Below are 56,453 nucleotides of genomic sequence, written 5' to 3'. Positions count from 1 at the left end.
GGGCGCGAGTTCGGCGCGCAGTGGACGCTGTTTCGCAGCGCCTTGAAAGCGACGCCCGAAGTGGCCGGTTGGGGTAGTCAAATTATCTGGCTTGGCCATGCGGCCGTGACGTCGGCGACAGTGCATCACGCCGCCGAACGTTACGCCCGTGGCGGCGTTGGTCAGGCTGGTGTGAGCCTGGCGCCGTTCAACGCGTGGATCGATGATTGGCGTTTCAGCAGTCAGGGTTCCGAGCCTATGGCGGATCTTCAACTCAGCGCCCGGGACAAGCATTTTGGCTATCAACTGCGGCTGAGTTCCACGCGTCCTTTGGTGCTTCAGGGCGACAAAGGCTTCAGTCAGAAATCCGAACAAGGGCAGGCGTCGTACTACTACAGCCAGCCGTTTTTTCAGGCTCGCGGCACGCTGGAAATCGACGGCAAAACCTATCAAGTCAGCGGCCCGGCCTGGCTCGACCGGGAATGGAGCAGCCAGCCCCTGACCGCCAACCAGACGGGCTGGGACTGGTTTTCCCTGCATCTGGACAGCGGCGAGCAGGTGATGCTCTACCGTATGCGGCAGAAGGACGGCGCGCCTTACCTCACCGGCACCTGGATCGACGCTCAGGGCCAGACGCAGCGACTGCACGCCGCCGACATCAGCCTCACACCGCAAGACACCGCCAAAGTCGCCGGGCGTTCGATGCCGATACGCTGGTCGATCAAAATCCCCGACAAACACCTCGACATCACGATCAGCGCGCTCAACCCCAATGCGTGGATGGCTTTGCGCATTCCCTATTGGGAAGGCCCGGTGCAATTGAGCGGCAGCCAGGGTGGGCAGGGGTATCTGGAAATGACCGGGTATTGAGTCGGAACTCTCGGCAGAGCGATGGCCTCCTAATTCTAGAAGTCCGTTCACCGGAGACCGCCATGAGTGAAGACCTCAAACCACCTGACCTTGCCTCGTGGCAGCGCCTGTTCGAAGACAAGGCCTACTGGCAACAATCCCCCGACGCCCATTACGCCGAACTGCTGCGAGTGGCCGACGACTTGCTGGGGCAGGGCGCCATCGACCTGGAACAATGGCAAGCCTTGAAGGCCAGGGCCGATCAGTCCCATAAAGACTCGCCTGCCGTGAACGTCGCCTAGGAGGTTGACGATCCCGAGGCTTGAGGCGTTCTCCAAGAAACTGCGAACACTCCCTGATCAGCGTCTATGCTCATCTGCGTAGAGGACGCTGGACGGTGGTTCAGCGCTCGTTGCTGCCTCCAATTCACAGGGAATGTACCGCTTATGAAACTTCACGCACTGACCAAAGCCATCACCCTTGCGACCCTGCTGTCTGCCGCCAGTCTTAGCGCCATGGCTGCGGACATCCCGCTGTCTGCCGTTGTGGAGGCGGATCAGGTCACCACCAAAGTTGTCTCGGTCGATGCTGCCAAGCATCAGGTCGTCCTGGAGGGGCCGGAAGGTCATCAGGTCCATGTGCAATTGACCGACAAGGCCAAAAACCTCGGCAAACTGAAAGTCGGCGACCAAGTCGATATCAAGGTTACCCGCTCTGTCGCTGCCTACCTCGACACCGATATCGACAAAGGCCTGCCAGGCAGCGTCGAGCGCGCTGGCGAAGTCCGCGCAGCCCCCGGCAGCGACAACCCGGGCGGCGAAGCCTACCGTCAGGTGCAGGTCCAACTGCAAATCACCAAAATCGACGTGAAGAACAATCGTGTAACCCTCAAAAACCCCGCCGGCCAGTCCAAGACCGTTGACGTCGTAAGGCCCGAAGTTCAAGCGAAATTGAAAGACCTGAAAGTTGGACAGAGTGTCGTTGTGACCTATACCGACATGTTGAAAGTGACCAGCAAGCACTGAAGTTGAGTATTAGCTCTATATGTTGATTGTTCTCGTACAATTTTTATGTATAAGAACAATCAATTTTAATGGTCTAACTGGTGAGTTTGCTGGTCTGTAAAATAGTATTTGGCCCGACATTTAATCGAAAGTTGTTTCGATAAATTTCATGTTCATATACGCGGACATATTCGAAAACTTCAATTAAAATACTTCCCGTTCGCCCAGTGTCAGGGCTCTTTACCGGTGCATGGATTGCCAGGCCATTACACTGGGCGAACACCTTCTCGAAGTGCGGTACGCACATGCAGCAATACGTTGTTCCCCTGAACACCGCCTCCCGTTTGCCATTCCGCTACCTCAAGCACACCTCCAAACCGATCCGCAAATTCGGCAACTCCGATCTTGCCCTGCAGCACAACAAAGTCATCAACCTGAAACTGGCCGTTGCTTCGATCGACGGCGTCGTCATCCGTCCTGGCGAATATTTTTCATTTTGCCGCCTCGTGGGTCGGCCCACCCGCAAACGTGGTTATGTCGAAGGCATGGAGCTGTCATTTGGTGAAGCCCGCAGCAGCATCGCGGCGGGATCTGCCAACTGAGCAACCTGATTCACTGGATGGCGATTCACTCACCTTTGGTGGTGGTTGAGCGGTCGAACCACAGCTTCGATCCCTTTCCTGACGAGGGGCGGGTACTGCCATTCGGCTCCGGGGCCGCGATCTTCTACAACTACATTGACCTGGTGCTGCATAACCCGACCGATCGCCATTTTCAGTTAAAGCTCAATGTCGCCGAGCAACAGTTGGAAGGGGAGATGTTGTTCGATCAGGTGAGAGAGTTTCGGTATCACGTTTATCAACTTGGGCACCGGTTTGTGCGGGACGGTGGGCGGGTTTTTCGGGAGAACGAGATATGGCGGGAGGTCAGGAGCAAGGGGCAGGAGAGTCAGGTGTTGAAGAGCGAGCGGCTTTATAAGAATCGGGTGGTGGTTAAGTATGAGGTTGAGGAAAGTTTGCTGACTTGAACGTGTTACGCCTGTCAAAACTGCTCGCTGAGATTGTAGCGGCAGTATTGCAACAATATTGACGGTTCAGTTCCGGAAATAATGCTCATCCAGTTGTCGTCTCCGAATCAGCAGGTATTCCTCCCAGACCTTGGGGAAATCCTCATCCTTGGTGAATGGGAACGTCAGATAAATATGCTTGCCTGTCACGCTTATATACTGACGCGCGCGTTTGAAGGCAGGTTGTTCGTACATCGAAATGCTTTCATCGTAACCGTCGTGGCGGTGAACCCGGCACGTTGAACAGCGTTTTGCAGATTGAGGTAAGGCATGCGGTGGACTCCTGTCCGGGGTGAAAGCGCTGGTTGAAGGACCAATAGGGGGCATAACTGAACTAAAAGGAGACAGATTCCTCGTGATTGTGTAGAAAACAAGTCTGTTCCCTTGTTCCCTTGTTCCCTTTTTTCTAAAGATCCTCGAGTTCGATGGTGCAGCCGTTTCTTTTTAAATTTTTAATTTCTTGATCGAATGAGTAGTTTGGTAAGTCTCTGTTTTTTCTGTCGTACTCTGTTCTTAAGAGTCTAAATAGGCGGCCTATGTTTACTTTGTCTTTTGTCTCAAGGCTCTCAATTAGGTCGTAGTTGTCGGCCGATAAAAATTGAAACATGCTTCTTGCTATGTAATAGGCTGCTATGTTGGAGAATAGCCCTTCAGCATCTTCGTAGTTTTCAACCAGGTATCGAACGTATTCTTGAAATATAGTTGTCAGTAGGCTCTGTGGCGCGTTTTGGGTTTTGAGTACGCCGCACATTTCCTGCCAGTTGCTAATGTATAGATGCTCGCCCCATTCGGACCCCCTTGCGAAATAGATGCCATTCCCTTTGAAAAATTCGGAAATCTCATGCTGATCTAAGGCGATTTCGAACGTGGTTTTCATTGTTCCTCTTAATCTCCTTTAACCCACATTCGTAATGCCTTGTGGTGTTCGATTTTTATGATTACAGGCTTCTGAAATTATTTGGTCCATCATCGTTGGCAAGCTTTGTTATGCGTCGATTGTAAGTTTCAATATTCTGTGCATTATTCGTTTTATGAATCTCCTGATGCAGAAACTCCATGCATTTGGCAATTGTTTGTTTTTCGTTGTTTGATAGGTCGCCAATTAGATCTAATCCGTTTTCAGATAAGATTGGGATCTTTTTTCGCATGTAGTAGTAACAGCCTATGTTTTCCAACAGGTCGTTTGCATCCTCCATACTGTTTGTGATGGTTTTTAGGTATTTTTCGAATGCGTTTTTCAGGGTGGCAACTGGTTTTTTTTGCGTTTTGAGAAATCCGCAAAGGCCTTGCCAATTAATGACGTGTAGTTGGGTTCCCCAGTCGGGGTCTTTCGTAAAGTAAATGCCACTACCTCTGAAGTATTCCGGGAATTCATCTCTGTTTAGCGCTTTTTCGAAATTGCTGATCATTGAAGGTGTTCCCAGTCATCAAGTTTGCTCAACCCAAAAGGGACACCCATTAGCCAGTCTCAAGTCAAGGCTAATGGGTGTCCCTTTTTGGTCGGTTCTAGGTAGCGACGCCACGATCAATTCCTGGCTGAATTATCAATAGATGGTCTACTTCTCGGTTTCGGCAGCGTTCGACAAATGACAGTGCTGAAGCTGGATCTTTTATATATGTATCAAAGGTGCTCTTGTCAATTTCGAAATACTCTTCATAGTCAACCATTCGGTTACTGACGGGTATCGAAACGTAGAGCTTCCCTGATTCTTCAATGCCGACAGAGAATCGTTCGCTTTTACTGAAAAATACATCATTGAATTTCATTATTTTTTCTATGAGTTTAGCGGTTGATGTCCTAGTTTTGGCGAGAAAAGAGCAGACTAATTTATTTTCTATGAAAATAAATTAGTCCCCTCTTTCCTGCTTTTTCTGTTTCGAAAATATATCTGTCCTAGTTTTTCTTCCACTTTTTCCTTGATGTCAGCTACAGTTTTTCTAGATCAAATTGGCAACCATTTGTCTTTATTTCAGACAGGAATTGGTCGAGGCTAATCACAGGCTTGCCAGCATTTTGGTTGGCGTACTCTCTACGTAGAAGTCTGAACAGCTCGCCGATTATTTTTTTGTTTCTTTCACTAAGGCTCGCTATTAAGTCAAAGCTGTCTTCGGACATGAACGATGTATCATTTCGCATTAGATAGTAACAGCTTATATTTAACAGCAAAGAATCCGCATCTTCGTAGCGGCTCTGTAGTGATGTTAAATACTTGCTGAATACGTCAAGTAGTATTTTATTTGGGTTTTCTTCAGGTTTTAGGTATCCGCACAGACCTTGCCAGTTGTTTATATAGAGGTGATCTCCCCAATCAGGATCTCGGGAAAAATATTGTGCTTGACCCTTGAAAAACTCCGAGGGCTCATTGTTTTCTAGTGCGATCTGAAATTTGGTTTTCATTGAGGTTTTTCTTAGTCCTCAAATTGGCTTTAACCAAAAGGGGACAGATTTATTTCCGCGATTGCGTGAAAAAATAAATCTGTCCCCTTTGTTTGTTGCTTTGTTTGTTTATAGGTCCATAAAGCTGTCGCGCTCATTATAATGTTTTATGGCTTTTAGTATTTCCTCATTTGTTGCAGATTTTTTTTGCTTCAGTGCGTTGAATGTAACATCTTCCAAAAGCTCATCGGTAAACCAAAACTCGAGATTATTTTGAGTAATGCTCTCTGGGAAAATCTCTTCGTCGTCATCGGTGATCTCTGAGTATTCATCAATCACGCAGTCGGTTTCCAGGGTCGCTTGGTCCGATGATCCTTTTCCATAAACACAATAGGTAAGAGTTTTCTGCTGTGTTTTTAAGAAATCGATTAGATCGGCAAGCTTGATGGTTTGTTTGTATTGCACAGTTAGTGCTCCAATTATTCTGTTTTGATTTTCCCTTCTCGGCCTTCTCTACCACCACCCCATATATCTCGCCCACCTTTTCCAGTTGGGTGGTATACAGAGTGTTCACCTGCATGATCCGCTCTATGGACAAGCTGCAACAATCCGGGTTTTTCGTTGTGGTGCCAAGTGTAACCTGTAGGGCTGGAGCCCATGTTTCGCTTTGGATCGTCGACCCAGGTTTTGAGCTCAGGGTTTCGTCGATACATATTCTTTCGAAACGCTGGATCGTCATTCAGTTTTTTGATCAAGTCTTTGTTAGCTCTGTTGAACTGTACCTTGTCACTCTTCAAATACAGGTTTTCTAACTAAAAGGGGACAGATTTATTTTCGAGATTACGTAGAAAATAAATTTGTCCCCTTTTTCTTAAATAATTAACAATCATTGATATGTCAATAAGTTGACTCAGGTGGGATATATCATCAAATGTGATTGTTCCGCCAGGCTCAATTATTTTTTTGGTGTTCATTTGGTTTTCCTTCGACCAAAAGGGGACGGATTTATTTTTGTGGTTGCGTAGAAAATAAATCTGTCCCCTTTTTCTTGTACCTTTTCTTGTAAGCTGAGTTGCTGAGTTGCTGAGTTGCTGAGTTGCTGAGTTGCTGAGTTGCTGAGTTGCTGAGTTGCTGAGTTGCTGAGTTGCTCAGTTCCTCTGTCACCCTGTTTTCCTAGTCGTTGTTTTTGGCATAATTCGTTAAATACTTGCCAGCCAAATCTCGCACTGTTGCAGTTTTTCGTTATCGTTCATCGCGTGAGATATTCTCTTGTCGATCTCTTTGAATTTATTTGGTTCGTTTTCTTGATAGAACATTAACCAGCCGTCTCTGCCGTCGTGTTCTATCATGTATTTTTTTTCATCTTTTCTGACGCTTAGTGACCAGGAAGAAAAAAAATCTGGATGGTCCGAAAATACCATTACTGTACAGCCGCAACGGCTTGCAACGTCATATAAATCGGATTGCTTCATTCGTGACCTCCTAGATGTGTATCAGATAAATTATTGGGTTTTTTCGAAGTTTCCTTTAGCGCTGCTAAAGACTTGAGTGCCGCCCCCTGATGACGGTTGCGTGATACCTTTCACAGACCAAGTATCATCTATCGGTTTGGCTGTCGATTTCAATACACGCGTTTTTTCGGTCGTTCGATAAATACCTTGTAGTTTTAGTTCTACCGTGCCCGCTGCACGATTATCTCCTAGTGGACCAATGCCAAGCTCTGATGGGGTTGTAGCAGGGTTCAGAGAGTAGTAGTTGCCTTGTGGAGCGCCGGGTGATTGAAATTGATAAACGGTTTTTCCTCGATTCAACGTCTCTACATTTACTGGTTGATTAAAATCGATACCGTTCAAGTGGCCCGGAATGCTTGTCTCTTCAAAACCTTGTGTTCGATAGAACTCTGTAGCGGTCTCTTTTCTTCCACGAGCGTTGATATCGTTATTGATATCCCCTGTCCGACCGTACTTTTGATTAAGTTCAGCTCGCCTGTCATCTGGGCAGTTGCTGGGAACGCAGCTCAAACCCAACGGATCCACCCACCCCGTAGGGTTAGGCACGTACTGGTAGTTATTTAACCCACCTGCGAGCTTGATCGGATCCGGCGTCAAGAAGCGGCCAGTACACGGATTGTAATAGCGATGCCGGTTGTAATGTAAGCCCGTTTCCGTATCGAAGTACTGACCCTGGAAGCGTAGCGGGTTATCAATTTCCGCCACGTCGAGGGTGGCGAGGTTGCCGTAGGCGCGGTATTTCGCCGACCACATGATCTCGCCGCTGTAGTCGGTGAGTTCCTGCGGGGTGCCAAGGTGGTCGAGTTGGTAGTAGAACGGCTCGGTTTTGAGTGGGCCTTCGCCATCGAGCATCGCCAAAGGACGGAAGGTACCCGGCTCGTAGATGTAGCTGCGATAGCGATTACTCGCGCTTTCGGCGATGAGGCGTTCGCCTTGCCACAGGAACTCTGTGGTTTGGCCGTCGACGGTTTTGGCGATTCGACGGCCGAAGGTGTCGTACTTATAGCTTGCGACGCTACCGCCGGGAAGGCTGACCCCGATGAGGCGGTGTTGGCAATCGTAACGGTACTCGGTGACAAGTTTTTGCCCGGTGCCGCGGCGTTCGCGGATCTGATTTCCGTAGGCGTCGTAGTCGTAATGGCGGTCGCCTTGCATTAGCAGGCGGTTGCCTTTTACGTTGGCCAGGTTCGTGGTTGGCTGGTCGCCTTGACCCAGGAGGTTGCCCGCTGGGTCGTGGGCAAAGCTTTCCGGGGTGGTGCCACGGACGTTGATCAGGCGGTCAAGCGGGTCGTAGTGGTAGCTGCGATTACCTTTGCGACTGTCGTCGATGCCGGCGAGGTTGCCGTTGGCGTCGTAGGCGTATCGGCGCTGGAACAGGTTGCGATCTTGCTGACTGACGCTGTGAGCTTGCAATCGACCTTGTTCGTCGTACTGGTATTGGCTGAGCAACAGACCCTGTTGACGCTGCTGTTCGCGACCGGCGCTGAATTGGTGGGTGGTCAGACGCGAGCCATTGAGGTCGATGCTGCTCAAGCGACCGCCGGATTGGTGACGGTAGTCGAGTTTGCTGCCGTCGGGGAGGCGGCAGTGGCTGAGTTGACTGAGTTGGTCGTACTCGTAACGCAGGGTGCCCCAGCCTTGGTGCTCGGTGATCAGGCGGTCTTGCAGGTCGTATTCGTAGGCGAGGGGCCAGTGGCCGTCGTCGACGTTAACGAGGCGACCGAGGGCGTCGTAGCTGTAGTGAATCTTCTCGCCATCGGCCAGAGTCTTCACCAGCAGACGGCCAGCGGCGTCGCGTTGGTACTCGGTGATCAGCTCGCTGCCGTCGTCGCCGAATTCGGTTTTCTTCAGCAACTGGCCGTTGAGGTCGTACTCGTAGGCCGTACGGCGACCGTCGAAGCCGGTTTCCTGTTGGATCAGGCCGTTGGGGTAGTAATCGAGGTGGTAATGCTCGCCACGTTCGTTTTCGATCTCAGTGAGCAGCAAGCGCGAGTTGTCGTAGCGGTAGCGAAGCTGACTGCCGTCCGGGTTAAGGCGACGGCTGACCAAGTGCAGGCCGTCGGCGTATTCGTAGCGGGTGATGCGGCCCAATTCATCGCGTTCGGCAGTGACTTTGCCGTAGGCGTTGTAGGTGAACGCGCGGGTTGCACCGCCGGGCAGGGTGATTTGTGCGAGGCGGTTGGCGGCGTCCCATTGGTAGTGAGTGATGGCGCCGGTTTCTTCCTGACGGGTGATCTGCCGGCCCAAGGCGTCGTAACGGTACTTGCGCTGGCCGCCGTCGGGCAGGCGCTCTTCCAGCAGTTGGCCAAGGTTGTTCCATCCCAGTTGATGGCGGCTGCCATTCGGGGGCGGCTTATTGGATAGCCGGGGTCAATATTTTTTTGGAAGCGTGCGTTGTTTCCATTTTCATCATTGGGTTCGAACGACTACATTAGAAGCTCTTGCTTAGGATACGGAGCACGATATGTATGGGAGAGATGAAGAGTGGCCATATATTAGGTACTCTGTTTAGAGTTTAATGATAATCAGCTTTAGCCTGACGTCTCTCCTTGGTAGCACTGCCAGTACATCTTGGGGTGCTGTGAAATTATGGGGGGAAATGGTATCGTCAGGTCTTTTAGAGGTGTACTTTAGTGAGTAAGGATATAAAGGAGTTAAGTAAGTTTTTAAGCTATGTCCTGCGTCATGAGCCTGAGCATATTGATCTTGAGCTAGATGAAGATGGTTGGGCTGTAATAGAAGATCTGATATGTGGTGCTGCTGAAAAATGGAGTTGCTTAACTTATTCAATGATTAGAGAGGTTGTTTTAAGCGGTGATAAAAAACGTTTTGAGATATCAGATGATGGGGCTCGAATCCGCGCGATACAAGGGCACTCAACAAAGTTGGTGAGTCGAAAGTATCTTGAATTTGAGCCTCCTGAATTTTTATATCATGGCACTGCAGTGCGCTTTCTTGATTCCATCAGACAGCAAGGGTTAATTGCGGGGGCTAGGCATCATGTGCATTTAACGCAAGATAAAGTTACAGCGTGTAAAGTAGGGCGGCGCTACGGAGTGGTGGCGCTCCTGCAGGTGGATAGTCAAAAAATGTTCGCTCAAGGCTTTAAGTTTTTTAAAGCTGAAAATGATGTGTGGTTAACTGCCTGCGTACCAGCTGATTTTTTACATGAAATTGAGGTGCCGAATAAAACGTCTAGTCTTCTTCCTCCCACTCCTGGTGAGTTTTAATTGCTTTTGTCAGCCATTCGCTAAAGTTATTGTAGCTTCCATGGTGCTCCCAACCTTCTGATGCGTAAGCGTGGATGATCAATACTTTGGGGTTTCCGGAGTTGTCATCGCCATCAAAGCATGCGATATCATCATTTGCATTAAATTTCGCAAATGGTATTAGCTCTCTTTTTGGATAGAGTTTTTTTAGTGTGTCGTACCAGCTATTAACATCACCCTCCTCAAAAACGATGAACCACCAAGGTTCAATGTCGATAGGGGGGGTGATGCTTATTGTGTTTATAAACTCTTTTGGATATGTGAAGTCCTGTCTGTTCTCGATTTCTATAAAAAAGCTCATTATTTTCCACTCAGTTTTGGCGGTTCATGGGATCCGTACGGTGTTTCTTTTCCGAAACGTTTTGGGGATTGTTTTCCAACTCTCAGTTCGATGGCTTCCCCCCAGCTGTCTGGTTTTTTTTCCTTTTACTGCAAATCGCTGTTGCTCTGAATCCGTTACTAGGTCGTTATAGCCACGCTCCCTAGCCTCTACTTTGATCCCGGCTTCACGGGCTGCCCTTACACGAGTGTTGTCCATACTAGTTAAGTGACCGTCAGGCATTCGAACAACATCAATGGGATCCCCTTGCCAGCCTTTTGCTCTCATGCTACTAACTAGATCGTCATAGTTATAACTGTTTCCATTGTTGTCAATCTTATTATATGAAACCGTCGTTTGAGAGAATCGTACTTCATTTGGATCAATCGTTTTTACTTTAGGGCAATTTGCCAGTTTGCTGCTCAATCCCAACGGATCCACCCACCCCGTAGGGTTAGGCACGTACTGGTAGCTGTTCAACCCACCCGCAAGCTTGATCGGATCCGGCGTCAAAAACCGTCCAGTCCCCGGATTGTAGTAGCGATGCCGGTTGTAATGTAAGCCCGTTTCCGCATCGAAGTACTGACCCTGAAAGCGCAGCGGGTTGTCGATTTCAGCAATGTCGAGTGTGGCGAGGTTGCCATAGGCGCGGTATTTCGCCGACCACATGATCTCGCCGCTGTAATCGGTGAGTTCCTGTGGTGTGCCGAGGTGGTCGAGTTGGTAGTAGAACGGGGTGGCTTTCAGTGGGCCTTCGCCATCGAGCATGGCCAGCGGGCTGAAGCTGCCGGGTTCGTAGATGTAACTGCGATAGCGGTTATCGGCGCTCTCGGCGATGAGGCGTTCGCCTTGCCACAGGAACTCGGTGGTGTGGCCATCGACGGTTTTGGCGATGCGGCGGCCGAAGGCGTCGTACTGGTAGCTTGCGCTGCTACCGCCGGACAGGCTGACGCCGATCAGGCGATGTTGGCAGTCGTAACGGTACTCGGTAACGAGTTTCTGCCCGGTGCCACGGCGTTCGCGGATCAGGTTGCTATAAGCGACTCACCCATACATGTATAAAAGGTTATCGATCAGCTCAAGCTCCTGCTGTGTGTACTGGACCTTGTTGTACCGTCTAATGTCCTCAAGCACTCCTCTGATTGGAACTTGCCGCGAAGGATCCTGAACAATTTCGATCAGACGGTCGTAATCGGGATCTCTTCCCTTGAGGTATTTTTCAATCAGTTCTTTGAGCGCCACGCGCGCCTCTAGATCGGTTAGCACTGTTACTTCTCCGGCAAGATAGTGACTTCATCCGCTTTGATGATAGTGGTAGTACCTGGTTTCGGAATGAGTTATCGCCCACCACCTGTACCTTAGCCAGCATACGCTTTCGTGAAGCGTTCCAGGTTCGGACTTTTATCATCAAGCTAATATGGGACTTTTACGGTTGGCACGTCGTCCTTATAGAGTTGCAGCGTGTCGAACTTCAATCGCAGGCAACCATCACTCCATGCAGGGGCGGGGGCAGCACTACGGCCATCAAGCAGATTTGGTATCCATGTGGCGATTCAGTGGTTGCAGAAAACTCTGAATAATAGGGTAAATGTAGGGAGCCATTCCGGTCTGTGAGATGGTTTCAATCCCCGCGTGTGCTGCGGGGATTACTTTCCATAAGCTAGGAGCTACTGATAAAGTCCCGCAGAAGAATTCAGGGCGTTCAACAATTTCTGAGCTGGAATAGCGTACTGACCGAGGTTCGCCATATCCAGATCCACCCAGTCTTGATCATCATCAATTTCCAATATCAGCAAATCGATTTTTTTGAGCTGGAAGAAACTGATGATGTCGCGAATCTCTTTCTCGCGTTGCACGTGATCATTTCCATAGAGCCCACCGGCATAGAAGAAGCCCTTATCACCCATGGCAAGTTTCTTCTGAGAGCCAATAAGGGACATTTTGAAGCGTTGGTGAAGAAATTTCGTGGCTTCCACATCACTCGTCGGTGATGCCGCTGCAATGCTTATTTTGGTCATGGTTTAAACACAATAGGTCAGGGTTTTTTGTGTTTTCAAAAAATCGATTAAGTCGGTCATTTTGATAGTTTTGTTGTATTGCATCGTTAATACTCAAATTATTCTGTTTTGATTTCCCCTTCTCTGTCGTATTCGTAACGCAGGGCGCCCCTACCCTGATGTTCTATAATAACGTTGTGGTAGCCCTGTCCTATTTTATTTGTTTTTATTTATTTAAATCTTTAAAGGGATTCGAGCTCGGTAGTGCAACCAAGTTTTTTCAGCCTTTGGATTTCTTGTTCGAATGTGTAGTTTGGCAGGTCTTTATTTTGTTTGTCATACTCGTTCCTTAGAAGTCTAAATAGCTTGCCTGTTTTTTCTTTTGTTTTGCTGTCGAGACTGTTAATAAGGTCATAGTTGTTGGCAGATAAAAACTCAAACTTGTGCTTTATTACGTAATAGGCTGTGATGTTCGAAAGTAATCCTGCCGCGTCTTCGTAATTTTCGCCGAGGTACTTTGCATACTCTTCAAATATATTTGTCAGTAAGCTTCGTGCTGCGCTTTGCGTTTTAAGTACGCCGCACATTTCCTGCCAGTTGCTGACATAAAGATGATCGCCCCAATCAGATCCCCTCGCGAAGTAAATGCCGTTTCCCTTGAAAAAATCGGCGATTTCATGCTGATCTAGAGCCGTTTCGAAAGTGGTTTTCATTGAAGCTTTTCCCAGTCATCAAAATTTTTCAACAGCGTTCCCACGTCACTATTATGGGAAACACTCTCTGATCCGATCAGAGCAGCTTCTTTTGTCCCACTTTTGGTTGCCCCGCCAGGAACCCATTCGTTCGGGTACGCACCATTTTCTTTTCCATTAGGCATTTCATAGCGGAATCTTGGGTCGTCAGGCTTGATTTTAACGATATATATGCCCTCGCCCTCTAGAGTTTTTGCGCCAAGGTTTAGCTCGCTATTTAGCACCCGCCAATCGTTGCCGGCAGCTCGGTATTTCGCGACGACATTTTCCATCTCAGAGGACAGCCCTACAAATTTTCGTTGTGGGAAACCTGGGAATTTTGAGCCTGTGATCCAGCTTTCGATAACCACGAAGGATCCTCCCTCTTTCGCGAAAAGCTCTCGGTGAGCGCTTATATAATCGTCAGGAAGGTAGTCCCCTGGATTTGGCGGCCGATCCGCCTTGTTCATGTCGATGATTTCGTCGAATTTTTCCTGACTCATTGGCAAATGGTCAGGCTTCTTCGCGTTCGCAGAGTTAGTAGGTAGCTTGCAGTCAGGCCCTGGGCAGGTATCACTCAACCCTAACGTATCCACCCACCCGGTAGGGTTAGGCACGTACCGATAGTTGTTCAACCCGCCCGCAAGCTTGATCGGATCCGGCGTCAAAAACCGTCCAGTCCCCGGATTGTAGTAGCGATGCCGGTTGTAATGTAAGCCCGTTTCCGTATCGAAGTACTGACCCTGGAAGCGTAGCGGGTTGTCGATTTCAGCAATGTCGAGGGTGGCGAGGTTGCCATAGGCGCGGTATTTCGCCGACCACATGATCTCACCGCTGTAGTCGGTGAGTTCCTGCGGGGTGCCAAGGTGGTCGAGTTGGTAGTAGAACGGCTCGGCTTTGAGTGGGCCTTCGCCATCGAGCATCGCCAAAGGACGGAAGGTGCCCGGCTCGTAGATGTAGCTGCGATAGCGGTTGTCCGCGCTTTCGGCGATGAGGCGTTCGCCTTGCCACAGGAACTCTGTGGTTTGGCCGTCGACGGTTTTGGCGATTCGACGGCCGAAGGCGTCGTACTTGTAGCTCGCGACGCTACCGCCGGGAAGGCTGACCCCGATGAGGCGGTGTTGGCAATCGTAACGGTACTCGGTGACAAGCTTTTGCCCGGTTCCACGGCGCTCGCGGATCTGGTTGCCGTAGGCGTCGTAGTCGTAATGACGGTCGCCCTGCATTAGCAGGCGGTTGCCTTTTACGTTGGCCAGGTTCGTGGTTGGCTGGTCGCCTTGGCCGAGGAGGTTGCCTGCCGGGTCGTGGGCGAAGCTTTCCGGGGTGGTGCCACGGACGTTGATCAGGCGGTCGAGCGGGTCGTAGTGGTAGCTGCGATTACCTTTGCGACTGTCGTCGATGCCGGCGAGGTTGCCGTTGGCGTCGTAGGCGTATCGGCGCTGGAACAGGTTGCGATCTTGCTGACTGACGCTGTGAGCTTGCAATCGACCTTGTTCGTCGTACTGGTATTGGCTGAGCAACAGACCCTGTTGACGCTGCTGTTCGCGACCGGCGCTGAATTGGTGGGTGGTCAGGCGCGAGCCATTGAGGTCGATGCTGCTCAGGCGACCGCCGGATTGGTGGCGGTAGTCGAGTTTGCTGCCATCAGGTAGGCGGCAATGGCTAAGCTGGCCGAGTTGGTCGTACTCGTAACGCAGGGTGCCCCAGCCTTGGTGCTCGGTGATGAGGCGGTCTTGCAGGTCGTATTCGTAGGCGAGGGGCCAGTGGCCGTCGTCGACGTTCACGAGGCGACCGAGGGCGTCATGGCTGTAGTGAATCTTCTCGCCATCGGCCAGGGATTTCACCAGCAAGCGGCCAGCGGTGTCGCGTTGGTACTCAGTGACCAGCTCACTGCCGTCGTCGCCGAACTCGGTTTTCTTCAGCAACTGACCTTTGAGGTCGTATTCGTAGGCGGTACGTCGACCGTCGAAACCGGTTTCCTGTTGGATGAGGCCATTAGGGTAATAGTCGAGGTGGTAGTGCTCGCCACGTTGGTTTTCGATCTCGCTGAGCAGCAGGCGCGAGTTGTCGTAGCGGTAGCGCAGCTGGCTGCCATCCGGGTTGATGCGACGGCTGACCAGGTGCAGGTTATCGACATATTCGTAGCGGGTGACGCGGCCCAGTTCATCACGTTCGGCGGTGACTTTGCCGTAGGCGTTGTAGGTGAATCCACGGGTTGCGCCACCGGGCAGGGTGATTTGCGCGAGACGGTTCGCCGCGTCCCATTGGTATTGAGTGATCGCGCCGCTTTCGTCCTGGCGAGTGATTTGCCGACCTAGCGCGTCATAGCGGTACTTGCGCTGACCACCGTCAGGCAGCTGTTCTTCGAGCAGTTGGCCGAGATTATTCCAACCCAGCTGATGACGGCTGCCGTCGGGATGACGGATTTCCAGCAGGCGGCCCTGGCGGTTGTAGCTGTAATGGGTCGAATTGCCGTCCGGGTCGATTTGTTCGGTGATGTCGCCTTGGTCGTTGCGCCAGTATTTCCAGCTCGCCGGACCGCGGTTCACCACGCGGACGAAGCCACGGTAGTACTCGTAGGTAGTCGGTGTATCTTCCGGTGGAATAACCGCGACCAGTCGGCCGGCTTCGTTGTACTGGTATTCGGTGACGGCGCCGAGTGGGTCTTTTTCGGCGATCAGGCGACCCTTGTCATCATAGGCCTTCAGGTGTTCGGCGCCATCCGGGTCGACTTTTGCGACCAGTCGAGCCTTATCGTCGTGGGTGTAGACCTCTTCACTGCCGTCGGCGTTGGTAACCGTGACGCTGCCCTTGTCATCCCAAGCGTAGTGCGCGTCCATCTGCGAGAAGCTTGCCCAGTGACGGATGCAGCGTGCCGACTTGCCTTCTTTTTCCCATTCCCAGTAGTAGCTGGCGCCACCAGCCAGTTGCCGCTCGAGAATGACGTTTTGGTCGTTGTAGGCATAACGCTCGGCTTCACCAGCGGCGTTTTTGGCTTCGATCAGACGGTGCTGGGCATCGTAGCCATAGGTGACCAACGTCTGGATGGTGCTCCAGGTGTCTTCCAGATTGTCTGCCGGGCTGAACTGCTGATAGTCGATGGCGACGATGTGCTTTCGATCGTAACGCACGAGGAGGGCGCGACCGGCACCGTTATCGACACGTTTGATTCGACCGTGGATGTCACGAGTAATGTGCAGGCGATTGCCATAATCGTCACTGATGGCAATCAGCGTCGCGCCTTTAGTGTTGTAGCGGAAATGGTAAAACTAACCAAAAGGGGACACCCATTTTCTGGATACGGCTGATCAGTCCCATTCAATTATTTGTTGATTCTGCTGCCTTGGTTTCGTTTAGGTTGGCGTTAAAGTACGCCATGAAATCCTGTCCTTGAGCAAAGGCTTTTTCGATCTTCATGCTTTGCTCTTTCAGAGCGGCGCTTGGTTTGGCCCATTGTTCAGAGGGTAACGGTTTGGACCACTGAGCAATGGATTCAAGTAGAGATTTCATGCTGAAACGGTGGTCCCATTCTGCTACCCAGTACGGAAAACGCCACCAAGTGATCAGGTGTGTCAGGTACCACCAACCAACTCCTAAAGCGGAACGTTCGTTGTGCTGGTAGTCCTCGTGCATGTTTTCCATTCAATTATTTATCTATTCTTCTGTCTTGATTTCATTTAGGTTCGCCTTGAAGTACGTCATGAAATCTTGTCCCTGAGCAAAAGCCTTTTCGATCTTGGCGCTTTGCTCTTTCAACGCTTGGCTCGGCTTGGCCCACTGCTCAGTCGGTAGAGATTTTGACCACTCAGCAATGGAATCAGGTAAAGATTTCATGCTGAAACGGTGGTCCCATTCTGCTACCCAGTACGGAAAGCGCCACAAAGTGATTACATGAGTGAAATACCACCAGCCAACACCTAGCGCGGAGCGCTCGTTATGTTGGTACTCCTCAAGCATATCTTCGTGTTCTTTATCAAATGTATGGCGGCCTTCGTACGGTGCTTTACCGGGGCAGTGTTGTGGCCCTTTTTCCATGTAAACACGTATCGCCTCCCATTTACCCAAACCATGAACTGGAGTCATTACTCCCTGGTTCACAAAATGAACGGAATCAGTTTTAGGGTCGTCAAATGCCATGCCAAAGGTATAAGTACTCATGACGCCGACCCCAGTTACCCCCGTACTGACAGAAAGCCAGGACACCATTTCTTCCCACGGTTGGATGACCGGTTCGTCAGACCCATTAGCAAAAAAACAGACTTCGCGGCGTTGCCTATTGAAGCGTATAGGGCGGATACGGACTTTGGCTAGAGTAGTGCTGATGACAACATAGAGTCCCAAAACTGTGGCTCCTGCTGCTCCCCAAGCGCCGATTGCAGCGCCGGTGGGGAAAAACTCTATGAAAATATGTGTAAATGTTCTGCCATAGGGATCACCAAAACTCATTAGCCCGGCGATGAAGGGGCCGATTATCAAACTCACAATCAGTATGAGCATGCTGCTTGCGATCATGACCCTGGTTTGGAATGCCTTATTGACGTTACTGCTACCTATGTCTAGGTAAGTGTCGTTGATATCAAGAAAACTTCCCCCCAAATCCATTGGGATCTGGCCGGTAGGGATGGGTAGTGGTGAAAAAAACACTGCTTCGCCAGAAGTAAAACGTCGAGTTTCGCCAACGATAGGTCGCTGCTTTTGTATATCGAACTCGTCGTACTGCTGAGAGGTAGGTGTCATGCGGAAAGCCATAAAGTTTGTTCTATTCAATTATTTGTTGATTCTTCTGCCTTGGTTTCGTTTAGGTTGGCGTTAAAGTACGCCATGAAATCCTGTCCTTGAGCAAAGGCTTTTTCGATCTTCATGCTTTGCTCTTTCAGAGCGGCGCTTGGTTTGGCCCATTGTTCAGAGGGCAACGGTTTGGACCAATGAACAATGGATTCAGGTAGAGATTTCATGCTGAAACGATGGTCCCATTCTGCTACCCAGTACGGAAAACGCCACCAAGTGATCAGGTGTGTCAGGTACCACCAACCAACTCCTAAAGCGGAACGTTCGTTGTGCTGGTACTCCTCGTGCATGTCCTGTCGTTCTTGATCGAAAGAGTGGCGACCCTCGTATGGTGCTTTACCAAGGCAAAACTCCGGTCCTTTTTCCATGTAAACACGTATGGCCTCCCATTTGCCTAGCCCATGAACAGGAGTCATGACCTCCTGTGTAAGAAAGTGCACCGTATCGGCCTTGGGATTATCTATGGCCATGCCAAAGGTGTAGCTGCTGATTATGCCTACTCCGGTGAAACCGGTGCTGACTGAGATCCACGCAACCGTGTCTTCCCAAGGTTGGATCACGGGTTCGTCGGAGCCATTCGGGAAGTAACAGACCTCTCGGCGTTGACGGTTAAATCGGATGGGTCGGGCGCGGGCTTTGCTTCTTGTGGTGCTGATAATCGCGTACAGGCCAATCAGCGCTGCTCCCCCTCCACACCAGAGCGCTAGTGGTATTCCGAACTCAAAAAAATCGTTGAAGTAAAACCAAAAGCTTCTGCCGAATGGATTTATGAATGCTGCGAAGCCCATCAAGATTGGGAGAACAAATAGACAAACGATAACTACGACTGTCGGGAGTGACACAGCTAATCGTGCTTGGAAAGACTTGGTGAGATTGCTGCTACCCAAGTCCAGATAGGTGTCGTTGACTTCAACAAAACTTCCGCCGAGATCCATTGGGATTTGCCCGGTAGGAACAGGTAGAGGTGAGAGGAACAATGCTTCGCTAGTGGGAAAATGGCGAGTTTCCCCGGCGACGGGGCGCTGATGTCGAATGTCGAACTCGTCGTACTGCGGAGAGGTAGGTGTCATGCAGGATAACCATAGCGTGCATCTCCGGCATGAGGTAGTCGATTATATTTATGCATCAAGGAAGCGGCTCATCGTTTCCATTCAATTATTTATCGATTCTTCTGCTTTGATTTCATTTAGGTTCGCCTTGAAGTACGTCATGAAATCTTGTCCCTGAGCAAAAGCCTTTTCGATCTTGGTGCTTTGCTCTTTCAACGCTTGGCTCGGCTTGACCCACTGCTCAGTCGGTAGAGATTTTGACCACTCAGCAATGGAATTAGGTAGAGATTTCATGCTGAAACGATGGTCCCATTCAGCAACACAGTACGGGAAGCGCCACCAGGTGATCAGGTGTGTCAGGTACCACCAGCCAACCCCGAAAGCGGAACGTTCGTTGTGTTGGTGCTCCTCATGCATGTCTTGCCGTTCTTTATCGAAGGTGCCACGGCCTTCGTATGGCGCTTTGCCAGGGCAGAACTCTGGACCTTTTTCCATATAAACACGTATGGCTTCCCACTTACCCAAGCCATGAGCAGGAGTCATTACGCCTTGTCTCACAAAATGCACTAAGTCAGCTTTGGAATCGTCGAACGCCATACCAAAGGTATAGGCGCTTGTTACTCCTACTCCAGTAACACCTGTACTGATTGAAAGCCAAGATACTATCTCTTCCCATGGTTGAATGACGGGGACGTCAGAACCTTCGGGAAAGAAACAGACTTCACGACGTTGGCGGTTGAATCTAATAGGACGGGTGCGCGACTTCGCTCTGGTAGTGCTCAAGATAACGTAAGTACCCAGGAGCGCAGCTATTCCTCCTCCCCAAATACTAAAGGTCACACCGAAATGGAACATGCCTGTTGCTCTGTCCCAAAAGGACTCGGAAAATGGGTTTCCCCAGGTAGTAGATCCTGCGAGCAAAGGCAGAATAATCAGGCATGAAAAAATAAACATCATCCCGAGTCCAATCATTGCCCTCGCTTGGAAAGCCTTGCCGAAATTACTACTGCCTACGTCAAGGAATATGTCATTAACCTCAACAAAGCTTCCGCCCAAATCCATGGGGGCGTTGCCCGTTGGTATCGGCAGCGGAGAGAGGAACAATGCTTCACCTGTCGCGAAGCTTCGCTTCTCACCAGCCACGGGCCGCATTTTTTTGAGATTGAGATCGTCGCTGGATTGCTCATTTATTGAAGACATTAGGTTTGCCCGGCTTGTTTTGATGATTCGAGCACAGTCAGTGTGTCGGTGGTCACAATGATTGCTTGAGCGGTGGTATTTCGTGCGCTGAGAAACCCAGTTGTTGAGAATTCCTTTCCGTTTCCAACGTTCAGTGTCTTGGTTTCAAACATTATTTCCTGATATTTTGGGGCTCCGGGGAGTGGATGGTATCGCAACTTTATCGCAAGACCATGCTGGGCGTTGGCCTCATGTGCAAAAATTTCTAACCCCAATTGGAGTGGCGCGTCTGGTAGGCTCAGTAAATTGAGCTGATATAGCAAAGGTTCAGTCCAAGGCTCCCAGTCATTGCGCTGGAGATTGCTTGACCAATACGCCGTAAGGCCAAATCCAACATCATCCAGTTCTCGAATCGTGATATTTGGAATGCTAATTACAGCAATAGGTCTGTTGTTTATTTGTCTCAGACCGACCTGAGGGGTTGAAGTGATCTCTGCCAATTGCATGCGATCTTCTTGGAATTCGCGATTTTTGTTCTTCTTTCCCCACGCGCCCTGTTGAAGCCAGTTATCAAGCTTTGTTTTATTATTTCGGTTGTAAATCCACTCGCCACCTAGCTGCAACACCGTCAAACCTAACCCTATTAAATTGGCCCTCGCAGCAACGCTCAGTAGTTTGCCACCTGCTGTGACCCAAGCGACAGCTCTTGCTTGGCTAACATTTGAAGCCGCCTCAAACATATGTTGCCCTGTTCGTGCAACTGCCCAACCGTTAACGACGAATTGTCCAGAGTCGCCCGCGATTGTCATGCTGGCACCAGCCAGCTTTGCACTATCTCCCGACCTCAAGGCTTCTGTCCAACGAGCGACAGAGCCTTTTTCCCCATACAGACTTGTGGCTGCCGCCGCCATACCGAACCCGTAAGCTGCTAACCCCAGCCCCCCCGTGAGCTTTCCCATGCGCGCGGCTAACTGAACTTTTCCGGCTGCACTTGAATAGTTGTTTTTGGCTACGTTTAGAGTAGTGGCAGATATTCCCTGCGCAGCCGCAAAACCTCCTCCGCTTGCAGAGAAGAACGCATTGCCAAATGCAATGTAATCAGCTTTATCCCAGCCGGGTTTTCTTCTTAACTCTGAGTAAACAGTGACGAAGCTAATTAACTGCACAACAAATACAGCTGATGCGAAGATGTCGCCTCCCGCTGACTGAAATATATCTTTTCCTAATCCTCTTACCTTGTCGCCTGTGTTTAAGCGGTGGTCTTCGGCCATTCGGTGGAATTCTGCTTCTTGGGCGCTGGTTAGGCCTTTAATTTTGATACTTGCTTTACTCGGGCCTTCGCCAACTGCAATCATTGCAGGCGCGATTTTTTTCTCTAACGGGGCGACGGATTGCTGAACAGATTTACGCTGTGCGACCAACGATCGATAGCTTCCCTTGGGGGCTCGACCTTTTCGTTCATTAGCTAATGTCTCCCTGATCTTGTTTTTGAGCGAGGACATTTGCTGGCGGAGTTCGGTAAGTTTCGCCATGTCAGCTTCGAACGCATGAAGCTGGCTTGCAGAAGCAAACTCTAGAGTAATACCTTTTTTGCCAAATGTTCTTAGTACGTCGATCCATGCTGAGCCGGGAATATTCCGCAGGATTTTAGCTGGGTCTATTGCCCGGCCGCTGCGTAGCCCTTCTATAGCTTCTTCTAGAGCATTCGCCAAGCGGAGTTGTTTGGCAGGTTCATAAGCTGTGTTTCGTGCTTGATCGAAAGTTATTCCATCGCTGCTTAGATTAATTGATGCCGCGAGATCCTGGGTCAGGAGCGTTACGAACTCTCGGCTAATTTTTTGCAGTCCTTGGAAGTCCTTTGCTGAAAGGGGTATATCTCGAGCCGATTTTATTAATGATCCGATTTTCGCAAACAGATCCTTCTGGTCGGTCAAACTTGCAGTAAAGAAGGTTGGAACTGTAAAGCCCGGCTCTTTTTCTATTAGGTCTGCAATCGCTTCGGTGGCCTTGTCGGTGCGACATATGTCTCTCATGCACGCGTATTCAGTAGCAAGTGCTGATTCAAGTTGGGTTCCAAATTTTGGATCAAAATACCAAGCAGATTTATAGAAGCGCTTTTCGCATGCAATTTTTATTCGATCATCAGTTATCAAATCCAGCCGTTTATTCCAACGGCTTAATTGTGCTCGCTGTTGTTTAAGAAAGGCTTCCATAGCCGGTCGGTCAATCAGGTCGTTGATACCTTCTTGTCCCATTTTTGCGCCATTGAGCGCTTCATGAGCATTGTCTTCGATGGTCTCGATCAGGTCTTCGTACTTGGAATGCAAAGGTCCAAGACTCGTACGCATCCGCGACCTTGAAGCTGCAATAGCCCCACGATGCGTACCTGCACCGGAATATTGGGTTTGATTTTTAACGTTGACATAGTCGACGATCGATTGCCGCTGCTCTTCGCTTGTTTCGTCCTTGAGTTTGGCAAATCGAGGGTCGCCTTGGGCGGCATTCAGAATGGTTTCGCCGGTTATGGTGTACAACGATTCGATGTAGCAACCAAACACATACTTCTTTTGATTGGCTTCTGCGTCACTCCAGTTACTGATCCAGCCAGTGACCAAATCCTGATGCTCGGCGAGATCGCGCAGCACGCCCAAGTCATCTTGTATGACCAAATACAGATGGTCACGCTCATTTTCCGCCTTGACTTGCTTTTTAAGCGCGCCCAACTGAGTTTTCTTGAAGTGCGACGCTTGCTCCCAGAGATAGTCCTGGCTTTCCTCAGGCTTGGCACCCGTAACCGCCGGTTCCTTGCTCGGCTGCTCCGCAACTTCAGCAATCCATTTTTCCGCCTGACTTGGCGTCAACAGATTAGCCGCGCCTTTCTCCGGATCAGCCTTGGTCAGATCCACTGCCTGCATGAAGTATTCACGCTCGGATTTGTGCTTGATGACCTGTGCGCATTTGGCGGCGGTCCATTGCACTTCGGAGTAGTTGACGTAGAGCTTGCTCAAACGGGGGAAGACCAGCACGGCTTCGCCCACGTTGCTTTCGCGTTTGTTGGCGGTGATTTCGCCTTTTTCCCACAGCAGTTGGGTCACGATGCCGTTCTGGATTCGGTATTCGTGCATGACCGCTTGAGGTTTTTTGTCGACGATGACGTAGAGCCAGCCGTCGCGGATCAAGCGAATGCCCAGTGGGCGTGAAGTGGTTTTGTACGGCATCGCCAATGCGCTGGATGGGTCAAGTCGTTCGACCAGACCGTAGCGCAGAGGGATGAGCTGGATCTTGGCCTTCATCAGTGGGCAGCCGCCCAGGGCACACTTGCCGTCGTCCCGGCTTTTTGCAACGTTGTTCGGGCTTTTGCCGGTCGATGTGGGCGTTGTCATCCTTGGCTCCTTAGCAGGGCTTCAGCCCGTTCCTGGGCAATATCAGCGACCCGTTCGAGTCGCTGAGCGGGCGTTTGTTCCGAAGGGGTCTTCAGTATCGCATCCAGGTCCGGATGTTCTTCCAGCGCTCGCTCACCGAGAAACCCGTGAATGTTGGCGTAGAGAGTGATGTCGAGCTCGGTGTTGAAGCCTCGATCATATGAAGTCGACGCCAATGAATGCAGGTGTTCCCAGCGCTGCAGAGGCGTCGCTTGTGCCTGATAGGACGGAAAGTATTCGTGCATGTGTTCGTCGAGGCGCAGGACGATGCTGCGAAAATTCACTTCATCCAGTTGGCTGAGTTGCTCGTCGCTCAAGCGGTAGCGTTTGCTGTGGTTCGGCTCAATGGCTTTGCCGGGGCGCTGGTTGATGTGCCAGCAGCCCAATGCCGCGTCGGCGCCGACGATCTGCGAGCAAGGGCCGAACAGGGTAGGGTCCTTGATGCTCTCGCTGTAGTCGAGCAGCGCATGGGCCACGGCCGGATCAGCTACGCGCAGCAGCACTTCCTCACCCTGTGGGTGCATGACGCTGGTGAGCCAGCGAAAATGGTCGACCATGTGTTCCCAGGGTTGATCGCTGAACGCGAGGTAGCCCCATTCTTGGCGAGGCTCAGCCAGAAACTTTGCCAGGATGGGATTGTTCTGCGCTTTTATCTGAACCAGACACGGCGAAACGTCACCCAACTCAGCCCACGGAGTACCGAGGTAGAGCGGCTCAAAAATCGGATTATCCGACCATTGATAAAGGTGTTGAGGCAGTTTCTCGACGCTGACGCCATCCAGTAGCAAACCGACGGTGCCCTTCCACGGGAGGCCTTGAGGCAACCCATTTTCCAGCGGCCACTGGGGCTTAAGCATTTTGCGCCTCCAGTTTGGCCTTCTCGCAGATCGCGCAGATTGGCTTCTTTTGCATCAGCGCTTGCCGCTGTGCAGGCACCAACAATTGCCCGGCCTTATCCGCATCTGCCTGCTTCAACGGCCCCGGCAATAACGGCGCCGCCCCCGTCCCATTTCCCGGACTCCCGCCGGAGTTCATGTTGATCACCGGCCCGCTCAACGTCACACCGCTGCCATCAATCTTGATGAAGCTGCCACCACCCTTGAGGGTCAGTTCACTGCCCGCTTCGAGCACGACTTTCATGCCGCTGCTCAGGTGGATTTCCTGGCCGGCTTCGATGAACTGGCCGGTGCCGACTTTGATGTGCTGGTTGACGCCCACGGTGAGGTGGTCGTTGGCGCGGGTTTCGACTTTGCGGTCGGCGTAAACGGTGTGGTGTTCTTCGGCCTTGAATTCGCTGTAGCTGTTTTGCTCGACGGTGTCGTGGCGTTCGTTGCCGACGCGGATTTTCTGGTCGTGCTCGACGTTTTCGTCCCAGTCGCGCTGGGCGTGCAGGAAGATTTGTTCCTGGCCCTTTTTGTCTTCGATGCGCAGTTCGTTGTAACCGCCGCCACCGGGGGAGCTCAGGGTTTTGAAGGTGCTGCGGGTTTTGTTCGCCGGCAGGGCGTACGGGACGACGTTTTCCTTGTGGTACAGGCAGCCGCTGATCAGCGGTTGGTCGGGGTCGCCTTCGAGGAAGCTGACCAGCACTTCCATGCCGATGCGCGGGATGGCGATGCCACCGTAGTGGGCGCCGGCCCAGGCGGAGGAGACGCGCAGCCAGCAGCTGGTCTTGTCGTCGGCCTGGCCTTCGCGGTCCCAGTGGAATTGCACTTTGACGCGACCGTATTGGTCGCAGTGGATTTCTTCACCTTTTGGCCCGGTGACTACGGCGCTTTGGCTGCCGAGGATGCGCGGCTTCTTTTGCGTCAGCGGTGGGCGGTTTGGCACGTCCCACGGGGTGGCCTGGAAGCGGTTGCGGTAGCCCTGGTGGAAATCGTCTTTGAGTTTGGTCGTGTCACTGGTAACCGACTCTTCCAGCACTTGCGGCTGTTTGCCTTCGTGGAGGATTTCGGTGAGCAGCCACAGGTCGTTCCATTTGGCTTTAGGGTGTTGGGTCAGGGCCAGGAAGTGGCCGCTGACCAGCAACGGCTGATCGCTTTTGCCTTCGGCGAGCTGGAAGTCGCTGCGGTGACGTTCGAGGGCGCGTTTGGCCAAGTGCTTGCCGCGTTCGCGGTCGATGAAGCGGCCGGGGTAGTCGTAGTCTTCGAGGTCGGGCAGGGCGTCGCCACGGTTTTCGCTTTCCAGCGTCAGGCGTGGTTTTTCGAAGTCGTAGTCGCGGCGGGTGGTGCGGCTGGTGCGGGTTTCCAGGCGCAGGTCGAAACGCTTGATCACCGGGTCGTTGGCGACCATGCCGGAGTCTTGCTGGTAGGCCACGGGCGCGAGTTTCGGGAACACCGTCTGGTCATCGCCGAACACCAGCTTGTGGGCGGTGGCGCTGTGCTGAAAGTGGTAGTGGATACCTTCTTCCTCGCACAGACGCTGGACGAACTGCAGGTCCGATTCGTCGTACTGAACGCAGTAAATGCGCTCCGGATAAATCGCCCCGACTTTGAATTCGTAGGCATTGCTTTGGATGCCGTGCTCTTCGAGGACGCTGCCGATGATTTTCGGCACGTTAAGGTTCTGGAAGATGCGTTGGTTGATGCGGTGCGCCAGGTAAGACAGTTGCGGGCGCAGGGTCACCGCGTAGCGGGTCAGGCGCTTGCCGGAATCACCCTGGGCGGCGCGGTAGATCTGGCCATGAATGCCGCTGCCGTCAGGCGAGAGCTGCAAAAAGGCCGGTTTGTGCAGCAGGGTCTCGAGGTCCAGGGACGGCTGTTCACTGACCAGCTCCACCTCAAACACAAAAGGCTGGCTGATGGCTTCCCGACCTTGCAGGGAAAAAACCTGGAAGTCGCTGGAAAGACCTTCGATGGTCAGGGCAAAGTGAGTTTGATTGGCCGGCGCGAACATCCCTTGTTCCTCGTGCAGTGCTGCGGCGTTCGCCAAGACCGGAAAAAGGAATCAGCAGACGCAAAATTCTGGAAGGGCGAAAACAACATCGACCAGCAGAGCTGGCCGATGCTTGTGACGGTCGGCCTGACTTAGGCGACCGGCTGACGCCAGTCATCGGAACCCGAAGTACCGGATACTTCGTGGGTCCAGGTGATTTTGCGGTAGGTGAACTGTACTTCTTCCAGGTGGGTGAAGTGCGAGTTCGACGGATCCTGGCAGTTGTGCATTTTGTTGTTGATGGCGACGATGATCGCGTCTTCCAGTTTGGTGGTGTAGTAGTGCTCTTGGGTACCTTGAGCCGAAGTGCGGTACCACTGGATAACGATTTCGCTCATGCGCTCGCCCGAGGTCAGAGCGGCTTGCAGCAGTGGCGAAGCCTTGTCGTAGACCTTGGTGATCACGACTGGCTTGTGAACGCGCTGACCGGTCGGTTGGCCGGACTGTGGGTCACGCGGGATGATCACGTCGTGGCTGAAAGCCTGAACCATGACCTGGTCTTCGTGACCTTCCTGGTAGGTGTTGCCAACCGAGTCGGCGGTGAATGCGCCGGCAGTGATCAGACCTTGTTTTTCGCCAGTGACGGACATGTACGCTGGTGTAGCCATGGATGTGCTCCTTGCTAAAAGTTAGGGTGCCCGGGAGGCGGTATCGCCCGGTGGGTGCCTGACTGTTATCAAGGTCCGTGCCAGAAACGGTTAACACTATATAAATCAGGTGGTTAAGAGATTTTTTCGACCCCGTGGAGAATGTTCGACGGCGATCGCCTGTGAATGTGCGCAAGAAGTTGCGCAGTACTGCGCAACTTCTTGCGCACTTGGCTGGGGGCCTGACAGGCCGGGCGCTCCGTCACCCGGGAAGGGCTTTCGCAGCGATGAGTGCGCAACTTCTTGCGCATCAAGGCGGTTAGCCATCACTCGGTGACCCATCGTCTGATTTGCCGAAAAACGGTAGCAGAACCGCTAGGGTGACAGGTGCAACGAATGCTGCAGCCTGGAGGTCAAACTCAGCGCCGAGATGAATGAACATCTGCGAACTCAAGGAGAACGACATGAAAATCCTGATGGTTCTAACGTCACACGATCAATTGGGTGACACGGGTAAGAAAACCGGCTTTTGGCTGGAGGAGTTTGCCGCACCGTACTTTGCCTTTAAAGACGCCGGCGCTCAGTTGACCCTGGCCTCGCCCAAGGGGGGGCAACCACCGCTGGACCCAAAAAGCGACGAGCCGGACGCGCAAACTGCGGCCACCGAGCGCTTTCGCAAAGATTCCGCCGCCCAGTCCGCATTGGCGTCTACCGCTCTGCTGAGCAGTGCGAGAGCTGAAGATTACGACGCGGTTTTCTATCCCGGCGGCCATGGCCCGCTGTGGGATTTAGCCGAAGACAAAATCTCGATCGCTCTGATCGAGGCGTTTTACAAGGCAGGCAAACCGGTCGCGGCCGTCTGCCACGCCCCGGGTGTGTTGCGTCACGTCAAGGGCGCGGACGGCCAGCCGCTGGTCAAAGGCAAGCGCGTGACGGGCTTTACCAATACTGAAGAAGAGGCTGTGCAACTGACGAAGGTTGTGCCGTTTTTGGTGGAGGACATGCTTAAGGAGAAGGGTGGCGTCTATTCCAAAGGGGCTGACTGGGCGAGTTATGTGCTCACTGATGGTTTGCTGATTACCGGTCAGAATCCGGCGTCGTCCGAGGCGGCCGCTGAGGCATTGTTGGCGAAGCTGGCTTAAATCCCTGAACGGCCAAAATATTGGCCGGACACTTTCATGTGGCGAGGGAGCTTGCTCCCGCTGGGCTGCGCAGCGGCCCCGATTTCTGCGAACGATTGCAGATTTTTGTGAGTGCTGCGCACTCAAGCGGGAGCAAGCTCCCTCGCCACAAGGTCAAGCCAGACTCGACAATCCCATTGCCTCGCGGCATTCCTCGATCGAGCGTCGCTGTGTCTCGGCATACAATGCCAACTCATCAATCGTCGATCGCCCCAGCGCTTTCTCGAACACCTGCCGGTTCGATTGCACGCCATAGTGGGTTTGCGCCGCATCCCCCAGGTTCGACTGAAAAATCCCCGCTGCGCTGACTGGCAGGAAATCTTCGTACACCAACGGTTCAACCCGCAAATACCCGCCGTTGAGCAGATCCTCCAGCGACCACGATTTCACCTCGTCGGCTGCCAACCCTTTTTCCGTGACGAAGTAGCGAAAGTACGCCAGTTCCTCTCGGCGCATGCCCTCAATGGTGTCAGGGAATTCTGCAAAGTGCTGCGCCATCAGCGCGTTGTAACGTGCGGCATTGGCCTCATTGGGGAAGTCTTTCAATTCATCCCGGGCAGCGTTGAGCAATCGGTCGTAAAGCGCCCGGCCTTTGGGGGTGAGCGCCGCGCCGCGTTGCTCGATCTCGCCGAATCGGGCGCTGTGGCTGCCGTGAGTCTGGGTTTGATCGGTGAAGGCGACAGGCTCATCCAGCGCCTTGAAACTGGTCTGACGCAGCAGGATCGGGCACTGACGGCGGGGCGGGCCTTCGATCACCGCTTTGGGGGTGATGCCGTGGGCAGGCATTTGCGCCTGGACGATGTCGATGTCCAGGGTGCGCGGCGTCAGGTGGTTGATATGCGGGCCGGTGAACGCCACTACGTCGGCGATCAGGCGATGCTGGGCGCTGAGCTTGCGGTACTGCTCGGCGGTCACGGTGGCGGTGTGATGCCAGCGGAACGTTTCCAGCGCCTGCTCGACGAAGTCCCGGGCCTCCTGTTCGGTAAGGCCGCCCTGGGTTTCGGCGCGATGGATGAGGGTCAGCGCAGTGGGCGTGAAGATCGAACGCTTATCCAGCACCGACTGAGCGAACGCTCGCAGTTCCAGGTCTTCGATCAGTTCCAGGCGCAGCAGGGAGGTGAATACCCGGAACGGGCTGACCTGCAACGCCGCCTCATGCACCGCGCGAAAAGCCGTGGAGTGCACAGGAACGCCGGCCGGGGTCAGGTCGTAATAACCCACCGGTTGCATGCCCATCACCGCAAACAACCGGGCGAGGGTGGCCAGTTCATCGGCGGTGCCGACACGGATCGCGCCATGCCGCTCCAGGTCCAGGCGCTGGATTTCACCGGTGCTGCTCAACTGTCGGGCGATGTGTGGATCGCTGGCAAGCACGTGACGGTTGGTCTGTTCCACCAGTTCCATCAGCGCGCCGTACAGCGGCACTTCTTCGCGGTACATGTCGGACATCGCTTTGGAAAAGCGTTGGCGGATCAGGTCAGGGCTGACGAAGTTCGGGTGACTCATGAAAGAATTCCTGGTGCGGTGACGTAAAGGATGCGGGAAAAGATCGCAGCCTTGCGCGGCGCCGACAAACGAAGAATCTTACGGACTTCATTCTGCAAAGGACTGCATGTTCAGTGCAGCCGTTGATCCTGAGGGCTTTCCGAGCGCAGCGATGCCAAAAATTCCCGATACAGCCGCGCCGTGTTCGTCGGTTGTTCCACCATCGGCATATGGCCGGTGTGGTCCCAGACTTCCACTCGCAGATCGGCGATGCCTTTGCTCCAGATCGCCACGCTGCTGACATCGATCAAGCGGTCCTTGTGCCCCCACAGCAACAACGCCTGGCACTTGATGTCGGGCAGTTTCGGCTCCATCGGCGGGCTGGCGCGTAAATCCCTGAAGATTTCTTCCAGCTCATCGCGACTCTGTTCATAGCGTTGCGCGATGGCGTCCAGCACCACCTTGGGTACCCACGGCGGTTCGGCCATGGTCATGGCGTAGAAGCGCTGGAATTCTTCCCGTGAATGAATCAGGAACGGGTTGTGGCCCTTGGCCAAATGCCGCTCCAGGTCGCTGGCTTCGGGGGCGGTGACACCTGCCGGGTCGATCAGGGCCACCGAAACAATGCGATCCGGGTACGTGGCCGCGAGCCACGCTGCCATGTAACCGCCCATCGAATTGCCGATCACATGGACTTTCTCGACGCCGCAGACATCGAGCAACTGGATCATTCGCTTGGCCTGCAAGGGAATGTCGTAGCCGCCGCCCGCCTTGAAGCCGGTTTCACCATGGCCGGCGATGTCGGGGATGATCACCCGATAATTGCCGACAAAGTGCCGGGCAAAACGCAGCCAGACATTTTTGTCGGCGCTGTAGCCGTGGAGCATCAGCACGCTGCTGGATGCTTCGTACGGCCCGCCTTGCCAGGTCGAAACAGTCATTTCGGCGATCGGCACGACAATTTTGTGCAGTCCATACAGCTTCGCCTCTACCGACATGTTCAAGTCATAGAGCCAATGACCGATGGCCGGGTAACTCAACCAGCTCCAGGCCACGAAAACGGCGATTGCGACAACCAACAAAAGCATCAGGCATCTTCCTTTTACGTGATCAGGACAGAATGTGATCAGCGGGTTTCAGCGCCCTGGTCAACCGGTGATAGCTGAAACTGAACCCCGGAAACATCGCAATCACATGACCGCTCTTGCTTTGATACCAACTGTGGCAGCCCCCGGACTTCCATACCGTGCGTTCCATCTCCCGGTGGATCATTTCAGTGTAGGTACGTTCTGCTTCGGGGCGTACTTCAATGCTGCGCAAACCGTGTTCTTTTAACGTGCGGATGCAATCGAGAATGTAGTTCATCCGGGACTCGATGATGAACAGCGCCGAGGTATGGCCGATGCCGGTGTCGGGGCCGGTGACGATAAACAGGTTGGGGAAGTCCGGCAGGCTGGTGCCAAACATTGCTCGCCCGCCTCATGGCTATGCCTTGGTATTCAGGCCGCCCGCCGGTGATGGCTATTTGCCGCTTCCCTGATAGACTCTCACCACACTTGAACCCCTTGTGTTTTCAGGTTCCGTCTCAGTGGCGCAGAGGCCTCTATGGGAAAAACGGGAGGAAAAGGACTTTCACTGGCCAGGAGGCTCTATACATCGCGAATCCTGGGTTTAGCCTTGGGGCTGTTGCTCGTGAGCGCGGCGATGTATCCACTCAACCCTGCACCGTGGGTCTGGGTGGCGATGCTGCTCAACGCCGTACTCTGGCCGCACCTGGCCTATCAATGGGCGCGCCGCGCGCCAGTGCCTTATCACGCCGAACACCGAAACCTGCTGGTGGACGCCTTTCTCGGCGGCTTTTGGGTCGCCGCCATGCACTTCAATCCGCTGCCCGGCGCGACGACCCTGGCCATGATGGCGATGAACAATGTGGCCATTGGCGGTTTGCGTTTCCTGTTGGCAGGAACCGTGGCGCAAGTTCTCGGGATGGGCGTCGGACTGCTGATTTTCTCCCCCGCCTTCGTCCCGCAAACCAGCCAACTGCAGATGTATGCCTGTTTGCCCTTGATGTGTTTGTATCCGCTGGCATTGGGCTGGATCTGCTTCCGCCAGGCCCACACCCTCGGCCGACAAAAGCGTGAATTGCTGGCCCTGAGCCGCACCGACAGCCTCACCGGCCTGCTGAACCACGGCGCCTGGAAGGATCAACTGGAAATCGAATTCCAGCGTTGCAAACGTCAGCAGCAGGGCGGGGCGATTGCACTGATCGACATCGACCATTTCAAATCCATCAACGACACCTACGGCCACGTTGCCGGGGACATCGTGCTGCGCCAGTTGAGCAAAATGCTCAAGCAGAACCTGCGCGCGGCGGATGTTGCCGGGCGCTACGGTGGCGACGAGTTCTGCGTGATCCTCCCGGACCTTCCGCTCACGAGCGCTGCCGCCGCCATGGATGCCCTGCGTGATCGCTTCGCCACCTTGGGCTATGAGCAAAGTCCGGCGCTGACAGTCAGCCTGAGCATCGGCCTGGCGGCCTTCAACCCGGCACACACCGACGCAACCCTGTGGCTCAACGACGCCGACCAGGCGCTCTACGAAGCCAAAGCCAGCGGTCGCAACCGCGTCATCTGTTGCAGCGATAGCAAACCGCATCACCCATTACTTGATTCGGTGTGATCCATCACCAGTCATGTCGCCTGACATTCCGCCATCGCGAGCAAGCTCGGCTCCTACAGATCACGTTGACCTGTAGGAGCAAGGCTTGCCCGCGATGGCTTCAACTCGGTCCAAGCCGAACGCTCAGTGTCGCATTCGGTCTAGAGCCTTGCGCCGTAGTCAGGTAGGGTGTTTTTCACTCCCGACACGAAACAAGGATCGATTCATGACGTTCAAACTCCCTCGCTCCCTGCTGGCCACCAGCCTTGGCCTGACCTTCGCCCTCGGCGCTTTCGCTCCCGCCGTTTCCGCCGAACCACACAAACAAGTCCTCGCCGACTCCGAACAGTACAAGGGCGAAGCCCTGAAGTTACTGGAGCGTTTGGTGAACATCGACTCCGGTTCCGGCTATGAACCGGGCCTGACGAAAGTCAGTGACATCGCCATCGACGAATTGAAAAAACTCGGCGCGACCATCGAGCTTGTGCCCAATACCCCGGACAAAAGCAGCCATGTGATCGCGACCCTGAAAGGCACCGGCAAGGCAAAAATCCTGCTGATGGCGCACATGGACACCGTCTTCAAGGAAGGTTCGGCCGCCGAGCGTCCGTTCCATATCAAGGACGGTCGCGCCTACGGGCCGGGCGTGATGGACGACAAGGGCGGCATCGTTGCCGGGATCTATGCGCTGAAAGTCCTGAAAAATCTCGATTTCAAGGATTACGCGCAAATCACCTTCCTGCTCGACGCCAGCGAAGAAACCGGCTCGGACATCGCCACCGACCTGATCAAGAAAACCGCCAAGGCCCACGACGTCACCCTCAACCTCGAACCGGGCCGCCCGGCGGATGGCCTGGTGGTGTGGCGCAAAGGCAGTGCCACCGCCGTGGTCGAGGTCAAGGGTAAGGCGGCTCATGCCGGTGTCGCGCCGGAGCTGGGACGCAACGCCGCCATGGAAGCGGCGCACCAGATTTTGCAGCTCGGCAAACTGGGCGACGCAGAGAAGAAAACCACCATCAACTTCACCGTACTCAAGGCCGGCGACCGCACCAATGTCATTCCGGATCAAGCCACCGCCAAGGCAGACGTGCGGGCGGCGGTGCCGGAAGAGTTTGACCGGATCGAGAAGGACCTGGCGCGGGTTTCGAAAGACAAGCTGATTACTGACACCGAAGTCACCACCACCCTTCAGCGAGGATTGCCGCCGATGCCGCAAACGCCGGAATCGGATCGGTTGATGGCCATGGCTCAGGGGATTTACGGTGAAATTGGCCGCAAGTTGACGGAAGAAGGCAGCGGTGGGGCGGCGGATGCCAGCCTGTCAGCGGGGGTGGGTACGCCGACGTTGGATGGGTTCGGGATTGTTGGCGGCAATATCCATACGCCGGAGGAATACGCGGAGGTTGAGAGTGTGGCGCCGCGGATTTATCTGTTGTCGCGGATGATTATGGAGTTGGCCAAGGCTCACTGAATTGCGTGCGGTTTGGGGATTGTGAGGCGTCAGTCGGATCGACCCCTCACCCTAACCCTCCCGAAACGTCGGACCGCCCCAAGGGGTAGAGGGGACTGACCGTGGGTTTCTTGAGGAATTCGGCGACGTGAACGCCCGAGTTGAACTCTGGTATGCAAAACGCTTTGTCGTTAACCAAATGTGCGTTCGACACGCACTATCAGGTCGCAGCAAATAGCCAAAACAACTCGGTCAGTCCCCTCTACCCCCTGGGGAGAGGGTTAGGGTGAGGGGTGTTTCTCAAGCCGGACACCGCCGTCAAAACCACCCCACAACTTTCCAAGACGTTTCCTACAACGTACCCTGTTGCCGCGTTTCGGCTTCGACCCCTATAGTTCGGGCTCGCGGAAAACACCGCGAACGACCTTGGCCGGTCGATTATCTGAAACGCAACAGCGCCAAAACGTTTTATGGCGGCTGTGCGCGGGACACTCTCGGGTGTGCCGGGTCTTTCAGGTACCGGTCGGCCAACCCGCACACGGCTGCCACCTTACATTCGCTTGGCCGCGAACGGTGGTAGCTCAACCTGGAGTTACATCAATGTTCGACCAAGTCATGCCTCGTTACCTCCCCATCGACACCTACGACGCCGAAACCCCGGTGCTCTTCATCAACACCCACAAAGAACTCAGCGACATCGCCGCTTGCGCTGCACATCGTTTTACCGTGGTTCGCGATCTGGCGGATACCTTGACCAGCCTGAACCTCAAGGACATTTCCGATTGCGATCTGACTCGCGTTACCCGGGCGGTTCATCTGCTGATGCGCGAAGGCTGCGCGATGCTGAATGTGGTTCAGGCGCGGGCGTTGCAGCGGGAGCGGGAGTTCAAAACCGCTGATTAGTGGTGTGGCATCTGGCCCTTTCGCGAGCAAGCCCGCTCCCACATTGGATTGGTGGTGTTCACGAATCTTGTGTTCACCCCAAATCCCTGTGGGAGCGGGCTTGCTCGCGAAGGGGCCATTGCAGTCACTACTTTGACATCTGCTGAACCGCTACTCCTTGACGCTCATGAACTCTTCCGCCCAACGGATGTATTCCTCAGGCTGCGTATAGGTATGAGTCAACTCGGTCGCATTCAGGTCCGACGCCTGAGTAAAGAACTGCCGTTGTTCCCGCAGGCTGTCATACGTGGCCTTGATCGCGGCGAAGTAGGCGCCGTGGCCATCGATGGTGACCCGCACGCCCAGTTCGGCCAGGCGTTTGTCGTCGCGCAGCAACGGGTTGCCGTAGGTGACCAGCATCAGCGGCACGCTCAGGTGCTCGGCGATTTGTTCGAGGTGGTCGAAGTCTCGCACGCCCACCATGCAAATCCCGTCCGCACCGGCCTGCTGGTAATGACAGGTACGGCTGATGACTTCCTGCACCGGCAGGATCCCGGCGTTGGTGCGGGCGATGATTGCCATTTCCGAATCGACCCGGGCTTCCAGTGCCGCACGAATCTTGCCGACGCCTTCCGCCACCCCGATCAGGTCGGTGGACTTGCGGCCGAACTGGGCGGGCAGCAACGTGTCTTCGATGGTCAGGGCGGCCACACCGGCGCGTTCGAGTTCGACGATGGTGCGCATGACGTTCAGCGCGTTGCCGTAGCCATGGTCGGCGTCGGCGATGACCGGCAGTTGGGCAACACGACCAATACGAGTGGCCTGCTCGGCAAACTCGCTGAGGGTGATCAAGGCAAAGTCGGGGGCGCCCAGTACCTGCAACGATGCGACTGAACCGCCCAGGATCCCCACTTCAAAACCCAGATCAGCGGCAATGCGGGCCGACATCGGGTCGAATACCGACGCCGTGTGATAGCAGGTGTTGGAGGCGAACAGCTCGCGAAAGTTACGGCGTAAATCTTGATGAGAAAGCCTGGACATATGAGTTCCACCACTGAAATGGGAATGGAAGGGCTTGAGCAAAAGTGTCAACGCCGAAGGAACAAAAGGCTATCACGCGAGCGGGGGAAGGATGATGACGAATTTGCAGAGGCGGATGGGCAACCGTCGGTCACGCCGCAACAGCCTGCTGCTGTTGATTGAGCAGTGGCACAGCGCGCACCGAGTTGCCGGGTTGCAGTTGCAGGCGTTTGGCGGTGAGGCGGTCGACGATCAGGCTGTTGCCCACCTGTCTGGCCTGGGCGGCGGTGATGCGGCAGTTTTCCAGGCGACGGTTGTGGATCAGCCACACCGGGGCCTCCTCGTCGGGTGTGCCGATGGCCAGCACCAGCGGTTGGCTGTCGCGCACGGTGCGGATATTCGAGACCGGGGCTTCAATCACCGGGCCGGCGTCGAAGATGTCGATGTAACCCTTATGGGCAAAGCCTTCGGCGGTGAGGATTTTCAGGGCCGGTTCGGTGTTCGGGTGTGCCTTGCCGATCACGGCCTGGGCCTGTTCGGTGAGCAGGCAGGTGTAGAGCGGTTGGCGTGGCATCAGTTCAGCGATGAACGACTTGCTGCCCAGCCCCGACAAGTGATCGGCGTGGCTGAAATCCATCTTGAAGAAGTGTCGCCCCAGGCTGTCCCAGAACGGAGAACAACCTTGTTCGTCGGCGCTGCCACGCAATTCGGCGATGAGTTTGTCGCCGAACAGGTGCGGAAACTCGGCCACAAACAACAAGCGCCCCAACGACAGCAATCGACCGTTACTGCCCTGGCGTTGATCGGGTCGCAGAAACAGCGAGCAAATCTCCGATTGGCCGGTCATTTCATTGTTCAGGAACAACGTCGGAATCTGTCGCCGGATACCCAGGTCCGGTGACGAACTGACCGTGAGTCCGACCCGGTAGTTGTACCAGGGCTCGCGCAGGCCCACGGCGCCCACCAGAGCACTGACGCCCACCAGTTGCTGATCGTCGTCTTCGAGCACGAAGAGGTAATCGGCATCGGCGCGTTCGACCTGTTCGGCGAAGGTTCGTTGGGCCCAGCGTACCCGGTGGGCCAGGCGTTCCTCGTTGGCCGGCAGGGTGGTGAAGCCGGGGCCGGCCTGGTGCACCAGGTTCAGCAAGGCGGGCAGGTCGGTGACGTGAACCGGGCGGACAATCATGATGCAACTCCTTCTGCACGCCCGCTCGGGCGTTGTCGTTGGGCGCGGGGCCGGGTGATGCTCACAGGGCGATCAGCCGGATCGGGCTGCCTTCGGTCACGTTCAGGGCGGCACATATCTCGGTGCTCAACCCCACAGGTTGCCCGGCCTGGTAATCCAGATCGGCGACGATAGCGCGATAGTCCTTCAGCGAATCGTTGCTCACCAGATAGCTGCCACGGGCATCAATGGACGCACCCGGTTTCGCCGTGCCGGTCTGGCTCTGGGCGATGGAACGGATGCCGGGAGTGCGCGCATACAACGTCGGACCGCCGTCGAACAGGTCGATGTAGCTGTTGGTTTCAAAGCCTTCGCGCTCGAGGATATCGAACGCCTCCTGGCCATCGGGGTGGATGCGGCCGATGCAGTCCTGCGCCGCCTGGGGCAGCATCGGCACGTAGATCGGGTATTGCGGCATCAGTTCGGCGAGGAAGGTTCGGCTTTCCAGGCCGCAAAGTCGTTCGGCCTCGACATAAGGCAGGTCGAAGAAATGCTTGCCCACCGCATCCCAGAATGGCGAGTGCCCTTCGTCGCTGCTGAAGCCAACGATCTCGGTGATGACGGCTTCGGAAAATCGCTGTGAGTGGGCGGCGATGAACAATAGCCGCGCCCGGGACAGCAACTCTGAAAACCGTGTGCGCACCAGCGCTGCGTCAATATGAAAACCCCGCAGCAAGGTATGGCCGCTGAGGTCGTGGCACAACGACAGCGCGGGCACGCCGTGCTCGATGTTCAGCTCCCGCGAGGCGCTGGTGAAATGCCGGTTGCGCAGACTGTAGAACGGCTCGCTGAAACCGGCAGTGGCAAGGATCTCCGAGCAGCCCACCAAGCGTTCTCGGGTCAGATCTTCCAGCACGAAGAAGTAGTTCTCCGGGCCATGCCCCTCAACGTTTTTTTCGAATGAGGCGCAGGAGTCGAGAATCTTCTCGCGCAGGCATTCGGTGTCGTCCGGCAAGGACGTGACGCCTACCAGACTGTCGCGCGCCAGTTGCTGCAACTGGGGCAGGTCGGTTAACTCGACTGGGCGTAAGACCAGCATGGATGCACTCCTGTATCAAAGGGTTCGGTGGTTCGCACCGAACCTGACTATCACTGTCGGTTTCCACGCGTTCAATCGGCGGTCGCCTGAATTTTTGTCAGACGCCGCTCTATTTCTTGTCAGCCATTGCTTGGGTCGGGCAGTACCGCACGGGTGCCCAGTTTGTTGAGTACAAACAGGTAGGCCAGGCCCAGGGCAATCCAGATCAGGCCGAGTTTCTGTGCGTCGACGCCCATGTTGTACATGATCGCCGCGACGATGATGAAGCCGATCACCGGGCAGATCAGGTGACGGATCACCTGGCCGGATTTCTGCCGACGCCAGTAGTAGTTGATGACCGTCAGGTGCAGCAACATGAAACCGCTCAGTGCGCCGAAGTTCACCAGCGAGGTGAGGGTGTCCACCGAGTTGATGAACAGGTAGCAGATCACCAGCGACAGCACGGCCACCAGGTAGATGCTCACGTACGGCGTGTTGTGTTTGGGATGAACCTTGGCCAGCACCTTTGGCAGCTTGCCGTCCCGGGCCATGCCGAACAGTAGACGAGACACCGCTGCTTGAGAGGTGATTGCCACCGCAACACCCCAGGCCAGCGCCGTCGCCACGGCGGTCAGGGTGGCCAGCCAGCTGCCGGCCGCGAGTTCAGCGATTTCATAAAAAGCCGTGTCAGCCGATTTGAAACCCATGCCGGCCGCCAGATCCGTCGCAATCCAGGTCTGCACGACGAAGATCACGCCCATGACCACCAGCGTGATCAGCGCGGCCTTGCCGACGCTGCGGCCCGGGTCACCCTTGATCTCTTCGGCGAGGGTGGAAATCGCATCGAAACCGAGGAACGACAGCACCGCAATCGACACCGCTTGCATCAGCAGGGCGAAGTTGAATGTCTCGGGGTTGTACAACGGCGCCAGTGTCAGCTGACCGTTACCGCCACCACTGTGCAGCGCGTTCCAGGCGTAGAACAGGAAGATCCCCAGCACCACCAGTTGCGCCAGCAGGAAGATGATGTTCATTCGCGCGGTGAAGGTGATGCCCCGCAAGTTGACGAAGGTCGCGCTGACCAGGAAGGCCAGGATGAAACCGACCTTCGGAATGTCCGGGTACAAATGATTCAGGGCCATGGCCGCGTACACATACAGCAGCGGCGGAATCAGCAAGTAATCGAGGAGCATCAGCCAGCCGGCGATAAACCCTACGTGTTGGTTCAGGCCCCGTTGCGCGTAGGAATAAACCGAACCGGCAATCGGAAAGGCCCGAGCCATGCTGCCGTAACTCAGGGCCGTGAAGAGCATCGCCACCATGCCGATGATGTAGGCCAGCGGTACCAGCCCCGGCGCCTCGGCGTTGACGTAGCCATAAACACCGAACGGTGCGATGGGGATCATGAAAATCATCCCGTACACCACCAGGTCGGTCAGTGACAGGCTGCGTTTCAACTCTTGCTTGTAGCCGAATTCTTCTATTTCCATGAAGCCGTTCTCCTTGATATGAACGCAGCTACACGCTGCGAGTTTGAAGCGACTCCTTTACAACAGCGGCGCCAGGTAGTCGGTAAAGCGATTGACGCCTTCAGGCGTGCGCAGCAGGTCGTTGCGCACCTCGATCAACACTGATTCAAGGCCTCGTGCATCACCGTGGACCGGCACGGTCATGTCGCCCAGCGGGTTGATTTTGTACGGCTCATTACCGGCAACCTTCAATGGATGCTGGCTCAAGCCATCGATCAAACGCTGGGCATATTCCTTGGCCTCTCTATACAACACGCCAACTTCAAGCACGCGGGGCTGGCCGTGATAGATCGGCGTGAAGCTGTGAATCCCCACCACCCGCACCGGCCGGCCTTGAGCGACACGCACGTCGATCAAGTCTGTCAGACGCGAGTGAAACGGTTCGAACAGGGATTGCCGACGGTACTCGCGGGTGGCCTCGTCCAGATCCCGGTTGCCCGGCACCTGATAAATCTCGCTCTGCGCCGGAATGCTGTCCGGGGCCTGGCGCGGTCGGTTGAGGTCGACCAACAGGCGCGAATAATTGGCCGCCAACAGGGTTGCGCCCAATGCGCGGGACAAGCCCTCGGCCAGCGCCAGGGCGCCGATGTCCCAGGCGATGTGCTCATGGGCCGCCTCGTGACTCAGGCCCAGGTCATTTAACCCGGCGGGAATAAAACGGCTGGCGTGTTCGCACACCAGAATCAACGGGTGATCGGAGTCTTCCCGACTCAGGGTGTACGCGGGCCCGGTGTAAAGACCGAGCTCAGCCGATTCAGTACAGGCGCGCATAGTGCTCACAGCGTTCGGCGGGCGACAGCTGTTCCGTCAGCGTCAGTTCCTCGGCTTTAAGGGCGAAGTAGGTGTCCAGCAACGCGCTCGGCAGGGCTTCAATCAGTGCCTCGCTGTTGCGCAGGCAATCCAGGGCCTGGGCAAGGGACGCGGGCAGGGCGACGATGCCGCGCGCCTGGCGTTGTTCTTCGTTCAGGGCGTCGGGGACTTCATCGGTGATTGCGTTTAGAGCCAGGCGTTGTTCGATGCCCAGCCGGCCGGCAATCAGCAGCGCGGCCATGGCCAGGTGCGGCGAGGACGTGGCGTCCATGGCGCGAAATTCCAGGTTGTATTGCGACGCCACCGTTTTGCCGCCCAGGCTTGTCGTCGGGCAGATTCGCAGCGCCGCTTCGCGGTTGCGTTGCCCGAGGCACGCGTAGGATGCGCTCCAGTGATGGGGCTGCAAACGCTCGTAGGACACCGGCGTCGGCGCGGTAAACGCACAAAGCGCGGGCAGGTGATGCAGGATGCCGGCGGCCCAGTGCTGGCCGAGGGTCGACAAGCCATTGGTGGTGCCGGCGTCGTACATTACTGGCTGGCCAGCCAGGTCCAGCAGGCTGACGTGCAGGTGCACGCCGTTGCACACCGCATGCTCCGAGGTCTTGGGCGCGAAGCTCAACGCCAGGCCCATCTGCCGGGCGATCTCGCGGGTGATTTCACGCACGTTCACCGCGCGGTCGGCAGCGGCCACCCCAAGGGTCGGGCGACAGGTGATTTCGTATTGATGCTTGCCGTACTCGGGCAGGAACATTTCCGGCTCGACGCCAGCGGCACGCAGGGCGCTGAGCAGCCAACCGCCAAATTCGGCACCCTGACGCTGGGCTTGCAGGGAAAACGCCAGGTGTTCAACGTCGCCGGTGTTCAAGTTGAATTCATGCTCGAACGCTGCGTTGACCTGCAAGCCCAACTCGGCGCGATAACGTTCTACCTCATTGCGCAACACCGTACGCGGGCAGGCACCCCACGGGCGGCCATCGGTTTCGCAAATGTCACTGTGCATAAAATCCAGCGCTGGCGCATTGGCATCCGGGCCGTTACTGACCGTCACTCGGCTGAGCAGGTCAGGCATCAGCCGCAAATCGCCATAAGCGCCCCACGGGTTGGCGTAGGCGATGATGTCTTGCGGGGTCAGCGCGCTGTTGGCCGGCACCCAGCCACACCCCATCCTTTGATAATGCTCGAGTTCGTCCGTGGGAAAGGAGCGTCCGCGTGTCACGCCGATCAGGTCGGTGGTAACGAGGGTGGTCATGGGCAGTGGCAACAGGCGCTCGCTCATGGCTGCATCTCCTGCAACCGGCCGAGCACGGTCTGGGTGTCGGTGATCCAGCAGTAACCCCTGATTGCATTCAGGCAGGCCTGATGCCGCTCGGGTGTGTAAGTCGCGCAGGCATCTTCCACCAGCGTCACCAGATAACCGCGGTCGGCGGCATCACGCACGGCCATGTCCACGCACTGGTCGGTGACGATGCCGGCGATGATCAGGTGCCGCGTCCCGAGGTTGCGCAGCACGTAGTCGATGTTGGTGGAGTTGAAGACCCCGGACGAGGTCTTGGGCAGCACGATTTCGTTTTCTGCCGGGGTCAGGTCGTCAATGATCCGCGCTGGCGGGCTGCCCTTGGGCAAGTGCATGTCCGAGAGCTTGTGGTCCAGCGAGCGGTCGCGGCCATCGGCGGTGAGGCTTTCGATGATCGTGTGCAGCACGTTTTGCCGGGCGCTGCGAAAGGCGCTGAGCAGCCGGCGTTGATTGGGCACCACCTGCATGTGGGTGCGGGTCAGGAAATATTCGGCGTCCGGCCCGTTGAGGTGCGGGTCGAACTGCGGCTCAAGCCAGGCGCGTTGCATGTCCACCAGCAACAGCGCGGTGTGATCGGTGACGAATGGCAAATCCCGAGGTGAGTGGTGGGGGAGCTTGAACATCCTTATTTTTCCTCCAGCAGGTGGGTGTCGAAGTCGGTCCGCAGGGCGTCGATGCCTTCCAGGCGATCGGCCAGGTCCGGACTGCGCAGGGTCAGGCAGGCGATCAGCGCCTCGACCTGGGCCAGCGCCGGAACCAGGGTGTCGAAGGCCGACACCGATTCCACTGGTGCACTGATGATCAGGTCGGCCATTTCCCGCAACGGTGAAGCATAGATGTCGGTAAACAACACCACGCGTGCATAGCGACTTTTCGCCGCATTGGCCACGCGCAGGGCCTGTGACTGATAGCGGCGATAGTCGAACACCAGCACCATGTCCTGACGTTGCACGTCGAACAAACGGTCGGGCAGTTGCGCGTTGTCTTCCAGGGCGAAACAGCCTGGACGCAGCAAGCGCAGGTGATTGAGTAAATAACTGGCGAGGAAACTGCTGAAGCGCCCGCCGAAGCAATGCACCTGATGGCGGGTGTCGAGCAGCCATTCCACCAGAATTCGCACATCTTCGGGTTGGGTCAGCGCATGGGTGTCCACCAGCGCTCGATGGCTGTGCGCCAGATATTGGCTCCAGACGTCGCCTTTCTGAAGATTGGAGCGAGGTTGCAACAGGGTGCTGGGGGAGCGGAGGCGGTGGTCCATGTCACTGAGCAGGGCATCCTGGAAATCGGCATAACCGCTGAAACCCAGTTTTTTGACCAGTCGCACGATGGTGGGATCGCTGACACCGGCATGTTCGGCCAAACGTGACATCGGGCCCAGTCCGTTACGCGGGTACTGGTCCAGCAAGGCACGGGTGACTTTGCGTTCCGACGGCGTAAGGTCCAGGCCGGGATCGGTGATCAGGTCTCTGAGAGAAGGCATCCGGGCTCCTGCTGGATGAATATGTCGGTTTCATTTCATAAATTGCTAAAACAGTATTTATGTAGCGGACTCAACATGTCTAGTGAATTTTTCGATGGTTTTTGAAAGCCCCAAAACAGGGCAAAAACCCCGTGGGCCTTGGGCTACATGGAAGTCGACAGAGCTTGTAGGCCATCGCCCATAGTGGTGTCGGATATCGCCGTTTTTTCCAGGTGCGTGTGAGTCAGGACCTGTGTTTGCTGGATCAAACGAAACGCCCTGGGTCGCGCTTCTTACGGCACAATTGGCAATAAATCGCGGTGTGACGCCGTTTTCAATTTTCATCGACAGAGTGATCCTTCGTGCAGGCAACCCGTTTGACTTTGATGTGCCACGCTCGAACCGTCGCACAAAAATTGGCGTGTTTTCCTACGAATGAGCCAATAGAAATGGATTGGCAATCGGCAAGGGGATCGCGTCGTGCTCAGTTCAAGGGGACGCCGCGACTGGTGTGTGGGCCTGAACTGAGAACCCGGCAAACCGCCGAGTTGTTCGGCAGTGACGTGGAGATTGTCGAGGCATTGAGGGATTGCGATTTCGGGCACTGGAAAGGCGCGCGGATCGACGATCTGCAAAAATCCTCAGCCCAAGCGCTACAAATCTGGCTCGATGATCCGAATTCGGCGCCCCACGGCGGCGAGTCGGTGGTGCAACTCGGTGAGCGGGTGACCGCTTGGCTGAAAACGCTGGAGGCCACTGCGGGACACATCGTTGCCATCACCCATCCGTTTGTCATTCGCGCCGCGCTGACGCAGGTGCTGCAAGGCACAGCGTTCAACCTGATCGATGTTGAACCGCTGTCGGCCATTGAGTTGCGCTTTAACGGCCGCTGGCGCTTGCGCTTGCTGGGCACGGACCCTGAGGGAACACGTTGATGAAAAAACTTCTGGTCATCGGCATCGGCGCCGGCAACCCCGACTACATCACGATGCAGGCCGTGAAAGCGCTGAACCTCGTCGACGTGTTTTTCCTCATGGACAAGGGCCAGAGCAAAGACAAACTGATCGACCTGCGCCGCGAGATCTGCGAGCGCTACATCACTGATCGCGACTACCGCTTCGTCGAAGCCCACAGCCCGGAGCGTGAACGCGGTGATGTGGACTACAAGGCCAGCGTGGAAGACCTGAACCTGGCCAAGCAGCAGACGTTCGAACGGTTGATCAGCGAGGAAATGACTGACGAGCAGTGCGCCGGTTTTCTGGTGTGGGGCGATCCGGCGTTGTACGACAGCACCATTCGGATCTTGCAGGCGATTCTGGCCTCGGGCCGGTGCGTCTTCGAGTTTGAAGTGATCCCCGGCATCACCAGTGTTCAGGCGCTGGCGGCGCAACATAAGGTGCCGCTGAACCGCATTGGCCGCTCGATTGAAATCACCACTGGCCGACGGTTGGCGGCGGGGCAGGTGAGCGATGCCGACAGCCTGGTGGTGATGCTCGATGCAGAAGATTCCTACCATCGGGTGGCGGATCAGGAGACAGAGATTTACTGGGGGGCCTACCTGGGGACGCCGGATGAGATCTTGATCAGCGGCAAGCTCAGGGAGGTGGCGGATGAGATTGAACGAGTGCGCAAGGCGGCCCGGTTGGCGAATGGGTGGATTATGGATACGTATCTGTTGCGTAAGCCTTGAGTGCAGCGGTGTCTGGGCTGACGCCTTCGCGAGCAAGCCCGCTCCCACATTAGACCGCGTCCGTCCAAACTACTCGGTCAACTGTGGGAGCGGGCTTGCTCGCGAAGAGGCCCTAAAGAACACCTCAAGAAATCGCTTTTACCCCGTGCCCAAACCGCTCCCGATACACCGAAGGCGGCACCCCGACCACGCTGCGAAACGCCACCCGAAAACTCTCCACCGAGCGATAACCGCAGCGCTGGGCAATTTGGTCGGTGTTCTGGCTCGTGCTCTCAAGCAGCTCCCGAGCGCGGCCCAGTCGCTCATGCTGCAACCAGGCTTTGGGCGGCATGCCGGTGGCTTCAGTGAAGCGGCGCAGAAACGTCCGTTCACTCATGGCCGCCTCACTCGCCAGCTCGCGAACCTCCAGCGGTTCATGCAAACGCTCGCGTGCCCACTGCATGACGCGCGACAAATCGCTACGCGGTGTAGGACTGACCGGCGTGGGAATAAACTGCGCCTGACCGCCGGTGCGCTGCGGCGACATCACCAGCCGCCGCGCCACCGAGTTGGCCACTTGCGTGCCGAAGTCCCGCGCCACCAAGTGCAGGCAGGCATCGATACCTGCAGCGCTGCCGGCCGAGGTGATCAGTTGACCTGAATCGACATAGAGCACGTCCGGGTCCACCAGAATGTTCGGAAAACGCTCGGCCAACTCAGCGGCGTAACGCCAGTGCGTGGTGGCGCCACGACCGTCGAGCAAACCGGTGGCTGCCAGCACGAACACCCCCGAGCAGATCGACAGCAGCCGCGCACCCCGGGCATGGGCCTGGCGCAGGGCCGCGATCAATGCCTCAGGCACCGGGGCGCTGCGATCACGCCAGCCGGGAATGATGATGGTCCGGGCGTCTTCGAGCAGTTCCATGCCGCCATCGGCCAGCACCTGAATACCGCCCATGGCGCGCATCGGGCCCCTATCGACGGCGGCGATTCGGTGTTCGTACCAAGGGAAGTCGAACTCCGGGCGGGCCAGGCCGAAGATCTCCACGGCGATGCCGAACTCGAACGTACAGAGGCCGTCGTAGGCCAGAATCGCGACCAATCCAGGGGTGGGCTGCATTTGGCGGAAAGTTCCCGGTGAGTGTCTTGTGCGCCACTGTAGCCGCAAGCGTCGGGCCGATAAAGTCTTCTCACACCCACCGAGACTTTGGAGTACAGCCCATGACCAGCCTGGTCCGCGAGATTCCCGCCGCCCCATCGGCCATCGCCCTGATGCATTTCAGCAACCGTCTGACCTTCGAAACCGACTGTTCCGACGTCCACGGCAGCCAACAGGCCAGCGAAGTGGATTTTATCCTGGTAGACGTGCGCGGCCCGCTCGCGTTCGAGCGTGGCCATGTGCCGGGAGCGATCAATATTCCGGGGCGACTGCTGAACGCTGAAGCTCTGGCGGCCTACCCGAAAACCAGCGTGTTCGTGGTGTATTGCGCCGGGCCCCACTGCAACGGTGCCAACAAGGCTGCGGTGAAACTGGCGGCGCTGGGTTACCCGGTCAAGGAAATGATCGGCGGGGTGACCGGGTGGCTGGATGAGGGGTTTGAGTTGAGTGTTGCGCTGCAACGGCCTGCCAGCACCGTGATCGGTTGCGAATGTTGATCTTGCTCTAAACGGATGCCCACCACTCATCAAGCGTCGCCTGCAACCACTCAAACACGGCTGCATAGGCGGCGCTGTCCTGTTGACCCCGGGGCAGCGGTGACTCTTCGGCAAAGTGTTCATTGAGCGTTGCCACCGATTCAGCCGTCCACTCCGGATGGAACTGCAAACCCACCCGCGTTGGCCCGACGCGATACATCTGCTGCTCGCACTGATCACTGCTGGCCAGCAACTGAGCGTTTGGTGGCAGGTCGATGGCGTCTTCGTGCCATTCCAGCACCTGCAACGTCTGGCCATCGACAAAGGTCACGGGCGTCCAACCGGTTTCGGTTCGATCCATCCGCCGCACATTCCCACCCAGGCTCAGCGCCAGTAACTGCGCCCCCAGACAAATCGCAAACACCGCCGCGCCTTGATCCAGGCTGCCCGCCAACCACTGGCGTTCAACTTCCAGCCAGGCTGGCCCGGCGTCGGATTCATAAGGCCCGCCCAACAGGATCACGGGTGCGGCACTGACTGGCGGCAACTGGCCGAGGTCGGCGCGAAACACGTTCAGGGTCAAACCTCGGGACGCGGCCCACGTGGCAATGGCGCCGGGACCTTCGGCGGGGTGGTGCTGGATCAGGTTCAACGTGGGCATAGGGCTCTCTTGTAGTTTTTGCTTGTAGGTTTTGTCTGAAAAAAGGGTTTGTCCTACAGTCTTTGCACCGGCTTGGCGCACGCTTCAAGGGACTTGAATCTTTCGGCTGCATTTCTATAAGTATTTGTCGCTTAAACACAATTTGCCCTCCTTGAGCCGCTCTAGACTGCCGGCCACTTCGGTCTTCACCTACCGAAATCTGCCAATAAAAGCCTCCGCACACAGGAGTTATAAATGAAGAAGCTAGTGATGTTCGGTGCTCTGGCACTGTCGATGTTGTCTCTGACGGCTGTGGCCGAAGACGCCAAGCCGATCCGTCTCGGTATCGAAGCCGGTTACCCGCCATTCTCGATGAAAACCCCTGACGGCAAACTCACCGGTTTCGACGTGGACATCGGCGACGCACTGTGCGAGCAAATGAAAGTGAAGTGCACCTGGGTCGAGCAAGAGTTCGACGGCCTGATCCCGGCGCTGAAGGTCAAGAAAATCGACGCGATCCTGTCGTCCATGACCATCACCGACGATCGCAAAAAGAACGTCGACTTCACCATCAAGTACTACCACACCCCGGCGCGCTTCGTGATGAAGGAAGGCACCGACATCAAAGACCCGCTGACCGAACTCAAAGGCAAGAAAGTCGGTGTGCTGCGCGCCAGTACCCACGACCGCTTCGCCACTGAAGTGCTGGTGCCGGCCGGTATCAATCTGGTTCGCTACGGCTCCCAGCAGGAAGCCAACCTGGACATGGTCGCCGGTCGTCTCGACGCGATGCTGGCCGACTCGGTCAACCTGGACGACGGTTTCCTGAAAACCGACGCCGGTAAAGGCTTCGCTTTCGTCGGCCCGACCTACGAAGACGCCAAGTACTTCGGCGGCGGTGCCGGTATTGCTGTGCGCAAGGGCGATACCGCCCTGGCAGAGAAATTCAACACCGCCATCAACGAAATCCGCGCCAACGGCAAGTACAAGCAAGTGCAAGACAAGTACTTTGACTTTGACGTTTACGGCCAGTAATCACGCCGTTCAAAAAAGTGGCGACCGTTGACGCGGTTGCCACTTTTTTTATGCCTTGATGATTTATTCTGCGCAGCACGCGAACACAGGAGCACCCCATGCAACGCATCGACCATTCACTGCCCTGGAGTCACCTGGGCACCGAACGCACCCTCAGCGTGTTTCGTTTTGGCGCGGGCACCCGCAAGGTCTACATCCAGGCCAGCCTGCACGCGGATGAACTGCCGGGCATGCGCACGGCGTGGGAACTGAAAAAGCGTCTGGCCGAACTCGAAACCCAGGGCCAGTTGCAGGGCGTGATTGAACTGGTCCCGGTGGCCAATCCCATTGGCCTCGATCAGCACCTGCAAGGCAGCCACATGGGCCGCTTCGAGCTGGGCAGTGGCAAGAACTTCAACCGCTCCTTCGTCGAACTCAGCGCTCCGGTGGCCGAGTTGATCGGCGATCGGTTGGGCAGTGATGCGGTTGCCAACATTGCGCTGATTCGCCAGACCATGTGCCAGGTACTCGACGATTTGCCGGCACCGGCCTCGCAACTTGAAGCTATGCACCGCTTGCTGCTGCGCCACGCCTGTGAGGCCGACATCACCCTGGATCTGCATTGTGATTTCGACGCGGCGATTCATCTGTATGCCTTGCCGCAACACTGGCCGCAGTGGCAATCCCTGGCGGCGCGTTTGAAGGCTGGGGTGGCGTTGCTCTGCGAAGATTCTGGCGGCAGTTCATTCGATGAGTCGTGTTCAACCCCGTGGTTGCGCCTGGCCAGGGCTTTCCCTGAAGCCGCGATCCCGCCGGCCAACCTGGCGACGACGCTGGAGCTGGGCAGCATGGGTGATACGCGAGTCGATCAGGCTCAAGCCAATTGCGAGGCGATTCTCGGGTTCCTCGCCGAACAGGGTTTCATCAAAGGCACTTGGCCTGCGGCCCCGAGCGAATGCTGTGAAGGCATGCCGTTCGAAGGCACCCAATACCTGTTCGCGCCGCATCACGGGGTCGTCAGTTTCCTGCGCGATTCGGGTGAATGGGTGGAGAAGGGAGATGCGCTGTTTGAAGTGGTCGATCCGCTGAATGATCGGGTCACGACTGTTTGCGCCGGGACCAGTGGGGTGTTGTTTGCCATCGATCGCGGGCGCTATACCCAGCCGGGCACCTGGCAGGCGAAGGTCGCGGGGCGCGAGCCGATTCGGGTCGGGAAGTTGATTAACGACTGAGGATTTTAGTCGTTTTCGAGGCCGCCTTCGCGAGCAAGCCCGCTCCCACAGTTGACCGAGTTGTCTGGACTAATGCGGTCAACGGTGGGAGCGGGCTTGCTCGCGAAGAGGCCCGATGAAGTGGCGAAGATGTCCAGCCAATTATCGACATCCCGATTCACAGTGTTAGGCTCTGCCCCGAATCCTGCACTTGTGAAGGAAGGTTTATGTTGAAGTTTCTCGCTCTGCTGACACTCCTGGCGTCCACCGCCGTCCATGCTCAAATCCCGCTGCAAACCGATCTGCCACTCAAGTACCTGGAGCAGGCCAACCCCGAATCGCGCAATCAGCCCCTGGTGATTTTCCTCCACGGTTTTGGCAGTAACGAGGAGGACCTGTTCGACATCAAGGATGAACTGCCTGCGTCATACAACTACCTGTCGGTACGCGCACCGATGGTGATGGAGGAGGGCAGTTACAAGTGGTTTCGCGAGAAGGGCAACGCGGCCTACAACGGTGAGACCGATGATCTGAAGTCCAGCGGCCAGGTGCTGCAGGATTTCGTTGCACAAGCGGCGAAGAAATATCACACCGAACCGAACAAGGTGTTCCTGGTGGGTTTCAGCCAGGGCGCGATCATGTCCTACGAGGTGGCCCTGCGTCACCCCGAGGCGGTGGGCGGGATCGCGGCGTTGAGCGGGCGGATTCTGCCGGTGCTCAGGTCCGAACTGAAACCGGATGAAAAGCGCCAGGAGCTGGCGATTTTCATCGGTCATGGCACCGCGGACAAACGCCTTCCGTACGTTGATGGCACGGACGCCGACAGCCTGTTGCAGAGCCTGTCACTCAAGCCTGAATTTCATGCCTACCCTGGCGTCGGTCACAGCATCAGTGCTGCCGAAATGCAGGACTTGAGCGCCTGGTTGCAGCGTCTCAATCCCTGACGCTTACTTGCCGGTGACGATCTGTTTGACCAGCGTCTCGTGGCCAGCATTGTCGCTGAGGCGGGAAATCACCTGAATGATCGCCATGCGCGTGTTGGACGCGGCCATCAGCGTGGTGTCGAGGGTTTTGCCGCCGCCTTGGGTGGCGGTGCTGTCGATCTGCCGCAACCCCAGGCCAGTGCCTTTCTGGGTCAGGCTTTTTTCACTGAGTTTGGTGAAGTCCGGCAGCGCCGTGGCTTGTTGGGTGGCGAAGTCAGACGCCACGGAGTCGAGGAACTGACCGTCGTTGTCTTTGACGTTGAGGCCGCCGGGGATGGTGTTTTCAGCGGCGATCACGACGGTTTTAGTCGCCTGATTGGTGTACATGGTGCCCGTTGCCCCGGCGGTGCCGGTGGTCGCGTCGCCGGCAGGCAGCGGGTTGGCGACGAAGCCTTTAGGCAGGCTGAACTTGAACTTGCCGCCGAGCATCGAGACGTTCTGTGCCGGCGCGGCATCGCTGGCAGTGGCCTTGGCGGCCTGCGCATTCAGCGCTCCCAGACTGGCAACCGCCGTCAACAACAGGACAACGGCTTTTTTACTCAACAATGACATTCAGAAACTCCAGTGGATGGTCGCGCGTTCGCCGCAATCATCCCATGGAATCCACTTTCTGGCAGCCCTCAGTCCTGTGGCAGGGACAGCGTTACGCCTGACTCTGAGACAAAAGAGTTCTCTTTAAGACCATGGTGTTACGTGTCGGCCTTCTGCAAGTTCTTTGATACGGTCGAACTGTCTTTTGAACCCATGACCAGTCTCTTCGTCACCAACAACATCCCCAACGAAACCACCACTCCCATCGCGAATCCCCACCAACCAAAATTCGGCAACGTCAGCGCCAACACCAGGCAAAACGCGGCGAACGAATACATCCCGGTCGCGGTGGCCCGCAACAATGCAGCGGTAAATGCCGGGCCGCGGGTTTGCTGGGAGAACACCGCCATCACGCTGCCCAGCACCGGGAACACCGCGAGCAGACCGCTCCAGCGTTCACCGACGGTGCTGGCCAACAATGTGACAGCGAGGGTGAGCAGGGCGCCGGCAATCATGCGTAACAGCAATTTGTCGGACTTCGGCGCCGGGGCCGAAACGATCGGCTGTACCGAGGGAAACAGATACGGCGCCGCCAGCAGGGCAGTCGCGGCAGCGATCACCGAGAACACCAGGGACGGCGGAATCAACGACAGCACAACGGCCGCCGTGGCCCAGACCAACAGCGAAATCACCAGCGCCCACGGCCACTTCGCGCGTTGTGCAACCTGAGCGTAGGTCACGCAAAAGGCAATCATCGCGAACATCGCCGACAGCGCCGCCGTCGCCGATTGAGCGGCGAACACCTGGCCCTGCTCGATGGCGAGAAAGAACAGAATCGGCCCGACCACCACCGGCAACCCCGACAGCCAACCGGCGACACTCGGTCCCCAGCGTTTACCGGCCAGGGAAATCAGCAAGAGAAATCCTGGGATGACCAGCAGTTTGAGTAGCAGCACGCCCGCACCTCCGACCTGAGTGAGGCGGCAACGTTAGCATTGCGTGGGCGGGATTGCTCTATAGATGTCGTGATTTTGTATACAAAAATGAAGGTTTCAATCACGACATGCCTGTGTAGGAGCCGAGCTTGCTCCGGGCGGCGATTCGACGATGGCGATCTGACAGGCTATTCAATATTGAATGTGCCGCCGTCATCGTCGGATCGCCGCCCGGAGCAAGCTCAGCTCCTACAGGGTTTTGCGTACACCAAAAAAGCGTGAGGCCAGCGCGGTGCGGCGTGGGAACTATCAGTCTGTCAGTGGTGTGAAAACGCCTCGACCACAAACTCGATGAACACCCTGGTCTTGGCCGGCATTAACGTCCGGCTCGGGTAATACAGCGAAATCGGCCCCGCGTCGGCGTGCCAGTCGGGCAGCAGGCGCACCAGTTCGCCGCGCTGGATGTTCGCCAGCACATCCGGCAACACCAGCAGCGTCACGCCCAGGCCGAGTATCGCCGCTTCGCGCATGGCGGCCGGGTCATTGAACACAATGTGTTCATTCAGATTGGCCGGTGCTTCGTTGCCTGCGCCATCGTGCATCAGCCATTGGCGAATCCGCCCGGTGCGGGTGCCGCGCATCACAATGCCGGTGTGTCCGGACAGGTCTGCCGGACTGTCGGGCAGGCTGCGTCCTGCGAGGTAGGCGGGAGAGGCGACCGCCACCACATGCGCCGCCGCCAACGTCCGCGACACCACACCGGGCATTAACTCGAAACCGCCGCCAATGGCCGCGTCATACCCTTCGGCAATCAAATCCACGGGGCGGTTTTCGAAGTGCCATTCCGGGCGAATCAATGGGTAGCGCGCCAGAAACGCTGGCAGCAGCGGCAAGACATGGCCGATGCCAAACGTCGGCGCCAGACTGATCTTGAGCACGCCCGTCGGCTCACCTTGGTCGCTGCTCACCGCGCTGATTGCTGTCTGTAACGCTTCCAGATTGCCGCCGATGCTCGTCAGAAAGCGTTCCCCGGCTTCGGTCAGGGACAGCTTGCGGGTCGAGCGCTGGAACAGCCGCACGCCGATGTTGCGTTCGAGCATCGCCACGTTGCGGCTGACAGCGGCTGGGGTCAGCGCGAGCACCCGTGCGGCGGCGGAAAAACTGCCGGTCTCGGCGCTGCGGACGAAGGATTCGAGGTTGGCGAGGGTTTCCATGGGAATCACCTGCTAGTCATGCTTGAAGATCATTCAAGGCATTACCCGCTAATCAAGCGCTAATGGCAAGCGCAGTATTCACTCCAACGACAACCCACGGAGTGAACAACCATGAGCACCATCGGAATCATCGGCGCCGGCGCAATCGGCGCAGCCTTTGCCAGAGCACTGTCGCGTCAAGGCATTGAAGTGGTTATTGCCAACAGCCGTGGCCCGCAAAGCCTGGCCTCGCTGGTGGAAGAACTCGGGCCAACGGCGCGTGCCGGAACCCGCGAGGAAGCCGCCGCGCAAGCCATCGTGCTGGTCGCGGTCAATTGGTCGAAGTTGCCGACCGCGCTCGCCGGCCTGCCGAATTTTGACGGACGGATTGTCATCGACGCCAACAACTCAATCGAGGCGCCATCGTTCAAGGCGGTGGATTTGCAGGGGCGCACATCCAGCGAAGTGTTTGCCGAATGGGTGCCCGGTGCGCGGGTGGTGAAGGCGTTCAATCACCTTCAGGCACGTTTTCTGGAAAGCGATCCAGCGGCGGAGGGCGGGCGGCGGGTGCTGTTTCTCTCGGGTGATGATGCCGATGCGAAAGCTCAAGTGGCGGCGCTGATCGAACAGCTGGGCTTCTTCGGGATTGATCTTGGGGAATTGAGTGTCGGGGCGCGGCTGGTGCAGTTTCCAGGCGGTCCGCTGCCGGTGCTGAACCTGGTGAAATTTGCCTGACAGCCAGGCAAAAAGAACCCGGTGCGACGTGAGTCGCACCGGGTGTTTTGCCAGACGGCGAACGGATATTCGTGGGTCCCCGCGCCATCTGTTGAACGCTTTACGCCCGCTCGATCGCCAGTGCCACGCCCTGACCACCACCGATGCACAGGGTGGCGAGGCCTTTCTTGGCGTCACGCTTGATCATTTCATGCAGCAGAGTCACCAGCACTCGGCAACCCGACGCACCGATCGGGTGGCCCAGGGCGATAGCGCCGCCGTTGACGTTGACCTTGTTCAGGTCCCATTCCAGGTCCTTGGCCACCGCCAGCGATTGTGCAGCGAAGGCTTCGTTGGCTTCGATCAGGTCCAGTTGGTCGATGGACCAGCCGGCCTTGTCCAGGCAACGACGAGTCGCGCTGACCGGGCCGATGCCCATGATCGCCGGGTCTACGCCCGCGTTGGCGTAAGCCGCGATTTTCGCCAGCACGGGCAGGCCGAGGGCCTTGGCCTTTTCCGCGCTCATCAGGATCACGGCGGCGGCACCGTCGTTCAGGGACGAGGCGTTACCAGCGGTCACCGAACCGTCCTTTTTGAAGGCCGGTTTCAGTTTGCCCAGTGCTTCAGCGGTGGTGCCGGCCCGTGGCTGTTCGTCAACCTGGAAGGCGACTGGGTCGCCCTTGCGCTGAGGAATCAGGATCGGCGTGATCTCATCGGCAAAACGCCCGGCTTCGATGGCGGCCGTGGCTTTCTGCTGCGAGGCTGCGGCGAAGGCGTCTTGTTGCTCGCGAGTCAGGCTGTACTTCTCGGCCAGGTTCTCGGCGGTGATGCCCATGTGGTAATCGTTGAACGCATCCCACAAACCGTCGCTGATCATGGTGTCGACGATTTGCGCGTGACCCATGCGCAGACCGGTGCGCGCACCGGGCATGACGTAATTGGACAGGCTCATGTTTTCCTGGCCGCCGGCAATGATCACATCGGCATCGCCGCAGCGAATCGCCTGAGTGGCCAGGTGCAGGGCTTTGAGGCCCGAGCCGCAGACCTTGTTCAGGGTCATCGCAGGCACGGTGAAGGGCAGGCCGGCCTTGATTGCCGACTGGCGCGCAGGGTTTTGTCCGGCGCCGGCGGTCAACACCTGGCCCATGATCACTTCATCGACTTCAGCAACGTCCAGACCGGTTTGCGCCAGCAGCTGACGGATTACCGCAGCACCGAGGTCAACCGCGGACACGTTGGCCAGGGCACCCTGGAAACTGCCGATGGCGGTGCGGGTGGCGGCGACAATGACGACTTCTTGCATGGAATGATTCCTCACTGGGCAGCGAACTGCATTTCCGGAACGTGATCCGGCACGATCAGTTTACCGGCGGTCTTGGCGACAATCTCCTCGACGCTGACGCCCGGTGCGCGTTCTTTGAGAATGAACGCGCCGTTTTCGATTTCCAGGTAAGCCAGGTCGGTCAGCACACGCTTGATGCACCCGGCACCGGTCAGCGGCAGGCTGCATTTGGACAGGAGCTTGGACTCACCGTCCTTGGACGCGTGGGTCATGATGACGATGATGTTGTCTGCGCCGGCCACCAGGTCCATGGCGCCGCCCATGCCCTTGACCAGTTTGCCGGGGATCATCCACGAGGCGATGTTGCCTTCCACGTCCACTTCAAACGCACCGAGTACGGTCAGGTCGACATGACCACCGCGGATCATCGCGAAGGACTCGGCGGAGGAAAAGATCGACGCGCCGATACGCGCAGTCACCGTTTGTTTGCCGGCGTTGATCATGTCGGCATCGATGGTTTCTTCAGTAGGAAAGGGACCCATGCCCAGCAAGCCGTTTTCCGACTGCAGCATGACTTCCATGCCTTCAGGGATGTAGTTGGCGACCAGGGTCGGAATGCCGATGCCCAGGTTCACGTAGAAGCCGTCCTGCATTTCGCGGGCGACGCGTTGAGCCATTTGTTCGCGGGAAAGTGCCATTGTTGTTATTCCTTCATTCGGTCCGGGGGCAGGGGATCACTTACGCACGGTGCGCTGTTCGATGCGCTTCTCGAACGTGCCGCAAATGACCCGGTCGACGTAGATGCCAGGGGTGTGGATCTGCGCCGGGTCCAGCTCGCCGGGTTCGACGATTTCTTCGACTTCGACCACGGTGATCTTGCCCGCGGTGGCGGCCAGCGGGTTGAAGTTCTGGGCGGTGTGGCGATAGATGACGTTGCCGAAATGGTCGGCTTTCCAGCCTTTGACGATGGCGAAGTCACCGGTGATGGATTCTTCCATCAGGTACTTGCGGCCATGGAATTCGCGGACTTCCTTGCCGTCTGCAACGGGAGTGCCGACGCCGGTGGCGGTGAAGAACGCCGGGATGCCGGCACCGCCTGCGCGCATTTTTTCGGCGAGGGTGCCTTGGGGGGTCAGGACCACTTCGATTTCGCCTTTAAGCAGTTGGTCTTCGAACAGTTTGTTCTCGCCGACGTAGGACGCCACCACCTTGCGGATCTGCCGGTCTACCAGCAGCACGCCGAGGCCGAAACCGTCGACGCCGCAGTTGTTGGAAACCACGGTGAGGTCGCGTGTGCCTTTGCGCTTGATCTCGGCGATGAGGTTTTCCGGAATCCCGCACAGACCGAAGCCGCCGGCGATCACGGTCATGCCGTCTTCAAGACCTGCAAGGGCTTCCTCGTAGGAACTCACGCGCTTGTCGAAACCTGCCATATGCACCTCTTTTATTCTTTGTGGGCGGCTGGCTAGCCGTATGGGGTAGGAGTGTCGCGCTGAAGGATTCATTTGTTAAGTTGATTTTTAAGGTTGATTGATAGATAAAACTCACCAATAACCCCTGTGGGAGCGAGCCTGCTC

52 protein-coding genes and 5 pseudogenes (1 of these 57 running past the window's edge) are annotated in these 56,453 nt (G+C 56.1%); 16 read left to right on the top strand and 41 right to left on the bottom strand.

The genetic code is table 11. From position 1 onward, the window contains the following. The 4 genes and pseudogenes from KGB03_RS02980 to KGB03_RS02965 form a co-directional block, all read left to right on the top strand. On the top strand, window positions 1-849 hold the 3' portion of the coding sequence (locus KGB03_RS02980; protein WP_223526305.1) for a lipocalin-like domain-containing protein. 216 nt of this gene lie to the left of the window's left edge; 849 of the gene's 1,065 nt are visible here — the last part of the coding sequence; its start codon lies off the left edge, out of view; it ends in the stop codon at window positions 847-849. A 62-nt stretch (window positions 850-911) separates the two neighbouring features. Beyond that, window positions 912-1,130 carry a hypothetical protein gene (locus KGB03_RS02975; protein ID WP_223526304.1) on the top strand — a complete coding sequence of 73 codons (219 nt, stop codon included), beginning with the start codon at window positions 912-914 and terminating at the stop codon, window positions 1,128-1,130. A gap of 144 nt (window positions 1,131-1,274) precedes the next feature. Beyond that, window positions 1,275-1,853: a hypothetical protein gene (locus KGB03_RS02970; protein ID WP_223526303.1), complete on the top strand. Its 579-nt coding sequence runs from the start codon at window positions 1,275-1,277 to the stop codon at window positions 1,851-1,853. A 317-nt stretch (window positions 1,854-2,170) separates the two neighbouring features. After that, window positions 2,171-2,859, top strand: a pseudogene (locus KGB03_RS02965) (VanW family protein); the annotation flags it as partial. Between the two features lie 445 nt (window positions 2,860-3,304). Here KGB03_RS02965 and KGB03_RS02960 read toward each other — a convergent pair. From KGB03_RS02960 to KGB03_RS02925, 8 genes and pseudogenes are all read right to left on the bottom strand, one after another. After that, complete coding sequence (locus KGB03_RS02960; RefSeq protein ID WP_223526302.1) at window positions 3,305-3,775, bottom strand: hypothetical protein; 471 nt, start codon at window positions 3,773-3,775, stop codon at window positions 3,305-3,307. A gap of 61 nt (window positions 3,776-3,836) precedes the next feature. Further along, complete coding sequence (locus KGB03_RS02955; RefSeq protein ID WP_223526301.1) at window positions 3,837-4,307, bottom strand: hypothetical protein; 471 nt, start codon at window positions 4,305-4,307, stop codon at window positions 3,837-3,839. 97 nt (window positions 4,308-4,404) lie between these two features. Beyond that, window positions 4,405-4,665, bottom strand: a complete 261-nt coding sequence (locus KGB03_RS02950; protein WP_192407666.1) for a hypothetical protein — start codon at window positions 4,663-4,665, stop codon at window positions 4,405-4,407. A 160-nt stretch (window positions 4,666-4,825) separates the two neighbouring features. Then, a complete protein-coding gene (locus KGB03_RS02945; protein WP_223526300.1) occupies window positions 4,826-5,296 on the bottom strand; it encodes a hypothetical protein in 471 nt (156 codons plus the stop codon). Window positions 5,297-5,404: 108 nt separating this feature from the next. Then, complete coding sequence (locus tag KGB03_RS02940; protein WP_223526299.1) at window positions 5,405-5,740, bottom strand: hypothetical protein; 336 nt, start codon at window positions 5,738-5,740, stop codon at window positions 5,405-5,407. A 14-nt stretch (window positions 5,741-5,754) separates the two neighbouring features. Continuing rightward, entirely contained in the window at window positions 5,755-6,030 is a 276-nt protein-coding gene (locus tag KGB03_RS02935) for an HNH endonuclease (RefSeq protein WP_256365302.1), read from the bottom strand. Between the two features lie 444 nt (window positions 6,031-6,474). Then, window positions 6,475-6,747 carry a hypothetical protein gene (locus KGB03_RS02930; RefSeq protein ID WP_192407673.1) on the bottom strand — a complete coding sequence of 91 codons (273 nt, stop codon included), beginning with the start codon at window positions 6,745-6,747 and terminating at the stop codon, window positions 6,475-6,477. A gap of 30 nt (window positions 6,748-6,777) precedes the next feature. After that, window positions 6,778-9,132: pseudogene (locus KGB03_RS02925) on the bottom strand (polymorphic toxin type 46 domain-containing protein); the annotation flags it as partial. Between the two features lie 287 nt (window positions 9,133-9,419). Here KGB03_RS02925 and KGB03_RS02920 point away from each other — a divergent pair. Continuing rightward, the gene (locus KGB03_RS02920) at window positions 9,420-10,016 is read left to right on the top strand and encodes an RNA 2'-phosphotransferase (RefSeq protein ID WP_223526297.1); all 597 of its coding nucleotides are present in this window, start codon (window positions 9,420-9,422) and stop codon (window positions 10,014-10,016) included. Here the strand turns inward: KGB03_RS02920 and KGB03_RS02915 are convergent. From KGB03_RS02915 to KGB03_RS02850, 14 genes and pseudogenes are all read right to left on the bottom strand, one after another. Beyond that, window positions 9,982-10,356: an SMI1/KNR4 family protein gene (locus KGB03_RS02915; protein ID WP_223526296.1), complete on the bottom strand. Its 375-nt coding sequence runs from the start codon at window positions 10,354-10,356 to the stop codon at window positions 9,982-9,984. The two genes, KGB03_RS02920 and KGB03_RS02915, sit on opposite strands and share 35 nt — an antisense overlap. A 24-nt stretch (window positions 10,357-10,380) precedes the next feature. After that, window positions 10,381-11,415, bottom strand: a pseudogene (locus tag KGB03_RS02910) (RHS repeat-associated core domain-containing protein); the annotation flags it as partial. A gap of 3 nt (window positions 11,416-11,418) precedes the next feature. Continuing rightward, entirely contained in the window at window positions 11,419-11,640 is a 222-nt protein-coding gene (locus KGB03_RS02905; RefSeq protein WP_223526295.1) for a hypothetical protein, read from the bottom strand. 401 nt (window positions 11,641-12,041) lie between these two features. Then, on the bottom strand, window positions 12,042-12,392 hold the full coding sequence (locus KGB03_RS02900) for a hypothetical protein (RefSeq protein ID WP_223526294.1): 351 nt from the start codon (window positions 12,390-12,392) through the stop codon (window positions 12,042-12,044). A gap of 221 nt (window positions 12,393-12,613) precedes the next feature. Then, window positions 12,614-13,084 carry a hypothetical protein gene (locus KGB03_RS02895; RefSeq protein WP_223526293.1) on the bottom strand — a complete coding sequence of 157 codons (471 nt, stop codon included), beginning with the start codon at window positions 13,082-13,084 and terminating at the stop codon, window positions 12,614-12,616. Next, window positions 13,081-16,371: pseudogene (locus KGB03_RS02890) on the bottom strand (RHS repeat-associated core domain-containing protein); the annotation flags it as partial. The gene KGB03_RS02895 and the pseudogene KGB03_RS02890, both read right to left, overlap by 4 nt. Before the next feature lie 49 nt (window positions 16,372-16,420). Continuing rightward, window positions 16,421-16,735 (bottom strand): hypothetical protein, encoded by a 315-nt coding sequence (locus KGB03_RS02885; protein WP_223526292.1) that lies wholly within the window; start codon window positions 16,733-16,735, stop codon window positions 16,421-16,423. A 21-nt stretch (window positions 16,736-16,756) separates the two neighbouring features. After that, the gene (locus KGB03_RS02880) at window positions 16,757-17,851 is read right to left on the bottom strand and encodes a DUF6708 domain-containing protein (protein ID WP_317851227.1); all 1,095 of its coding nucleotides are present in this window, start codon (window positions 17,849-17,851) and stop codon (window positions 16,757-16,759) included. A 14-nt stretch (window positions 17,852-17,865) separates the two neighbouring features. Beyond that, on the bottom strand, window positions 17,866-18,960 hold the full coding sequence (locus tag KGB03_RS02875; protein WP_317851226.1) for a hypothetical protein: 1,095 nt from the start codon (window positions 18,958-18,960) through the stop codon (window positions 17,866-17,868). Window positions 18,961-19,041: 81 nt separating this feature from the next. Beyond that, window positions 19,042-20,139: a hypothetical protein gene (locus KGB03_RS02870; RefSeq protein ID WP_223526291.1), complete on the bottom strand. Its 1,098-nt coding sequence runs from the start codon at window positions 20,137-20,139 to the stop codon at window positions 19,042-19,044. Further along, the gene (locus KGB03_RS02865; protein ID WP_223526290.1) at window positions 20,139-23,501 is read right to left on the bottom strand and encodes a toxin VasX; all 3,363 of its coding nucleotides are present in this window, start codon (window positions 23,499-23,501) and stop codon (window positions 20,139-20,141) included. Before KGB03_RS02865 ends, KGB03_RS02870 begins: the two co-directional genes overlap by 1 nt. Then, the gene (locus tag KGB03_RS02860) at window positions 23,498-24,397 is read right to left on the bottom strand and encodes a DUF4123 domain-containing protein (RefSeq protein WP_223526289.1); all 900 of its coding nucleotides are present in this window, start codon (window positions 24,395-24,397) and stop codon (window positions 23,498-23,500) included. The genes KGB03_RS02865 and KGB03_RS02860 overlap by 4 nt, the downstream gene beginning before the upstream one ends. Beyond that, complete coding sequence (tssI, locus tag KGB03_RS02855) at window positions 24,390-26,432, bottom strand: type VI secretion system tip protein TssI/VgrG (RefSeq protein ID WP_223526288.1); 2,043 nt, start codon at window positions 26,430-26,432, stop codon at window positions 24,390-24,392. The genes KGB03_RS02860 and tssI overlap by 8 nt, the downstream gene beginning before the upstream one ends. Before the next feature lie 131 nt (window positions 26,433-26,563). Then, on the bottom strand, window positions 26,564-27,079 hold the full coding sequence (locus KGB03_RS02850) for an Hcp family type VI secretion system effector (RefSeq protein ID WP_054051032.1): 516 nt from the start codon (window positions 27,077-27,079) through the stop codon (window positions 26,564-26,566). 443 nt (window positions 27,080-27,522) lie between these two features. Here KGB03_RS02850 and KGB03_RS02845 point away from each other — a divergent pair, with 443 nt between their 5' ends. Further along, a complete protein-coding gene (locus KGB03_RS02845) occupies window positions 27,523-28,200 on the top strand; it encodes a type 1 glutamine amidotransferase domain-containing protein (RefSeq protein WP_218538699.1) in 678 nt (225 codons plus the stop codon). A 153-nt stretch (window positions 28,201-28,353) separates the two neighbouring features. Here KGB03_RS02845 and KGB03_RS02840 read toward each other — a convergent pair whose 3' ends face one another. From KGB03_RS02840 to KGB03_RS02830, 3 genes and pseudogenes are all read right to left on the bottom strand, one after another. Then, window positions 28,354-29,745 carry a VOC family protein gene (locus KGB03_RS02840; protein ID WP_223526287.1) on the bottom strand — a complete coding sequence of 464 codons (1,392 nt, stop codon included), beginning with the start codon at window positions 29,743-29,745 and terminating at the stop codon, window positions 28,354-28,356. A 110-nt stretch (window positions 29,746-29,855) separates the two neighbouring features. After that, window positions 29,856-30,812 carry an alpha/beta fold hydrolase gene (locus KGB03_RS02835; protein WP_111452074.1) on the bottom strand — a complete coding sequence of 319 codons (957 nt, stop codon included), beginning with the start codon at window positions 30,810-30,812 and terminating at the stop codon, window positions 29,856-29,858. A gap of 22 nt (window positions 30,813-30,834) precedes the next feature. Beyond that, window positions 30,835-31,197 (bottom strand): annotated as a pseudogene (locus KGB03_RS02830) (NAD(P)/FAD-dependent oxidoreductase); the annotation flags it as partial. Between the two features lie 132 nt (window positions 31,198-31,329). Here KGB03_RS02830 and KGB03_RS02825 point away from each other — a divergent pair. From KGB03_RS02825 to KGB03_RS02815, 3 genes are all read left to right on the top strand, one after another. After that, the gene (locus tag KGB03_RS02825; protein ID WP_223526286.1) at window positions 31,330-32,403 is read left to right on the top strand and encodes a diguanylate cyclase; all 1,074 of its coding nucleotides are present in this window, start codon (window positions 31,330-31,332) and stop codon (window positions 32,401-32,403) included. 205 nt (window positions 32,404-32,608) lie between these two features. Then, window positions 32,609-33,853, top strand: a complete 1,245-nt coding sequence (locus KGB03_RS02820; protein WP_223526285.1) for a M20/M25/M40 family metallo-hydrolase — start codon at window positions 32,609-32,611, stop codon at window positions 33,851-33,853. 579 nt (window positions 33,854-34,432) lie between these two features. Beyond that, window positions 34,433-34,735, top strand: a complete 303-nt coding sequence (locus KGB03_RS02815) for a hypothetical protein (protein WP_111452077.1) — start codon at window positions 34,433-34,435, stop codon at window positions 34,733-34,735. Between the two features lie 150 nt (window positions 34,736-34,885). Here the strand turns inward: KGB03_RS02815 and KGB03_RS02810 are convergent, their stop codons facing one another. The 8 genes from KGB03_RS02810 to KGB03_RS02775 all read right to left on the bottom strand — a co-directional run bounded on the left by KGB03_RS02810 (window position 34,886) and on the right by KGB03_RS02775 (window position 43,090). Next, a complete protein-coding gene (locus KGB03_RS02810; RefSeq protein WP_223526284.1) occupies window positions 34,886-35,755 on the bottom strand; it encodes an oxaloacetate decarboxylase in 870 nt (289 codons plus the stop codon). A 130-nt stretch (window positions 35,756-35,885) separates the two neighbouring features. Further along, window positions 35,886-36,920, bottom strand: a complete 1,035-nt coding sequence (gene astA, locus KGB03_RS02805; RefSeq protein ID WP_192407693.1) for an arginine N-succinyltransferase — start codon at window positions 36,918-36,920, stop codon at window positions 35,886-35,888. A 61-nt stretch (window positions 36,921-36,981) separates the two neighbouring features. Then, entirely contained in the window at window positions 36,982-37,998 is a 1,017-nt protein-coding gene (locus KGB03_RS02800) for an arginine N-succinyltransferase (RefSeq protein ID WP_223526283.1), read from the bottom strand. Window positions 37,999-38,117: 119 nt separating this feature from the next. After that, window positions 38,118-39,467: an APC family permease gene (locus KGB03_RS02795; RefSeq protein ID WP_218538703.1), complete on the bottom strand. Its 1,350-nt coding sequence runs from the start codon at window positions 39,465-39,467 to the stop codon at window positions 38,118-38,120. A 57-nt stretch (window positions 39,468-39,524) separates the two neighbouring features. Beyond that, window positions 39,525-40,277: an N-formylglutamate amidohydrolase gene (locus KGB03_RS02790; RefSeq protein ID WP_223526282.1), complete on the bottom strand. Its 753-nt coding sequence runs from the start codon at window positions 40,275-40,277 to the stop codon at window positions 39,525-39,527. Continuing rightward, window positions 40,261-41,592: a glutamine synthetase family protein gene (locus KGB03_RS02785; protein ID WP_223526281.1), complete on the bottom strand. Its 1,332-nt coding sequence runs from the start codon at window positions 41,590-41,592 to the stop codon at window positions 40,261-40,263. Before KGB03_RS02785 ends, KGB03_RS02790 begins: the two co-directional genes overlap by 17 nt. Next, window positions 41,589-42,233 (bottom strand): isochorismatase family cysteine hydrolase, encoded by a 645-nt coding sequence (locus KGB03_RS02780; protein ID WP_223526280.1) that lies wholly within the window; start codon window positions 42,231-42,233, stop codon window positions 41,589-41,591. Before KGB03_RS02780 ends, KGB03_RS02785 begins: the two co-directional genes overlap by 4 nt. A gap of 2 nt (window positions 42,234-42,235) precedes the next feature. Continuing rightward, a complete protein-coding gene (locus tag KGB03_RS02775) occupies window positions 42,236-43,090 on the bottom strand; it encodes a MurR/RpiR family transcriptional regulator (RefSeq protein WP_111452084.1) in 855 nt (284 codons plus the stop codon). A gap of 341 nt (window positions 43,091-43,431) precedes the next feature. Here KGB03_RS02775 and KGB03_RS02770 point away from each other — a divergent pair, with 341 nt between their 5' ends. After that, window positions 43,432-44,004, top strand: a complete 573-nt coding sequence (locus KGB03_RS02770) for a histidine phosphatase family protein (protein WP_218538708.1) — start codon at window positions 43,432-43,434, stop codon at window positions 44,002-44,004. Continuing rightward, entirely contained in the window at window positions 44,004-44,759 is a 756-nt protein-coding gene (cobF, locus tag KGB03_RS02765; protein ID WP_218538709.1) for a precorrin-6A synthase (deacetylating), read from the top strand. Before KGB03_RS02770 ends, cobF begins: the two co-directional genes overlap by 1 nt. Before the next feature lie 124 nt (window positions 44,760-44,883). Here the strand turns inward: cobF and ftrA are convergent, their stop codons facing one another. After that, the gene (ftrA, locus tag KGB03_RS02760) at window positions 44,884-45,858 is read right to left on the bottom strand and encodes a transcriptional regulator FtrA (protein ID WP_223526279.1); all 975 of its coding nucleotides are present in this window, start codon (window positions 45,856-45,858) and stop codon (window positions 44,884-44,886) included. Window positions 45,859-45,959: 101 nt separating this feature from the next. Between ftrA and KGB03_RS02755 the strand changes: the two genes are divergently transcribed. After that, entirely contained in the window at window positions 45,960-46,394 is a 435-nt protein-coding gene (locus KGB03_RS02755) for a rhodanese-like domain-containing protein (RefSeq protein ID WP_218538711.1), read from the top strand. Between the two features lie 7 nt (window positions 46,395-46,401). Here the strand turns inward: KGB03_RS02755 and KGB03_RS02750 are convergent, their stop codons facing one another. Further along, a complete protein-coding gene (locus KGB03_RS02750; protein ID WP_218538712.1) occupies window positions 46,402-47,034 on the bottom strand; it encodes a type 1 glutamine amidotransferase in 633 nt (210 codons plus the stop codon). A gap of 234 nt (window positions 47,035-47,268) precedes the next feature. Between KGB03_RS02750 and KGB03_RS02745 the strand changes: the two genes are divergently transcribed. The 3 genes from KGB03_RS02745 (at window position 47,269) to KGB03_RS02735 (ending at window position 50,182) form a co-directional block, all read left to right on the top strand. After that, window positions 47,269-48,048: an ABC transporter substrate-binding protein gene (locus KGB03_RS02745; RefSeq protein WP_123367271.1), complete on the top strand. Its 780-nt coding sequence runs from the start codon at window positions 47,269-47,271 to the stop codon at window positions 48,046-48,048. A 98-nt stretch (window positions 48,049-48,146) separates the two neighbouring features. Next, on the top strand, window positions 48,147-49,259 hold the full coding sequence (locus tag KGB03_RS02740) for a succinylglutamate desuccinylase/aspartoacylase family protein (protein ID WP_223526278.1): 1,113 nt from the start codon (window positions 48,147-48,149) through the stop codon (window positions 49,257-49,259). A gap of 206 nt (window positions 49,260-49,465) precedes the next feature. Next, entirely contained in the window at window positions 49,466-50,182 is a 717-nt protein-coding gene (locus tag KGB03_RS02735; protein ID WP_223526277.1) for an alpha/beta hydrolase, read from the top strand. Between the two features lie 3 nt (window positions 50,183-50,185). On the opposite strand, the gene KGB03_RS02730 is transcribed toward KGB03_RS02735, so the two are convergent. The 3 genes from KGB03_RS02730 to KGB03_RS02720 all read right to left on the bottom strand — a co-directional run bounded on the left by KGB03_RS02730 (window position 50,186) and on the right by KGB03_RS02720 (window position 52,901). After that, a complete protein-coding gene (locus tag KGB03_RS02730; protein ID WP_218538716.1) occupies window positions 50,186-50,773 on the bottom strand; it encodes a hypothetical protein in 588 nt (195 codons plus the stop codon). Window positions 50,774-50,910: 137 nt separating this feature from the next. Beyond that, window positions 50,911-51,708 carry a hypothetical protein gene (locus KGB03_RS02725; protein WP_218538717.1) on the bottom strand — a complete coding sequence of 266 codons (798 nt, stop codon included), beginning with the start codon at window positions 51,706-51,708 and terminating at the stop codon, window positions 50,911-50,913. Window positions 51,709-52,004: 296 nt separating this feature from the next. Beyond that, the gene (locus KGB03_RS02720; protein ID WP_218538718.1) at window positions 52,005-52,901 is read right to left on the bottom strand and encodes a LysR family transcriptional regulator; all 897 of its coding nucleotides are present in this window, start codon (window positions 52,899-52,901) and stop codon (window positions 52,005-52,007) included. Window positions 52,902-53,012: 111 nt separating this feature from the next. On the opposite strand from KGB03_RS02720, the gene KGB03_RS02715 reads away from it, so the two are divergent. Beyond that, a complete protein-coding gene (locus KGB03_RS02715; protein ID WP_111452096.1) occupies window positions 53,013-53,615 on the top strand; it encodes an NADPH-dependent F420 reductase in 603 nt (200 codons plus the stop codon). A gap of 100 nt (window positions 53,616-53,715) precedes the next feature. On the opposite strand, the gene KGB03_RS02710 is transcribed toward KGB03_RS02715, so the two are convergent. Genes KGB03_RS02710 through KGB03_RS02700 form a run of 3 tightly spaced genes read right to left on the bottom strand, consistent with a single transcriptional unit; the run spans window position 53,716 to window position 56,309 of the window. Beyond that, window positions 53,716-54,897 (bottom strand): acetyl-CoA C-acetyltransferase, encoded by a 1,182-nt coding sequence (locus KGB03_RS02710; protein ID WP_111452097.1) that lies wholly within the window; start codon window positions 54,895-54,897, stop codon window positions 53,716-53,718. An 11-nt stretch (window positions 54,898-54,908) separates the two neighbouring features. After that, window positions 54,909-55,574 (bottom strand): CoA transferase subunit B, encoded by a 666-nt coding sequence (locus KGB03_RS02705; protein ID WP_054051104.1) that lies wholly within the window; start codon window positions 55,572-55,574, stop codon window positions 54,909-54,911. A 36-nt stretch (window positions 55,575-55,610) separates the two neighbouring features. Then, a complete protein-coding gene (locus KGB03_RS02700; protein WP_223526276.1) occupies window positions 55,611-56,309 on the bottom strand; it encodes a CoA transferase subunit A in 699 nt (232 codons plus the stop codon). Window positions 56,310-56,453: the final 144 nt, after the last annotated feature.

The organism is Pseudomonas sp. BF-B-26 (genome assembly GCF_019956495.1).
Lineage (GTDB): Bacteria > Pseudomonadota > Gammaproteobacteria > Pseudomonadales > Pseudomonadaceae > Aquipseudomonas.
This window is presented reverse-complemented; position numbering and strand designations above follow the sequence as displayed.

What these genes read in the sequence shown, in the direction of transcription:
- KGB03_RS02785 (WP_223526281.1), bottom strand. Translation starts at nt 41,592, where the DNA reads ATGAGCGAGCGCCTGTTGCCACTGCCCATGACCACCCTCGTTACCACC.
- KGB03_RS02915 (WP_223526296.1), bottom strand. Translation starts at nt 10,356, where the DNA reads ATGAGCTTTTTTATAGAAATCGAGAACAGACAGGACTTCACATATCCA.
- KGB03_RS02885 (WP_223526292.1), bottom strand. Translation starts at nt 16,735, where the DNA reads ATGCACGAGGACTACCAGCACAACGAACGTTCCGCTTTAGGAGTTGGT.
- KGB03_RS02870 (WP_223526291.1), bottom strand. Translation starts at nt 20,139, where the DNA reads ATGTCTTCAATAAATGAGCAATCCAGCGACGATCTCAATCTCAAAAAA.
- KGB03_RS02835 (WP_111452074.1), bottom strand. Translation starts at nt 30,812, where the DNA reads ATGCTTTTGTTGGTTGTCGCAATCGCCGTTTTCGTGGCCTGGAGCTGG.
- KGB03_RS02895 (WP_223526293.1), bottom strand. Translation starts at nt 13,084, where the DNA reads ATGAAAACCACTTTCGAAACGGCTCTAGATCAGCATGAAATCGCCGAT.
- KGB03_RS02740 (WP_223526278.1), top strand. Translation starts at nt 48,147, where the DNA reads ATGCAACGCATCGACCATTCACTGCCCTGGAGTCACCTGGGCACCGAA.
- KGB03_RS02730 (WP_218538716.1), bottom strand. Translation starts at nt 50,773, where the DNA reads ATGTCATTGTTGAGTAAAAAAGCCGTTGTCCTGTTGTTGACGGCGGTT.
- KGB03_RS02745 (WP_123367271.1), top strand. Translation starts at nt 47,269, where the DNA reads ATGAAGAAGCTAGTGATGTTCGGTGCTCTGGCACTGTCGATGTTGTCT.
- KGB03_RS02710 (WP_111452097.1), bottom strand. Translation starts at nt 54,897, where the DNA reads ATGCAAGAAGTCGTCATTGTCGCCGCCACCCGCACCGCCATCGGCAGT.
- KGB03_RS02755 (WP_218538711.1), top strand. Translation starts at nt 45,960, where the DNA reads ATGACCAGCCTGGTCCGCGAGATTCCCGCCGCCCCATCGGCCATCGCC.
- KGB03_RS02880 (WP_317851227.1), bottom strand. Translation starts at nt 17,851, where the DNA reads ATGGCTTTCCGCATGACACCTACCTCTCAGCAGTACGACGAGTTCGAT.
- cobF (WP_218538709.1), top strand. Translation starts at nt 44,004, where the DNA reads ATGAAAAAACTTCTGGTCATCGGCATCGGCGCCGGCAACCCCGACTAC.
- ftrA (WP_223526279.1), bottom strand. Translation starts at nt 45,858, where the DNA reads ATGCAGCCCACCCCTGGATTGGTCGCGATTCTGGCCTACGACGGCCTC.
- KGB03_RS02735 (WP_223526277.1), top strand. Translation starts at nt 49,466, where the DNA reads ATGTTGAAGTTTCTCGCTCTGCTGACACTCCTGGCGTCCACCGCCGTC.
- KGB03_RS02930 (WP_192407673.1), bottom strand. Translation starts at nt 6,747, where the DNA reads ATGAAGCAATCCGATTTATATGACGTTGCAAGCCGTTGCGGCTGTACA.
- KGB03_RS02795 (WP_218538703.1), bottom strand. Translation starts at nt 39,467, where the DNA reads ATGGAAATAGAAGAATTCGGCTACAAGCAAGAGTTGAAACGCAGCCTG.
- KGB03_RS02900 (WP_223526294.1), bottom strand. Translation starts at nt 12,392, where the DNA reads ATGACCAAAATAAGCATTGCAGCGGCATCACCGACGAGTGATGTGGAA.
- KGB03_RS02705 (WP_054051104.1), bottom strand. Translation starts at nt 55,574, where the DNA reads ATGGCACTTTCCCGCGAACAAATGGCTCAACGCGTCGCCCGCGAAATG.
- KGB03_RS02945 (WP_223526300.1), bottom strand. Translation starts at nt 5,296, where the DNA reads ATGAAAACCAAATTTCAGATCGCACTAGAAAACAATGAGCCCTCGGAG.
- KGB03_RS02950 (WP_192407666.1), bottom strand. Translation starts at nt 4,665, where the DNA reads ATGAAATTCAATGATGTATTTTTCAGTAAAAGCGAACGATTCTCTGTC.
- KGB03_RS02750 (WP_218538712.1), bottom strand. Translation starts at nt 47,034, where the DNA reads ATGCCCACGTTGAACCTGATCCAGCACCACCCCGCCGAAGGTCCCGGC.
- KGB03_RS02790 (WP_223526282.1), bottom strand. Translation starts at nt 40,277, where the DNA reads ATGCGCGCCTGTACTGAATCGGCTGAGCTCGGTCTTTACACCGGGCCC.
- KGB03_RS02820 (WP_223526285.1), top strand. Translation starts at nt 32,609, where the DNA reads ATGACGTTCAAACTCCCTCGCTCCCTGCTGGCCACCAGCCTTGGCCTG.
- KGB03_RS02815 (WP_111452077.1), top strand. Translation starts at nt 34,433, where the DNA reads ATGTTCGACCAAGTCATGCCTCGTTACCTCCCCATCGACACCTACGAC.
- KGB03_RS02970 (WP_223526303.1), top strand. Translation starts at nt 1,275, where the DNA reads ATGAAACTTCACGCACTGACCAAAGCCATCACCCTTGCGACCCTGCTG.
- KGB03_RS02840 (WP_223526287.1), bottom strand. Translation starts at nt 29,745, where the DNA reads ATGAGTCACCCGAACTTCGTCAGCCCTGACCTGATCCGCCAACGCTTT.
- KGB03_RS02800 (WP_223526283.1), bottom strand. Translation starts at nt 37,998, where the DNA reads ATGCTGGTCTTACGCCCAGTCGAGTTAACCGACCTGCCCCAGTTGCAG.
- KGB03_RS02720 (WP_218538718.1), bottom strand. Translation starts at nt 52,901, where the DNA reads ATGGAAACCCTCGCCAACCTCGAATCCTTCGTCCGCAGCGCCGAGACC.
- KGB03_RS02960 (WP_223526302.1), bottom strand. Translation starts at nt 3,775, where the DNA reads ATGAAAACCACGTTCGAAATCGCCTTAGATCAGCATGAGATTTCCGAA.
- KGB03_RS02955 (WP_223526301.1), bottom strand. Translation starts at nt 4,307, where the DNA reads ATGATCAGCAATTTCGAAAAAGCGCTAAACAGAGATGAATTCCCGGAA.
- KGB03_RS02860 (WP_223526289.1), bottom strand. Translation starts at nt 24,397, where the DNA reads ATGCTTAAGCCCCAGTGGCCGCTGGAAAATGGGTTGCCTCAAGGCCTC.
- KGB03_RS02850 (WP_054051032.1), bottom strand. Translation starts at nt 27,079, where the DNA reads ATGGCTACACCAGCGTACATGTCCGTCACTGGCGAAAAACAAGGTCTG.
- KGB03_RS02810 (WP_223526284.1), bottom strand. Translation starts at nt 35,755, where the DNA reads ATGTCCAGGCTTTCTCATCAAGATTTACGCCGTAACTTTCGCGAGCTG.
- KGB03_RS02845 (WP_218538699.1), top strand. Translation starts at nt 27,523, where the DNA reads ATGAAAATCCTGATGGTTCTAACGTCACACGATCAATTGGGTGACACG.
- KGB03_RS02715 (WP_111452096.1), top strand. Translation starts at nt 53,013, where the DNA reads ATGAGCACCATCGGAATCATCGGCGCCGGCGCAATCGGCGCAGCCTTT.
- KGB03_RS02865 (WP_223526290.1), bottom strand. Translation starts at nt 23,501, where the DNA reads ATGACAACGCCCACATCGACCGGCAAAAGCCCGAACAACGTTGCAAAA.
- KGB03_RS02875 (WP_317851226.1), bottom strand. Translation starts at nt 18,960, where the DNA reads ATGACACCTACCTCTCCGCAGTACGACGAGTTCGACATTCGACATCAG.
- KGB03_RS02825 (WP_223526286.1), top strand. Translation starts at nt 31,330, where the DNA reads ATGGGAAAAACGGGAGGAAAAGGACTTTCACTGGCCAGGAGGCTCTAT.
- KGB03_RS02975 (WP_223526304.1), top strand. Translation starts at nt 912, where the DNA reads ATGAGTGAAGACCTCAAACCACCTGACCTTGCCTCGTGGCAGCGCCTG.
- KGB03_RS02775 (WP_111452084.1), bottom strand. Translation starts at nt 43,090, where the DNA reads ATGCCTTCTCTCAGAGACCTGATCACCGATCCCGGCCTGGACCTTACG.
- KGB03_RS02700 (WP_223526276.1), bottom strand. Translation starts at nt 56,309, where the DNA reads ATGGCAGGTTTCGACAAGCGCGTGAGTTCCTACGAGGAAGCCCTTGCA.
- tssI (WP_223526288.1), bottom strand. Translation starts at nt 26,432, where the DNA reads ATGTTCGCGCCGGCCAATCAAACTCACTTTGCCCTGACCATCGAAGGT.
- KGB03_RS02780 (WP_223526280.1), bottom strand. Translation starts at nt 42,233, where the DNA reads ATGTTCAAGCTCCCCCACCACTCACCTCGGGATTTGCCATTCGTCACC.
- astA (WP_192407693.1), bottom strand. Translation starts at nt 36,920, where the DNA reads ATGATTGTCCGCCCGGTTCACGTCACCGACCTGCCCGCCTTGCTGAAC.